Raw genomic sequence first — 56,064 nt, forward strand, 5'->3', positions numbered from 1 at the left:
AACTCCGGACTCGTCAGAACGTTGAAGAATTCCACCGCCTGGGTCGATCTCGCCCGGCGTCCAATGCTGCTGCAACGTTGATGCAAGACGCTTTGGGCATTACGATCCATGGTGGCTGGCCTTTGGGAAGATGGTTTGGGTGCTTCGTAAACAACCATCCTATCGACCCTTTGGTCAGCCATCTCCCTTTGCTTTCAAGCACTTACGCACGTCGCCGAAGGCCAACCTGCCAAAGTAAGTGCCATTCGCTCTAAGCCGACCTTCAAAGAACAAACCCGACCCCAGCCTGAGCGATCGCCACCCGCTCCCACCCGCGACCACCCAATTACAAACTACAAACAAATACGAATTGCCCTGCATCCGCTTTTCAGGTTCCGTCGTTTATCCCAGGTGCTGACCTGCAGCGCATTCAATCCATCAACGATTAAAGGAGCCCGACATGAATACGTTTTCCATCCGCAACTTCATCGCATTGCCCGTCCTGGGCCTGGCTTTGGCCGGTGCCGTGCTGGGCGCCGATATCCAGACCACACCGGTGCAGAACGCACAGATCGACGACTTCGCTGCCGGCAAAAAGGCCCTGGACGCCAAAAACTGGGCTGAAGCCGTGAGCAGCTTCAGCAAGGTCGTCGCCAGGAACCCCACGAATGCCGACGCCTACAGCTACCTCGGTTATTCCAACCGCTGGCTGGGCAAATACGACGAGGCCTTTGCCGCCTACGGCAAGGCGCTGGCGCTGGACCCCAGGCACAAGGGCGCGCTGGAATATTCGGGCATCGCCTACCTGAAGACCAACCAGAAAGCCCAGGCCGAAATCCAGCTCGCCAAGCTGCAGGCCATCTGCGCGACCTGCGAGGAAACCAGCGACCTGGCCAAGGCCGTTGCAGCGGCCAAATAACCCAAAAGCCTTGCCCTTTGCCGCCCTGCCATCCTGGCAACCCGCCGGGATGGTTTCTCGCCTCGTCTCGATCCTGATCCCTTCCCATTGCCCCGGGAGGCTTGCCGTAGCCCGTCCCGGCCTATGAAACGGGTGTCGCAGCATTGACAGAACCTTTCACGAAACTTACAGTAAAGTCTCTGCACGGAGGCTTTATGTCAGACCCTTCCAGATACCATCCGCACCACATCACGTTGGTACACCTGCAGCGTGTCAAGAACTGGCGTGTGGCCCAGCATGGGGCGCACCCTGTGGAATGCCAGGTGTGGGAGGCTGTGCTGACCTTGTGGGTGATGGGATGGACAGGCTGGCTGCCTGCTTACACCTTTGAGGCCCCCTGGGCGTATCCGCTGTGCCTGCTGGGTGTTTTCGCACCGCGGCTTTATGTGCACTGGCGGGCACATGCCCATGCCAGGCAGCTCATCCGGTGCGAATGGCTGGATCTGGTGCGCTGACTTCGCCTGACCGCGCTCAACGGGCAACCGAAGGCAGCCAAGGGCAAACAACACCATCGGTCAGGCTCTTGCCGTTGAGGGGCGCTTGAGCGATGGGTCAAGCGCCGCCTTTGCGCCCAGGTTTTCTGAACTTTGGCGGAAAGTACCACCAAGCCGCCACCACAAGCAAGCCGAACAATGTGTATACCGCACTGAAAACCCATGGTGGTGCCTCGTAGAAAAGCAGGCGCTGAACCCAATACTCAATGAAACTCTCGCGGTAGAACGTGGATCCGGCCTGTATTCGAAGCCAGACTTCCGCTGCTGTCAGTGGGCAGATGATGCCCAGCCACGACTCGGCGACAACAAGCCCTATTGCCGCGATGTGCCCGAGGCGAAACCACAGGCTGTTGACCCAACGCCAGGCCCGCAAGTTGCCGGCGACGATTAGAAGCAGGCCACCGACAACGAACAGGACCACAGCGAAATGCAGGACCAGCACCGCGTCCGCGAGAAGCTGATACGGCAGCGATGCAGGCATTTCGGAGGCGCCTAACATTCGACGTGAAGCGGGACCGACGTGTGGGCTCGCGGAGCGCGACCATACCCCTGGCCGTGGAGCCGGCCCATGCCCCTGGGCCTCGCATCGACGGAGGGGTCAGGCCTCACGCGATTCTCCGCGCTGCGCTGCGAGCAGGACAAGTGTCTGGCGATCAGGCTCGCCCTGGTAATACCTGTTCAACGCCTGACCGAAAAGCGAATCCGGGCCCTCCACCTGGGAAAAGAGCGTCAGGCAGGACCGGAATTTGGCGGCGTCAACGTCGCCCAGGACTTGAGTCGCACTCACACCAGGAAGCGCGTTCAGGGCTGACACGCACTCCTTGAGCCTTGGGCCCAGCAACGGATGCCCGATATATGCGCGCGCCTCCGCGATTGACTTGATCGCATAGAAGGCCGACATCGCACTCGAACCTAAACCCTGCAGCTGAGGCAGGATGTACCAAATCCAGTGCGTTCGCTTCTTTCCTGCGCGGAGTTCACCGAGGGCTCGCTCGTAGTCACTCGCCTGGGCCTGAACGAAGCGGTCGAGGTTGTACGGGTCAGGTGGTTCGTTTGACATGAGGCTGGCGTTGCGACATGGGGTGTTTCGTGAAGCCTGGACAAAAATGGTTTCGTGAACTCGGGTGGCCCGTCCCTCAAAGCCAAACTATCGCTCAGTTTCTTGCACTTGTGGGGGAGTCCATATAGGAATGGTTAGGTGGCATTCTCGCCTCAAAACTCAACGGTGCGTGCAGACACTGCGCGGCCGGTGACGAGCTCTCCGACGGCAATGGGAAGCTTGAAGCGACGTGGCCCAGCACTTCCCGGATTGACGTAGAGGACCCCATCGCGCTCGTTGACCAGTGGCTTGTGCGAGTGACCGGAAACGACAACACGCACTCCAGCGGCACTTGGATCGATATCGATTTGAGCAAGATCGTGCACAACGTAGACAAACACCTCGCCAACCTGCAGAAATTCGGTCTCTCGCAGACGTTCCGCCCATGAGCCCTTGTCGTTGTTGCCTCGCACCGCAGTGACCGGCGCAATGGCTGCGAGTTCTTCGAGGATCCTCGGATCGCAGATGTCGCCGCCGTGAACGATGTAGTCACTACCTTGCAGAAAAGCTCTTGCCTCAGGCCGAAGAAGACCGTGCGTGTCAGAGATGAGGCCTACGCGGAGCATGGCACCGGGCTTTGGTGGCACTTAGACAAGATGGCTTGGCAGCGGGAGGCGGGCGAAGCCCGCTGGAAGCTGTCCGCTCGATGGAAGGCTTAGGCGCGTATTCACGGTACCGGCTCCAACATGCCGCCTCATGGCTTATAGGCAATGACCTCAATCTCAATCTTGGTGTCGACCATGTTTTTCGCCTGCATTGTCGAGCGCGCCGGCCTCTTTCCAGGGAAGAACTCGCTGTAGGCGCGATTGAATTCATCGAAGTCGCGTGCGTCATCGAGCCAAACCATGGTCTTCACCACGTCCTCCAGCGTGCAGCCGGCCAATGCAAGTGCGTAAGCGACATTCGTCATCGTCTGGCGCGTTTGAGCTTCAATGCCCCCGGCGATCATGTTGCCGTTTTCGTCCCTGCCTACTTGGCCGGACACAAACACAAAGCCGCCGGCCTTTGTCGCCAGTGAGCGCGGCAGCGTTCGTGTACCCGCATTACTCTCCTCGAAGTATTCAATGGTCATTTTCGGCACCTTTCGCGAAGAAGGACTCATCGATTCTGTGCGACCGGGCTATTCACGCCCACCTCATAGTCTCGGCAGAACCAACCGTCTGCCCAAGATTGTCCCGCGTTGGCTGAGTCTCCGCAATCACGTTACGTGTCCCGCAAGCACGGTTTTTTGTTTGCCGACATGGCCGGGGCGGCACACGGTAAGGCCGGTGCGCTGGCCGGCCTGGTCTACTGCACCGCAACACGCGCGAAGTCACGCGGACATGCCCTGCACTGCAAGGCTGGCCAACCCATGCGCAAATCAAATACACAAATACAACTTACTGCCGCGCCATCCGGATATTGGCCGGCAGGGCCTGTGGATGGCTGGTGCGAAACGGGTTGATGTCCAGCCCGCCGCGGCGGGTGTAGCGGGCGTACACCGACAGTTTCAGGGGTTTGCAGCGCGTCCACACATCCATGAAGATGCGCTCCACGCACTGCTCGTGAAATTCGTTATGGTTGCGAAAGCTCACCAGGTATTGCAGCAGGCCCTCCTGGTTGATTTGCGGCCCCGAGTAGCTGATTTGCACACTGCCCCAGTCAGGCTGCCCCGTCACCAGGCAGTTGCTCTTGAGCAGGTTGCTGGTCAGCACCTCGCTCACGGGCTGCTCTTCAAAGCTGGCAGTCAGCACCTCGGGCGCGGGCGTGTAGCGCGTGCACTCGACGTCGAGCCGGTCCAGGCTCAGGCCGTCGAGTTCATGCACCGGCTCACGGTCAAAGAGTTCGGGCAGCAGCAGCTTCACGCCCACCGAAGACGGCGAAGGCGCGCCGCGCCACGCGGCTTCGCTGATGTCCGCGCGTATGCGTGCCTGCACCTCGCCGGCATTGGCAAAGCGGGTGTTGTTGAAACTGTTCAGGTAGAGCTTGAAGGACTTGCTCTCGACGATGTTCGGCGTTTCACAGGGCACGGTGATGTGTGCCAGCGCCAGCTGCGGCTTGCCGCGCGCATTGAGCCAGCTCAGCTCGAACGCGGTCCAGATGTCGGCGCCAAAAAAAGGCGGTATTCCGGTGACGCCGATTTCGGCACGTTTTCCCGCACGGGGAATCGGAAAGAGCAAGGAGGCATCGTACTGGTCAACATAGGCCGATGCCTTGCCGAGCTGGGAGTGTTCAGGGGTGTTCATGGGTCGTAAATTCTCTGATCATCTTGATCAATGTAGCTGACCGCGCCGTGAAGGGCCGCGCCGGGCAAGTGAAGACCCTTTTACTAAGGAAAGGGGCAGCGTGCCGCCGAAGACAGGCGAAGCGACAGGCGTGAGGGCCATATCAAGTTGTGGCCTGAAAGTGCGGAATCAATAGCGCCAGCAGGCGGTCCACCACGCCGGGCGGCAAATCATGGCCCATGCCCTCGATGCCGGCCAGTTTCGCGCCCGGAATGCGGCGGGCGAGGTCTTCGCCGCAGGCAAATGGCACCAGCGGATCGGCCTTGCCATGCACCACCAGCGTAGGCACGGCGATGCGAGCCAGCGCTGCGGCACGCGTGCTGTCGGCCACGGCGGCCGCCATCTGGCGGGCAATGCCCCGCGGGTGGTAGCTGCGCTCGGTCGCGGCCGTCACGCGTTCGCGCAGCATCGCGTCATCCATGGGAAAGCCGGGGCTGCCGATGGCCTTGAAGAGTCTGACCGTATGGTCAATGGCGGCCGGCATGCCCTTGCCCGCCGGGCGGCTGAGCAGCGCTCGCGTCACCGCGGGTCGGGCTTCAGGCAGGCCGCGCGCGCTGCTGGAGCTCATGATGCAAGAAAGACTGAGCGCACGCCCAGGGGCCAGCAGCGCAATCCGCTGCGCGATCATGCCGCCCATGCTCACGCCGACCATGTGCGCCTTGTCGATTTGCAGCGCATCGAGCAGGCCCAGCGCATCGCGCGCCATGTCCTCCACGCTGTATGGCGGTGTGATGCGCAAGCCAATCCGGTACTTGAGCCCTTCCCACAGCAGGTTGGGTGTTCCCAGGTGGTCAAAGTGCTGGCTTAACCCGGTATCGCGGTTGTCAAAGCGCACCACGCGAAAGCCGGCGTCCTGCAGGCCCTGCACCAGCTCCGGCGGCCAGGCGATCAGCTGCATGCCTAGGCCCATGATGAGCAGCACCGCAGGCCGGCCCGTGGCGTCGCCCGGGTGGGTGTCTTCGATTTCTATATCGATGTGGTTGGCTCTTATCTTCATGATGGTGATTATGTACACCCCTGTTGAGGCTCACTTCGTGTAGCCTCCTCTCCCCTTGCAGGGGACGGGCGCCTGCGGGCCGGCGTAGCCGGACCCGCGGCCCCCGCAGGTAGGATCCGCCGCCCTCAGCGGGGGCCGCGGAACTGGCTTTGCCAGGCCGCAGGCGCCGCCCCCTTGAGGGGGGAACAGGCTACACGAAGTGAGCCTGGACGGGGGTGTTAAGTGAACTCCCGTTCACGCAGCCACTTGGTGGCAATCCACTTTTCTCCGGCCTTCACGGGCTCGCCGCCGTGCTTGGTGAGGCTGGCGGGATTCGCATTCGGGTAGCTGAAAAAAACCGCGGTGCCGCGGCGGGGTTTCACCTGCAGGGAAATGTCCGGAAATACCGTGGCGCCGCCCTGCTCCGGCTCGTTCAGGTACATGATCAGGGTTGCCACGCGCTGCCCGCCCCGCTGCAGTATGGCAGGCGTGCCGGGCTCGGCCGGATCGAAGTAATCGTAGTGGGGCTTGTACTGGGCGCCCTGCCGATAACGCAGCACCTGCAGGCCCTCGCCCTTGTGCACCGGCCAGTCCAGCAGCCTGGCAATGCGCGCTTCGACGCGCTGCACCACCGGATTCTCGCCACGCGCAAAAAACATGCCCTGGCTGGTGCGGTCACGGTTGCGCTCCTCACCGCCGGTCTTGGTGTTCACTGTCAGTGAGCGCGACAGGCGCGGCCGCGCCGCCTCCATCAGGGCCTCGCATTCGCTGTCGCTGAGCAAATTGCCGAACACCACCAGATCGGGCACCTGCAGGCGCTGGAGCACTTCAACCCAGCGGTCTCCGGCGTCCAGCATCGTGCCGGACCCACCCGCCGGCAAGGGGGGCAAGGCAAACGCCGCTTGCTCCGCCAGCGTCAGTCGCAAGGCACGGCAGGCCGTGGCATGCTGCCAGCCGGCGTCCAGCATCGCCTGGAAGATGGCGGCCCGGGGGTGACCCAGCGCCGTTTGCGCGGCTACCCAGGCCCGCAATTCGCGGCTGACAGGCTGGGCGCTGGCGGGTTGCTGCTTCACACCGGGCCTGTCTAGCGCTTCAGGCCGCCTGCCGGCGCCGGAACACGAGGCGGTCGGCCTCCGATGCGGCGGGGTCAAAGCGGTAACCTTCGGCAGCAAAGCCTTCCAGCTTCTTGACCGTGGCCAGTTTGTGCTCGGTGGCATAGCGCACCATCAGGCCGCGGGCGCGCTTGGCCATGAAGCTGATGATTTTGTACTTGCCTGCCCTGAACTCCTCGAAGACACAGCTCACCACGCGTGGCTTGAGTGCCTTGCGGTCGACCGCCTTGAAATACTCTTCGCTCGCCAGGTTCACGATAACCGGCGAGGTGTGGGCGGCGGCGCGCTGATTGAGGTAATCGGCAATTTGCGAGCCCCAGAACTGGTAGAGATTTTTACCCTGGCCGGTAGCCAGCGCAGTGCCCATCTCCAGCCGGTAAGGCTGCATCCAGTCGAGCGGGCGCAGCACACCGTACAAGCCGCTGAGGATGCAGACATGGTCCTGCGTCCAGCCGAGCTGCTGCTCGCTCAGGGTCTTCGCGTCCAGTCCCCCGTAGACATCGCCATTGAAGGCCAGCACGGCCTGTTTGGAGTTTTTGGCCGTGAATTTGGGGGACCACGCCTGGTAGCGCGCGAAATTCAGGCCGGACAGCGCATCCGACAGCTTCATCAGCGTGCTGATCTGCTGCGGCGTTTTTGTCTGGAGCACGTCAATCAACTCAGCCGACTGGCGTGTGAACAGCGGCTTGGTGTACGTGGAGACGTGCGGGGGGGTGTCGTAGTCCAGTGATTTGGCAGGCGAAATGAGAAACAGCATGGTCCGGCAAAATTAAATTGACAAGCAAGCCTGTGACTGTACGACAGCCAGCGCCCCGAAAGACCGGAAGGCTGCGACAAGCCCTCCCGCACGGGGAGCAGGTTTCTCAGCGCAAGTCGCTAGCCAGCGACGCCAGCGATTCCGCCGGAATCATCGTGTGCGCCGGGTAATTGGTATGGTCGCAGCCCAGCTTGACGCTGGCTCCGGCCTTGACGGCGGCGCACATGGCGGGGTCCAGCTCGAAACGCACAAAATGCACGGCCGAGGTTTTCTCGTCGTTTTCGCGGTCCATGTCTTCGTCGGCAATCGCATAGACGCGGGCGTGGCCTTCCACCTCGACAAACAGGCGGTCTTCCACGCCGATCAAGCGGGCCAGCTCACGCTTGCGCTCGTTGACATCGGGGTACTCCAGCATCATGGTGGCCTTCCAGTTGCTGCCGTCGGGCATCAGGGGCGCATAGGCCTCGATCTCCTGCTCAATGCCTTCTACCTCAAAGATTTTTTCGAGACGCAACATTTCCTGGATCTGGTAGCGGATGCTGGTCTCGCTCTCGAACTGCACGTTGATGTACTCGCCCAGGCGCACGCTGCGCAGCTTGCGGTGGGCCATGATGGCGGCCTTGTGTTCCTTGCGGTACTTGCTGTATGCCTCAAGCGTCATCAGAGACTCGCGCGTGATTTTTCCGGTGGTTTCCATGGGATGCATCCAGGTTTGTGGCGGTTACTTCAGGCCATACGCCGTGCGTATCAGCGTCAGCGGATGTTTTTGCGGCGGCGCGCCCAGGTTGTTGACGTCAAAGCCCTGGGCAATGTGGTGGCCACCCAGCGGGCAGTCACTGCTGATGACATCGGGCAGGCCGCCATCCTTGTGGTTGGCCATGGCCTTGAACAGCGGCTTGCCGATTTTCATCGCCTGCTGGTGGTAGGGCACCTTGACGCCGAAGGTGCCGGCATGGCCCGAGCAGCGCTCGTGCGTCTGCACGCTGGTGCCGGGCACCATCTTGAGCATTTCCTCGGTTTTCTTGCCGATGTTCTGCACCCGGCCGTGGCAGGGAATCTGGTAGCTGATCTTGCCCAGCGGCGTGGGAAACTCGGTCTTCAGCAGGCCGTCACGCTTGCGCGCCATCAGGTACTCGAAGGGATCCCACATGTGCTCCTTGACCAGTTGCACCTCGGCGTCATCCGGGTACATCAGCGGGATCTCCTGCTTGAACATCAGCGTGCAGCTGGGCACGGCGCTCAAAATGGCGAAGCCGTCGCGGGCGTATTTGGCCAGCACCGGAATATTGGCCTCCTTGCTGGTGTTCACCGAATCCAGGTCGCCCAGCTCCAGCTTGGGCATGCCGCAGCACTTTTCCTTTTCCACCAGCACATAGGGCACTTCGTTGTGGTCCAGCACCTTGAGCAGGTCGTGGCCAATGCCCGGTTCGTTGTAGTTGATGTAGCAGGTCGAATAGATCACGACCTTGCCCGGCGTCTTGGCGCCGTCCTTCACCGGATGCGGCGGTGACTCCAGTGCACCCGAACGGAATTTTTGCGTGGCCAGCTCGGGCAGCCAGGCGTTTTTGTCGACGCCCAGCACCTTTTCCATCACGGCGCGCGCGGGCTTGGTCTTGTTGACCGCGTTGGCCACCTGCACCACGATGGGAATGCCGGCAAATTTGCCATGCACATCGGTGGAGGCCAGAAACCGCTCACCCGCGCCGACCTCGCCCTTCTTGAACTTGATGGCCTTGGCGCGCAGCATGGTGTGCGGGAAGTCGACGTTGAACTCGTGCGGCGGCACATACGGGCACTTGGTCATGTAGCACAGGTCGCACATGTAGCACTGGTTCACCACCTTCCAGTAGTCCTTTTTCTCCACCCCGTCGACTTCACCGGATTTGCTCTCGTCCACCAAGTCAAACAGGGTAGGGAATGTGCCGCACAGGCTCACGCAACGGCGGCAACCATGGCAGATGTCGAAGATGCGCTCCAGTTCATGAAAGGTCGCTTCCTCGTTGTAGAACTGCGGATTTTTCCAGTCAATTGCATGACGGGTAGGTGCTTTCAGATTGCCTTCTGTAGCCATGGCGCTGTCTCTCGTTTTGAGGATGAAGGTTTAAGAAATGACTCTGCGGCACTGGGGCTTTCGCGGCAGAACTCTTTCTTAAACTCGCTACCCCGGGGATAGCGAGCAGCAGGTACGGACTGTACGGACGACCCCGGACGTCGCCCGGGTGAGCTACCCGAGACGACGCCGCCCTGCAGCCGTTCCAGCACCGGCAGGGCCGGCGCGCCTGGTCAGTCCGCTGGTCAGTCCACCAGTTCGGCCAGGGCCTTGGTGTAGCGGTTCGCATGCGAACGCTCGGCCTTGGCCAGGGTTTCAAACCAGTCCGCTACTTCGTCGTGACCTTCATCGCGCGCGGTTTTGGCCATGCCCGGGTACATGTCGGTGTACTCGTGGGTTTCGCCTGCTATGGCAGATTTGAGGTTGTCGCGGGTGGCGCCGAAGGGCATGCCGGTGGCGGGGTCGCCGCACTGCTCCAGCCATTCCAGGTGGCCGTGGGCGTGGCCGGTTTCACCTTCTGCAGTCGAGCGAAACAGTGCTGACACATCGTTCTGGCCTTCAACGTCGGCCTTGTTTGCGAAATACAGATAGCGGCGGTTGGCCTGTGATTCGCCGGCAAACGCGGCTTTCAGGTTCTCTTCCGTCCTGGAGCCTTTAAGAGCAGCCATGGAAATCTCCTTCGTGGGTTGATGAATACCTTGCTTGAAGCCTCGGGCAAAGCCAGCCGAAGACGATTCAACCTTAGCGCTGTTGGCGTGACGCGTCCAGTTGCCGCAATCAATGATTGAAATAGCCAATAGCTATCAATAATCACATATTGATAACCATAGACAATTTTTGCAAATGTTAGCAGGATCTGGGCGACGGCCCCAAAAACGCGGCTGCAAGCCAATGGCATTGACGTGATCGACGTGACGGATCACCATATCTTCAAGAGCATTTATTCGCAATGACCGGCCCGAAGTTGCCGCGAGAGCTGGCCAGGGATTGCAGTAGAAAATCGTGCAAGTACATGCAGAAATGCAGGCAGGAGGGACACCACCCATGCAAGAAGAACATCCGGACTACGCCGAAACCGCCTTCACCAACGGTTATGAATTCACGCAGGGCACCGGCTACCATCTGCCCGAATACCCGTTTATCGCGCCACCCGAACTCACCTCGGGCGAGATCAAACGCCACCCGATTGTCATCGTGGGCGGCGGCATCACCGGCCTGACGCTGGCCTGCCTGCTGGCGCATTACGGTGTGCCGGCGGTGCTGCTCGACGAAGACAACACGGTGGGCGTCAAAGGGGCTTCGTCACGCGGCATTTGTTACGCGCAAAAGACACTCGAAATCTTCAAGCGCCTGGGCATTTACGGGCGCATTGCCGCCAAGGGCGTGCAGTGGAGCGTGGGACGCACCTTTGCCGGCGAGGACGAGGTCTACAGCTTCGACCTGCGCCAGCAGCAAACCCACTCCCTGAGCAAGGAACCGCCCTTCATCAACATCCAGCAGTTTTATGTGGAAGGTTTTCTGGTCGAGCGGATCTACCAGCTGGCCCAGGCCCAACCGGGCGTGGAGCTCCGATGGCGCCAACGGGTTACCGGGTTTGAGCAGAATGCCGAATTTGCGACGCTTTCCATAGACACCCCGGCCGGGGCCTATTCGCTGCAGGCCGACCATGTAATTGACTGCACCGGCTCCCACAGCCCGTTTCGCAACTGGTGCCAGGCCACGGCCGCCGCCAAAAAGGGCGACGACCGCTGGTGCATTGCCGACGTGCGTTTCAGCAACCCGCCGCCCGCAGAGCGCCACACCTGGATTGAGGCGCCGTTCAACGAGGGCCGAGCCGTCTGGCAGCACCTGATGGCCGACGGCGTCTGGCGCATCGACTACCAGATGCCGCCCGATGCCGACCTGCAATCGATGAGCCGTGAAGATGTCGTGCGCGCCCGGCTGAACGCCCAGTTCAAGCGCGAGCTGAGTCCGGAGGAATGTGAAATCGTCTGGGTGGGCCCTTACGCCTACCGCAGCGAATGCCTGGACATGCTGCGCCACGGCCGGGTATTTTTTGCCGGCGATGCCGCCCATGTGGTCAGCCCCTTTGGCGCGCGCGGCGGCAACTCGGGGGTGCAGGATGCCGACAACCTGGCCTGGAAGCTGGCCGCGGTGGTGGAGGACCGCGCCGCGCCCCAGTTGCTGGACAGCTACAGCGACGAGCGGCGTGAGGCCGCACAGTTCAACATGCGGGTCACCAACCGCACCACACGCTTTTTGCGTCCCACCGATGGCGCGGAACGCCTGTTTCGCAACGCCGTCCTGAGCCTGGCCAGGCAGCATGTATTTGCCCGGCAACTGGTCAACACCGGCCGCATGTCGACCCCCAACACCTACACCCAATCCAGCGTGTGCGGCAAGACCGGTGGACTGGCCACGCAAAACTGCGCCCTCACCTGGCCCGACGGGACCCGGGGCGAGCTGATTGACCTGCTCAACTGGGCCGGCAGCCGCCTGCTGCTGCTGGTGTTTGGCGACCTGCCCGTCGCCGCCGCCCGGCGGCTCCAGGAGCTGGCCGTGCAAACCGACGTACGCTGCGTGCAGGTGATTCCCCCCGACAGCCGGGCCAGCGCTGTGGAACATGTGATTGACCAGGAGGGTCATCTGCAGGCCAGCTGCCACGTCTTTGGCCATGCCTGGGCACTGCTGCGGCCCGACAGCTACGTGGCCGCGACCGGCGAAAGCATTGACACCTCGCTGGTGCATGCCATTGCCATGGCGCTTGGCACCCATTGGAGCCTGCACGGAGAAACCGCATGAAAACCAACGTCAACTTCCAGGATGCCGATGCGTTTTACGAATCCCTGCTCGACGCCCACCAGGGCCTGAGCCGGGAGCAGTCCGAGCTGCTCAATGCCCGCCTGATCCTGCTCATGGCCAACCAGATTGGCAACACGGCGCTGCTGCAAGCCTGCATCGCGGCTGCGGGCGAGGCAGCGACCCGGCCCGCCATGGCCCCGCACTTGCACGGGATTTGAATCGGGCGCATTCTCTGGATACGCCTGTCACGGCGTTTCCCGGGAGTCCATCATGGGTGCTTCACTTGTCCGGACGCTTCTTGCCTTGTCCCTTGCTTTAGCGCTGGCCCCGGGAGCGCTCACTGCGTCACTCGCTGCGAGCCCACCGCCGCCGCCCACGGTTCAGGCTGTGATCGATGCCCTGAGCAAGGCCAACGCAGCGGTTGTCGGCATCCAGGTAACCGCCATTCCGGATGCCCGGTCAATACAGACACTGGGACGGGAGCGCACCGGCTCGGGCGTGGTGATCGGAACCGATGGCCTGGTCCTGACGATCGGCTACCTGATGCTCGAAGCGCAGCGAATCGAGGTCGTCACGCAGGACAACAAGAGCTTGCCGGCCACCGCTGTGGCTTACGACATCGCCACAGGTTTTGGCCTGGTCAGGCCGCTGCTGCCCTTGCGCGGCGTGGCACCCGTGACGCTGGGAAATTCCCAGGACGTCACGCCCGGTGAATCACTGATGGCCGCCACCGGGGCAACCGTCGACGGCGAAGAAGGTGACGTGAGCATGACGCAGCTGGTCAGCAAGCGCGCTTTTTCGGGCAACTGGGAGTACCACATCGACACCGCGCTGTTCACCAGCCCGCCGGTCACCGCAGGCCAGGGTAACCACAGCGGCGCGCCGCTGTTCAACCAGAAGGGCGAGCTGGTCGGCATAGGCTCCCTGCTGGTGATGGACGCCAGCGGCGAAAACCGCCGCCTGCCCGGCAACATGTTCGTCCCCATCGATCTGCTCAAGCCCATCCTCGCTGAAATGCAGCAGTCGGGCAGCAGCCGCCAAAGCCACCGGCCGTGGCTGGGCCTGACGTCGAATGACCACGAGGGGCGCGTGCAAATCATGCGCGTCAGCGCGGACAGTCCGGCGGAGAATGCCGGCCTGCAGCCAGGCGTGGTGGTACTGGCCGTGGACGGCACCGAAGTCACGACGCTGGAGGGTTTTTACAAGAAACTGTGGGCACGGGCGGCGCCCGACGAGCCGGTCACGCTCACAGTGCGCCAGGGCGATGAAGTCAAGACCATTGTCATCAACCCCGAAGACCGGATGCTGACGCTGAAGAAACCCCCGGGTATCTGAGGGCGCAAAGTGAGGGCTCAACGTGAGGGCGCAAAGACCGGTGATGGCGCAGATAGGGACCACACGGGCACCGACTGGCCAGTCGAATAAAATCGGGGCAGTTACCTCCAACACCAAGCGGCATCCCGGATGCCGCTTTTCCATTGCCCCATGACCAACGCCGCCATCCCCACCCCCGCCAGCCCCGCTCCCGACACCGCCAAGGCGCCTGTTCCCACGCCCGGGCTGGACAGCCTGGCCAAGTCCTTTGAACCGGCGGCCATTGAAAGCCGCTGGGGCCCGTTGTGGGAGCAGAGCGGGCAGTACGAGCCCACGCTGGATGCGGCCAAACCGTCGTTTTCCATCCAGCTGCCACCGCCCAATGTCACCGGCACGCTGCACATGGGCCATGCGTTCAACCAGACCATCATGGACTCGCTGACGCGCTACCACCGTATGCGCGGCCACAACACGCTGTGGGTGCCCGGCACCGACCACGCCGGCATTGCCACGCAAATCGTCGTGGAACGGCAGCTGCAGGGTGAAGGCAAAAGCCGCCACGACCTGGGACGCAAGAACTTTGTCGCCAAGGTCTGGGAGTGGAAAGAGGAATCCGGCTCGACCATCACACGCCAGATGCGCCGCATGGGCGACTCGGTGTCGTGGAAGCACGAGTACTTCACCATGGACCCCAAGATGTCCACGGTGGTCACCGAGACCTTTGTGCGGCTGTATGAGCAGGGCCTGATCTACCGCGGCAAGCGCCTGGTCAACTGGGACCCGATCCTCAAGTCCGCCGTGTCCGACCTGGAAGTGGAGAGCGAAGAGGAAGACGGCTTCCTCTGGCACATCCGCTATCCGCTGGCCGATGGTTCCGGCTCCCTGACGGTCGCCACCACCCGCCCCGAAACCATGCTGGGCGACGTGGCGGTGATGGTCCATCCCGAAGATGAACGCTACAGACACCTGATCGGTCAGCTTGTGAAGCTGCCGCTGTGCGACCGCGAGATCCCGGTGATTGCGGACGACTATGTCGACAAGGAATTCGGTACCGGCGTGGTCAAGGTCACGCCCGCGCACGACACCAACGACTATGCCGTGGGCCAGCGCCACCAGTTGCCCATCATCGGCGTGCTGACGCTGGACGCCGCGATCAACGACAACGCACCTGAAAAATACCGCGGCCTGGACCGCTTCGATGCCCGCAAGTCGGTGGTGGCCGACCTCGAGGAGCAGGGCCTGCTGGTGGAAGTGAAGAAGCACAAGCTCATGGTGCCGCGCTGCGCCCGCACCGGCCAGGTGATCGAGCCCATGCTGACCGACCAGTGGTTTGTCGCCATGACCAAGGTCAGCGACCAGGACCCGACCGGCAAATCCATCGCGCAAAAAGCCATCGACGCCGTCGAGAGCGGTGCCGTGAAGTTTGTCCCCGAACAATGGGTCAATACCTATAACCAGTGGATGGGCAACATCCAGGACTGGTGCATTTCGCGCCAGCTCTGGTGGGGCCACCAGATCCCGGCCTGGTATGACGAAGAGGGCAAGGTCTACGTGGCGCGCGACGAGGCCGAAGCGCAGCAGCAGGCACCCGGCAAGAAGCTCACGCGCGACGAAGACGTGCTCGATACCTGGTATTCCTCGGCGCTGGTGCCCTTCTCATCCATGGGCTGGCCCGAGAAGACCAAAGAACTGGACCTGTTCCTGCCATCCAGCGTGCTGGTCACCGGCTACGACATCATCTTTTTCTGGGTCGCCCGGATGATCATGATGACCACGCATTTCACCGGCCAGGTGCCCTTCCACCATGTGTACATCCACGGTCTGGTGAAGGATTCCCACGGCAAGAAGATGAGCAAGTCCGAAGGCAATGTGCTGGACCCGGTCGACCTGATTGACGGCATTGAACTAGCGCCGCTGCTGGACAAGCGCTCACAGGGCCTGCGCAAGCCGGAGACCGCCCCCCAGGTGCGCAAGAACACCGAAAAAGAATTTCCCGCCGGCATTCCAGGCTATGGCGCCGATGCGCTGCGCTTTACCTTCGCCTCGCTGGCCAGCCTGGGCCGCAGCATCAACTTTGACAGCAAGCGTTGCGAGGGCTATCGAAACTTCTGCAACAAGCTCTGGAACGCCACGCGCTTTGTGCTGATGAACTGCGAAGGCCAGGACTGCGGCCTGGCACAACACACCAAGGCGCAATGCGCACCCGGTGGCGAGTTTGAAAATTACCTGAGCTTCTCGCAGGCCGACCGCTGGATTTCATCGACCATGCAGCGTGTCGAAGCCGACGTGGCCAAAGGCTTTGCCGACTACCGCCTCGACAACGTGGCCGGCAGCATTTACCAGTTTGTCTGGGACGAGTTCTGCGACTGGTACCTGGAAATTGCCAAGGTGCAGATCCAGACCGGCACGGATGCGCAAAAGCGCGCCACGCGCCGCACGCTGATCCGCACACTGGAAGGCGTGCTGCGCCTGGCGCATCCGCTGATTCCCTTCATCACCGAAGAGCTGTGGCAAAAAGTGGCACCGGTGGCGGGCCTCAAAAAAGGCCCCTTGATCGGCCAGGCCGCCTACCCGCAAAGCCAGCCGGAAAAAATCGACCCGCAAGCCGAAGCGCATGTGGCCAAGCTCAAGACGCTGGTCGATGCCTGCCGCAACCTGCGCGGCGAAATGAATGTCTCGCCCGCCACGCGCCTGCCGCTGTTTGTGCTGGGCGACACCGCCTTCATGAACAGCGTGGCGCCCGTGCTCAAGTCATTGGCCAAGCTCAGCGAAGTCAAGGTGTTTGAGGACGAGGCCGCCTGGGCCGCCGCCGCCCAGGCGGCGCCCGTCGCGGTCGTCGGCGAAGCACACATCTGCCTGCACATGGAAGTGGATGTGGCTGCCGAAAAAGCGCGGCTGGGCAAGGAAGCGACCCGCCTGGAAGGCGAGTTGGTCAAGGTCAACGCCAAGCTCGCCAACGAGGCCTTTGTCACCAAAGTGCCCCCTGCCGTGCTGGAGCAGGAGCGCAAACGCCTGACCGATTTCACGGCGACGCTGGAAAAAATCAGGGACCAGCTGGCGCGCCTGGCATAAGCGCATAGGCAGCGCATAGGCAGGCCGGAGCCGCTGTGCCGGCGCCGGGGCAGGCCAACCGCCTACACCGAGAGGTCCGGTTCGGGCCACTGCGACAGTGAGGCTGCGGCGGGCAGCGAATCCAGCCCGCTTTGTGGCGCCCCGATGGCTTCATGCATGCGGTGCGCCACATACCAGCTCGCACGCAAGCGCGCCTCCCGCGTGTACGACCCGAGGCGCGGGGTGGCAAACAGGTTCTTCAGGCCCTTGAGCGGCGAGGTGTCGCCCACAAAACCGGGTTCGACACCATCGAGAATGCAGGCCTCGATGCGGCCATCGCCCAGCGCTGCAGCCAGCGCCGCTTCCTCAAACAAATCGCTGCGGCTGATGCCCACCCACAGCTGGTCACGCCTGCAGGCGGCCAGCAATTTGGCATTGACGAAGCCCCTGTACCGCGTGGCATAGACCATCTGCACCGACACCGCATCGGCCTGGCTCACCAGTTCGTGCAACGAGACCGGCTGAATGCCCAGACGCTCCCAGACGGGCGCGGTGTGGTGCACCGCCGGGTCATAGCCGATCAGGCGAACCCCGAGGCCGCTCAGCATGCCGGCCAGCGTATGCGCGGCGGGCGCCAGGCCCAAAATGCCGACGGTGCTGCCGTGAAGCTCACGCCCTATCTGGGCGCTGGGGTGCTTGTGGCCCATCAGGGCCGATACCAAACCGCGCCGGCAAAGCAGCAGCAGGCTGCTCAGCAAATACTCGGCGTTGGAGCGTACATTGGCGCTGCTGGCGTGTACGACCTTGATGTCCCGCTCCTTGCAGGCGTCGATGTCGATGTTGTCCGTGCCAATGTGGAGGCGGCCAACAGCCTTGAGCTTGGGCAGAAAATCCAGAAACCCCCGGGTGACGATGGTTTGCCTGGGAAAGACAATGCCCCTGGTTTTATAAGCCACCTTGCGCAGGGCGATGAGATCGTCAGCCAGTTCGGGACGGTATTCCACGCTGTGCCTGGTCTGAAGCCAGGTCACAGCCTCCGGCACCAATGCATCAAGAAGTAAGATGTCCACCCAGTTGTCCTTTTTGTCCTTTTCCTGCCAATCCGGCTCGTCCTGTTCATTGCGCGGTTCGCGCACGCCGACTCGGGATGTCGTCCGACGTAGCGTGCTTTACCTGAACCGCAACACTTGAGTTTTTCACTTATCAAAGTCGATGCCAAAATTCACCTTGAACAAAGCCGTTTTCCCCGTTGCCGGGCTCGGTACCCGCTTTCTGCCCGCCACCAAAGCCCAGCCCAAGGAAATGCTGCCCGTCGTGGACAAGCCGCTCATCCAGTACGCGGTAGAAGAAGCCTATGCGGCGGGCATTCGTCACATGATTTTTGTGACAGGACGCAATAAACGGGCCATCGAAGATCACTTCGACACCGCCTACGAACTCGAAAACGAGCTGGAGGTCGCGCAAAAGCAGGATTTGCTGGCCTTGGTGCGTTCGGTTCAGCCCGACGACATGAATTTTTCCTATGTCCGGCAGCCCCGTTCGCTCGGCCTCGGCCATGCGGTGCTGTGCGCCGAACACCTGGTGGGCAACGAGGCTTTTGCGGTGCTGCTGGCGGATGACCTGATGGTTGGGCCGGCGGGCGGCCTGCCAGTGCTGGCCCAAATGGCCGTGCAGTACCAGGAGCTTCAGCAGTCAGTGCTGGCGGTGCAGGAAGTGCCCCTGGCGCATACGCGCCGCTACGGCATCGTGGCGGCGCAAGCTGCCAGCCCGGGAGCCAATCCGAGGCTCATGAAGGTGGAAAAAATCGTGGAAAAACCGGCGCCGGAGGTGGCTCCATCCCGCATGGGCGTTGCCGGTCGCTACATTCTCACACCCGCCATTTTTGAGCATATACGCCGCCAGGCGAGCGGTGTAGGGGGCGAAATCCAGCTGACCGATGGCATCTCAAGCCTGCTGGCCGAGGAAACCGTTTATGCCCTGCAATACCAGGGCAAGCGTTACGACTGCGGCAGCAAGGAAGGGTTCCTGGAGGCCACCGTTGAGCTGGCGCTGCAACACCCGGAAGTCGGGCAACACTTTCGCCAATACCTCAGCGGGCTCAAGCTCGACTGAAGGCCGAACCGCGGGGGGAACCCGGGCAGACGGTGGTGAACTTCAGCGCCGCTTCAGCACATGAATGAAGTCGCTGCCGACGACCTGCTGCTCCACCAGTTCATTGCCGGTCTGCTTGGCAAAGGCCTGGAAGTCGCGGGTTGAGCCGGAGTCGGTGGACACCACGCGCAGCAACTGTCCGCTGAGCATTTCGGTCAGCGCTTTTTTGGCTTTCAGGATGGGCAGCGGGCAATTCAGGCCGCGGGTGTCGAGTTCTTTGTCGATATGCATGCTTATCCTTGGGTTGCTGTTATTTTAAGCACTAACAGGGCACCGCACAGCCGCCGCCGGTGCCACCACCAACCACCGCTATTTCGCTGTTACGCTGTTATTCGCTGTTACTGTTATTCCGACCTTTTGTCCCAGGCCAGAAACTCGGGCTCGTAGCCACGCGTGCGCAGCCAGTCGGCCAGCGCATAGCCGGTACCCGCAGGCCAGCACTTGAGTTTGTCAAAATCGTACAGCCGGTAGTCCACCAACTCCGGCGACAGCCTGACCTCGCCGTTGCAGACGGCGTGGTAGGCGATGATGACCTGGTTCATGCGCTGAAAATCGTACACCCCGATCAGGTCCAGCGCGGTGGTGTCCAGGTTGGTTTCTTCCTTGATCTCGCGCCTGATGCCGTCCTGCGGGGTTTCACCTGCCTCCATGAAGCCGGTGATCAGTGCGTACATCTTGCCGGACCAGGCCGCATTGCGCGCCAGCAAAATCTGCCCCTGGTATTCGACCACCGCCGCCAGCACGGGCGTGGGATTGTTCCAGTGGGTGTAACTGCAGGCCGGGCAGCGCAGGCGCGCCTTCTCCCCACTGTCCTCCATTTGCACCACCATGGCCAGCGGCGTCGCACATTGGGGGCAAAAGCGGAATTCATGGGTCATGGCTGATGCCCCGCGCGCAACAATTTGCTATATTTTCCGTAGCAAACTATCCCAACAAAATATGGGCCTAAAACAGTATTCACGGTCAATCAGGCGGGGAAGACGCCGGTAGACAGGTAGCGGTCGCCGCGGTCGCACACGACGAACACGATCACCGCGTTGTGGACGGTTTTGGCGATCTCCTGCGCCACCCAGCAGGCGCCAGCCGACGAGATACCGGCAAAAATACCCTCTTCGCGCGCGAGCCGGCGGCACATGTCTTCCGCATCGCTCTGGCTGACCAGCACCAGCTCGTCCACATGGCTGGGGTCATAAATTTTGGGCAGGTATTCTTGCGACCATTTGCGGATGCCGGGAATCCGCGAGCCTTCGCTGGGTTGCGCACCGATGACGCGTATGGCCGGATTTTTCTCCTTCAGGTAGCGCGAAACCCCTGTAATCGTGCCGGTTGTGCCCATCGCACTGACAAAATGTGTCACTTTGCCTGACGTATCTGTCCATATTTCGGGGCCGGTGGTCTCGTAATGGATGCGCGGATTGTCCTGGTTGGCAAACTGGTCCAGCACCCGGCCTTTGCCCTCGTTTTGCATCTGCTCGGCCAGGTCCCGGGCGTGTTCCATGCCACCGCTTTTGGGGGTGAGCACCAGCTCGGCGCCAAAGGCCTTCATCGTCTGGGCGCGCTCAATGCTCAGGTCCTCCGGCATGATCAGCACCATGCGATAGCCCTTGATGGCCGCCGCCATGGCCAGCGCGATGCCGGTGTTGCCCGAGGTGGCCTCGATGAGGATGTCGCCGGGCTTGATGTCGCCGCGCTCCTCGGCGCGCTTGATCATCGACAGCGCCGGCCTGTCCTTGACGGAGCCGGCCGGATTGTTGCCTTCGAGTTTGCCGAGGATGACGTTGTTGCGTTCGGTGTTTTCAGCGGCTGCGATGCGCTGCAACGCGACCAGCGGCGTTTTGCCGATCGCGTCTTCAATGGTTGGATAGTTCATACGCCACACTGTGCCATAATTTCAGTCTTCGCTTCTTTCCGCCCGGGTGGTGAAATTGGTAGACGCAGGGGACTCAAAATCCCCCGCCGAAAGGCGTGCCGGTTCGATTCCGGCCCCGGGCACCAGTGGTTTCGCGCTATACATTCGATAGCTGCATACCCTGGGATTGTTGCGCCGTTTCCGCATAACGGCAAATCAACACCCAACTCCCGCCCTGCTTCACCACGACCGGCATGTTCTGCCACCCAAGGGCACCAGCGCACAAACATCAGCGCGGCCGCCTGCCGCTCAATACACGGGCACGGCAATTGACCCCGTCAAGGCTTTCACCATACGGCCTTATCTGGGGCGGCGCATGTGGAACAACTGCTCGGGTCCGATGGAAAAATAATCTCCCGGCCCGCCGCCGCGCAGGATGTGACCGGCGGCCGCGGTGTCGTAAACACCGTCCTTGAGCAGGGCCTGGGCGATATGCACGGCCACGACTTCGCCCAGCACCAGCCAGGTCGGCACCTTGTCGCCGCTGGCCCCCTGAAGCTGCACGATCTGCGTGACGCGGCACTCGAACGAAACCGGGCTTTCGGCGACCCTTGGCACCGCGATCACGCGCGAATCCTGCGGCGTCAACCCCGCGAGCCCGAATTCACTGACCTCGGGCGGCACCGGGGCGCAAGTCTGGTTCATGGCCTCCGCCAGCGGCCGCGTGGCCAGGTTCCAGGCGAATTCACCTGTCTGCTCGACGTTGCGCACCGTGTCCTTGTAGCCGATGCTGGCAAACCCCACGATGGGCGGCGTGTAGTTAAAGGCATTGAAAAAGCTGTAGGGCGCGAGGTTGAGTGCGCCCTCCGCATTGCGTGACGAAATCCAGCCGATCGGTCGCGGCCCGACGATCGCATTGAAAGGGTCATGGGGCAGGCCGTGGCCGTGACGGGGTTCGTAGAAATGATTGGCGTTGGACATGGGCAATTCGCAATTTCGCTGTGAGTCTGGAGCCGACGATAACCTCAAACGCCCTATCGGCATGTCTCCCGTGCCGGGGTCGCGGTCACCCGGCTGCACCCGGCTGCCGGGCCGTTGTCAGGCAAGCCATAACCTGATGGTGCCTGGCGAGGTCAGGTGGTGTCCGCCGGACATTCGGACTAGTATGGAGCCTTCCCGAAGGAGTTGATGATGTCCAGCATACCCACAACGATTCTGGTGACAGGCGCGACCGGTGGCATCGGGCGCGCCGTCTGCCGCAGGCTGGCGAGGGCCGGCAACTCCCTCCTTCTTGCGGCACGCGATGCCGACAAACTTCAGTCACTGTGCACTGACCTGTCCAACGCCTCTCCCGGCAGCCACTCATGGATTTCCGTGGACATGACGCGTGATGCGTCGGTCGGGGAATTTGCCGGGGAGCTGGCTGCAAGGAAGATGACGCTGGACGGGGCGGTGCTGATGCCGCCACAGGACCCGCCCACCAACGATCCGCTCCCCAGCAGTGACAAGTGGCGCGAGGTCCTTCAGAACAGTTTTGTGGGCCCGCTGTCGCTGCTCAAGGTGGCCATCGCCGCCATGAAACCGGACCTGGCGACGGGCAGGCGCGCCAAGATCGTCATCATCTCCGGCATCTCATCGGTGCAGGTCCTGGGCCACTATGCCTCCAGCAATGTGATTCGCTGCGCCTGGCTGGCCGAAGCCAAGACGCTGGCGTTCGCGTTGGGCGACCAGGGAATCCATGTGAATACGCTGTCCCTGGGCGGCACGCTCACGCCCGGGTATCAGGCATCTCTTGAAAAGCGCGCAACCAACGCGGGGATGACGTTTGAACAGCGCCTGGCCGAAGAGACATCGAATGTTCCCCTGCACAAGTACGGCACGCCCGAAGAGGTGGCCGTTGCGGTTGAGGGCCTGTTGTCGCCGTTCTCCGACCACATGACCGGGCTCAATATCCTTCACGATGGCGGATTCACGAGAGCGTATTGAGGGACTCCCCCATCAACGGGTAGATGGAGCCGCCCGTTGCATGCTGTGCCTCAACCCGCCTCAGCCCCGCAAACCCTCCTCCACCGTCGGGTAACGCAGTACCAGCTTCAATTCTTCCTTCATCCGCCGGTTGTCCAGCCGCCGCGACTCACCCATGAAACTCAACAGCATCAGCGGTAACTGTTCCTTGGCGGTGCTTCGCGGCAGGCGCGGAGGTCGCGGCAGCTGGTACAGATCGGCCGCCAGGTCAAAGTAGTCACCCATCTTCATCTGCGTGTCGTCGCTGGCGTTGGTCACCCGTTGCGGCTTGCCGCGCCACAGGGCCGCGACGCAGGCACGGGCCAGATCGTCCGCGTGAATATGGTTGGTGTAGACGTCGTCCTGCGCGCGCAGCACGGGCGTTCCCTTGAGCAAGCGCCCGCGCGGGGTGCCGCCTTCACGGTCGGGGGCGTAAATGCCTGGAATCCGCAAAATGTGGCTGTGCGTTGCGGTTGCGCGTCCGAACAGGCGCACGTGGGCTTCCGCATGCACGCGGCGCAGGGCCCGGGGGGTGTTCGGATTGACGCCCCGCGTTTCGCTGACCCAGTCGCCCTGGCAATCACCGTAGACCCCGCTGGTTGAGCCATAGACCAGCGACTGTGGCCGGCCGCGTAAACGCAGCGTCCTGAGCAGGGCCAGGGTACGTGGATCGCTGCGCCAATCGGGGTTGTCGCCGGGCGGTGGCGCCAGGTGCACCACACGAGTCGCCAGGCCGGCCAGACGGCGCAAGGTGGCACTGTCGTCCAGGTTGCCCTGCAGCGGGGTGATGCGCTGCGCACGCAATGCGGGCACGCGTTCGGCCGATGAGGTCAGGGCCATCAGGCCAACGCGTGCGGGGAGCTGGCGGGCCACCCGCAGGCCGATATCGCCGCAACCGACGATCAGGATGCGTTCGCGGCGGAAACGAAAAGGCAAGGCGCCGAGGGGATTCAGGTTTGAGGGCAAAATTGGGGGTTCGCTGGAAAATCAGCCAAGTCAAGTAACAGATACCGCAAGGATACCGAATATGAGTTTCAACGTGAGCGTTCAGCCCAGCGGCCGGACCTTTACCGCCAATGCCGATGAGGCCCTGCTGGCCGCGGCTATTCGGCAGGGAATTGGCCTGCCTTATGGTTGCAAGGACGGCGCGTGCGGCTCCTGCAAGTGCAAAAAACTGGAAGGCACCGTGACCCACGGCGCGCATCAGCTGAAGGCCTTGTCGCTCGAGGAAGCAGCCAATGGCTTTATTCTGACCTGCTGCGCCGTGGCGCACAGCGACGTGGTCATCGAGTCGCGCCAGGTGACCGACGAGAGCGCCTTCCCTGTCAAAAAAATGCCCACCCGCGTCAACACCATGACCAAGGCGTCCCATGACGTGATGGTGATTCGGCTGCAACTGCCGGCGAGCGACGTATTCAAGTACCACGCTGGCCAGTACGTGGAGTTTTTGCTGCGTGATGGCGACCGCCGCGCCTACTCGGTGGGTAACGCACCGCATACCCAGGCCGAAAACCCGGGCCTGGAACTGCACGTCCGGTACATGCCCGGCGGCAAATTCACCGAGCATGTCTTTGGCCCCATGAAGGAAAAGGAAATATTGCGTATCGAAGGTCCCTTCGGCAGCTTCTACCTGCGCGAAGACGGTGACAAACCCATGGTGCTGCTGGCATCGGGCACCGGCTTTGCGCCCATCAAGGCCATCATTGAACACATGCAGTTCAAAGGCATCACGCGCCCCGCCGTGCTGTACTGGGGCGGCCGCCGCCCTGTCGACCTGTACATGAATGACTGGGTGCTTGGCAAGGTGGCCGAGATGCCGAATCTCCGCTATGTGCCGGTGGTGTCGGACGCACTGGCCGAAGATGCCTGGACGGGCCGTACCGGCTTCGTTCACAAAGCCGTTCTGGAAGATTTTCCCGACCTCTCGGGTCACCAGGTCTATGCCTGTGGCGCACCGATTGTGGTGGACTCCGCGCAGACCGATTACGCCGCAGCCGGCTTGCCTGCCGATGAGTTTTATGCGGACTCGTTCGTCACGGAGAAGGAAAAAGCCGAGGCCGTGGTGTGACGCGCAGGCGCGCCCTGCCGTAGGGTATGCCTAGAGGGTGCCCGTCGAGATTCTTTGCAACAATACAGAACATGAAGATCCAACCTGCCCTGCTCCCATTCGCACGCGCATTCACAAAAAGCCTTGCGAGCCTGTCCATCGCAGCACTGGCCCTGTCATCATCGCTGGCGCTGGCTCAGCCCAAAGTCATGCGCATCATCGTTCCCTACGCGCCTGGCGGCCCGATTGATGTCACAGCCCGCCTGATGGCCGAACGCGTCAAGGATTCCCTGGGACCGGTCATCATCGAGAACCGCCCCGGCGGCGGCGGCAACATCGGCGCGGACGCGATTGCCAAGGCCGCACCCGATGGCTTGACGGTGGGCATTGCGGCGGTAGCGACGCACGCCATCAACCCCTGGCTTTACAGCAAGATGCCCTACAACGCCGCGACCGACTTCGCGCCCATCACGCAGATGCTGCGTGTGCCGAACGTGCTGGTCATGAACGCCGACACGGCGAAACGACTGAACATCAACAGCCTGGCCGACCTGATTCAATACGCCAAGGCCAATCCGGCCAAACTCAACTACGCCAGCGGCGGCAACGGCAGCGCCGGCCACCTCGCGGGTGAAATGTTCAAGGCACAGGCCGGCATTTTTGCGGTGCACATTCCCTATAACGGCGGCAACCCGGCACAGCTGGCGCTGCTGTCGGGCCAGGTCGATTTCAACTTTGACAACCTCGCCACCGCATCGGGCAACATCAAGGCCGGCAAGCTCAAGGCACTGGCAGTGACGACCGCCAGGCGAAGCCCCGTACTGCCGGAAGTGCCGGCAGTGGCTGAAACCCTCAAGGATTTTTCCGTTGACACCTGGTGGGGCCTGGTGGCACCCGCCGCCACGCCCAAAGACGTGGTCACCAAACTGAACCAGGCGTTTGTGGCCGCACTGAACTCCCCGGAAGCGAAAACCCGATTTGCCGCGTTGATGGCTGAGCCCGTGGCCAGTACGCCGGAGCAGTTTGGCGCATTCATGAAGGCGGAACTCGCGAAGTACGAGAAGGTGGTGAAGGCTTCCGGCGCGAAAGTGGACTGATCAGGGCAGCGTGAAGCGCAGGGTAGCGCCTTCTCCCGGCTTTGACTCTGCCCATGCCCGGCCCTGGTGCCGGGCCACGATGCGCTGCACAATGCTCAGTCCGATACCCGAACCCTCGAATTCGTCAATGCGGTGCATACGCTGGAACGGTGTGAACAGCTTGCCGGCATCTGCCATGTCGAAGCCGGCGCCGTTATCGCGCACGAAATAGCATGTAACGCCCTCGTGCTGCTCGGACCCGACTTCAATGCAGGGCTGCGCGGTCTGCAGGGTGAACTTCCAGGCGTTGCCAATCAGGTTTTCGAGCAGGATGCGCACCAGGCCGGGCATCCGAAGTCCGAAAACCACAAGGACACGCCATGACGTGTCCTTGTTTGTCTTGGTATTTTCTTTGTGTATTCGGTATTGCTATCTGCTCCCCACCCGTGTGGCTGGGCCGAGCAGCGCAGATGGAGGCGGGATCAGGGCCGCAGTTGTTTGAGCGAAGCGAGTTCTGCGGACCCCCGCCGGAGTCGAGCAGCGCAGGTTGCCCGCAGCGCAGCGAAGGGACCCAGACTGCGGGTCGCCTTTTCTTTGGTGACGTTCTTTTGGCGAAGCAAAAGAAAGTTACTTGCCGCCGGGCAATCCCCGGCCAGCAACCCTCAGCAGAGTCAACCCGCGATCAATTCAATAGTCGATTAGAGCCGTACATATTCGCTTGGCAGCAACTACCGTGAAGATTACTCGCCCAGGTAAGCCGCCCGTACCCGCGGATCGCTGAGCAGCTGCTTGGCATCGCCGTTCATGGTGACATTGCCCGACTCCATCACATAGCCGCGGTTGGCAATGCCCAGCGCACGGCTGGCATTCTGCTCCACGAGCAGGATGGTCACGCCGCGCGCCGACACGTCGCGCACCACCTCAAAAATCTTGTCCACCATGATGGGCGACAGACCCATGGACGGCTCGTCGAGCAGCAGCACCTTGGGACGGCTCATCAACGCACGGCCCATGGCCAGCATCTGCTGCTCGCCGCCGGACAGGGTGCCGGCCAGCTGGTCTTTACGCTCGCGCAGACGCGGGAACAGTGCAAACATCTTTTCGATGTCTTCGGCAATGCCTGCCTTGTCGCTGCGGATGTAGGCGCCCATCTGCAGGTTTTCGGTGATGGTCATGCGGGCGAACACGCCGCGGCCCTCGGGCACCATGGCCAGGCCTTCTTTCACCAGGTCCCAGGCGCCCCGGCCCTTGATGCTTCTGCCCAGGTACTGAATGTCACCATCGAGCATCGGCAAGGTGCCGGTGATGGCTTTCATGGTGGTGGTTTTGCCTGCGCCGTTGGAACCGATCAGGGTGACGAGTTCGCCCTCATTGACTTCAAAGTCAACGCCCTTGACCGCCTGGATGCCGCCGTAAGCCACCTTGAGCCCGGTCACTTTAAGAAGTGTGTTTGCCATGTTCTTGCTTCCTTCAATGACCTGTGCCCAGATAGGCGGTGATCACTTTTTCATCTTTTTGCACATCTGCGGGCGCGCCTTCGGCAATCTGCTTGCCATAGTCGAGTACGGTCACCCGGTCACACAGGCCCATGACCAGCTTCACGTCATGCTCGATCAGCAGGATGGTGCGGTTGTCCTTGCGGATCCGGTCGATCAGCTCGCGCAGCTGTACTTTCTCTGTCGCATTCATGCCGGCTGCCGGCTCGTCGAGCGCAATCAGCTGCGGGTCGGTGGCCAGCGCCCGCGCGATCTCCAGGCGCCGCTGGTCGCCATAGCTCAGGGTTCGCGCCTTGAAGTTGGCGTATTTGCCAATGCCCACATAGTCCAGCAGTTCCTGGGACCGTTTGGCGATGGCAGCCTCTTCATGCTTGAAACCCGGGGTGCGAAACACCGCGCCCAGCAAGCCGGATTTGGTCCGGATATGGCGACCCACCATCACATTCTCCAGTGCCGTCATGTCGGCAAACAGGCGGATGTTCTGGAAGGTTCGGGCAATGCCGGCCTTGGCCACCTCGTGCACCGCTGTGGGTGTGTAGGGCTTTCCGGCCAGCTCGAACGAGCCGCTGTCGGGTGTGTACAGGCCGGTCAGCACATTGAAGAAGGTGGTCTTGCCGGCACCGTTGGGGCCGATCAGGCCGTACACCTGGCCGCGCTTGATGTGGATGCCGACGTCGCTCAGGGCCTGCAGGCCGCCAAAGCGCTTGGAAACACCGGCCACTTTAAGAATGGTATCGCTCATGTCCATTCTCCTTAGCTTTTAACGGATTCGACCAGCGGCTTGGCGTGCTCTGGCGAGGGCCAGAGACCGCGCGGACGCATCAGCATGACGACGATCATGGCCAGCGCAATCAGCAACTGGCGCAGGATGGCAGAGTCCAGCCGGCCATCGGTCATGGCCTGCAGCGGACCGGCCACATGGCGCAACACCTCAGGCAAGGCGGCCAGCAGCAGGGCGCCCAGAATCACGCCGGGCAAATGGCCGATGCCGCCCAGCACCACCATGGCGACGATCATGATCGACTCCATCAGACTGAACGATTCGGGGGAGACAAAGCCCTGGAAGGCGGCAAACATCGAGCCCGACACACCACCAAAGGTAGCACCCATGCCGAAGGCCAGCAGTTTCATGTTGCGGGTGTTGATGCCCATGGCTTTGGCTGCAATTTCGTCCTCGCGAATCGCCATCCAGGCGCGGCCAATGCGCGAATTTTCCAGCCGGTGGCAAATGACGACCGAGACGAGCACCAGCGCGAGAAAGAGGTAGTAGTACATCGACACGGAGTTGACCGCGATGCCGAGGAATTCATGCTGCTTGCCCAGGTCGAAGCCAAAAAACTTCATCGAATCAATCTGGTTGATGCCTTTGGGGCCATTGGTCAGGTTGATGGGGCGGTCCAGGTTGTTCAGGAACACCCGGATGATTTCACCAAAGCCCAAGGTCACGATGGCCAGGTAGTCACCACGCAGTTTGAGCGTGGGCGCGCCCAGCACCACCCCGAAAAACCCCGCCAAGGCGGCAGCCGCCGGGATAGCGGCCCAGATGGGCAGGTGCAAGCCTTCGGGGAAGGCTGCGGCAATCGCAGGAAACGCCTCCGCCAGATGCGGCGAACCGAGCAGCGCAAACAGGTAGGCACCGAGCGCAAAGAAGGCCACATAGCCGAGATCCAGCAGGCCGGCAAAGCCGACCACAATGTTCAGGCCAAGGGCCAGCAGCACATAGAGCAGCGCCGTATCGACAATGCGCACCCAGGCGTTACCGCCCTGCTGCAACAGCAGGGGCAACACCAGCAGCGCGATGGCGACAATAAAAAAAGTGACCAGTTTGTTGGGTTTCATCAGAATTCTCCTTAGCCAGCGCGGGATCAGGCTCTGTCGGCCACACGTTCACCCAGCAAGCCGGAAGGCCGCAGCGTGAGCACAAAAATCAGCACGATAAAAGCAAAAATGTCGGAATACTGGCTGCCCAGCACGCCACCCGTCAGCGGGCCGATGTAGCCCGCACCGATGGATTCAATCAGCCCCAGCAAAATGCCGCCCAGCACGGCGCCACCCAGGTTGCCAATGCCGCCAAACACGGCTGCCGTAAAGGCCTTGAGACCGGGCAAAAAGCCCATGGTGTGCTGCACCGTGCCGTAGTTGGAGGCGTACATCACGCCCGCCAGCGCCGCCAGGATGGCACCGATGATGAAGGTGGCGGAAATCACGGTATCGGGCCGCACGCCCATCAGCGCCGCCACACGCGGGTTCTCGGCGGTAGCGCGCATGGCACGACCCAGGCGGGTGTAATGCACCAGCCACATCAGCACCGAGAGGGAAACCGCCGTGGCCCCCAGAATGAACAGCTGGGTCACGGTGATCACGGCGCCGCCCACCTGGAAGGGCTCGGTCGGCAAGAGGGTTGGGTAGGGTTTGTAGTTGGGCTTCCAGATCATCATGGCCAGCGTCTGCAGCAGCAGCGACATGCCAATGGCGGTGATCAGCGGGGCCAGCTTGGGCGAATTGCGCAGCGGCCGGTAGGCGATTTTTTCAATCGCGAAATTCAGCGCACCGCACACCACAAAGGCGATCAGCAGCGAAATCAGCAAGATCAGCCAGCCCGGTGTGCCCGGCATGGCCTCCTGCATCCAGCGGATGATGGTCCAGCTGGTGAGCGCACCCACCATCAATACCTCACCATGCGCAAAGTTGATCAGGTTGATGATGCCGTAGACCATGGTGTAGCCCAGGGCAATCAGGGCATACATGCTACCCAGCACCAGACCGTTGATGATCTGCTGAAGCAATACTTCCATAACTCACTCTCCCGTTTGATTGAACTTGCCAACTCTGCCTCTTGCCAACAATGGCCGCGAACCAATGGGATCACCACGGGATCGCGCGAGCTAACAAAAAGCCCGCCTATCAAAACCAGGTGACTGGGTTGGGTGGCGAGCTAATCCGCAAATTGTAGCGACGGGTTATTAGCGAGAATCGGGCCAACAGGCCAGTTTTTGCGGGGTTTACCCTTGAGAAAGTTGGTTTGTATCGCCAAACCCGGCTTTATCAGCCGGTTTTGTTTTTTATTAGTTTTTCTGATTGTTCTTCAGTTTCAACTCATTCAACTTATCAGCAATCCTGATTTCCAGCCCCCGGTTGACGGGCCGGTACCAGTCGGGCGCGCGCAGCCCATCGGGGAAATAATTCTCGCCGGCAGCAAAACCGTCTTCTTCATCATGGGCGTAGCGGTAGTCTTTCCCGTAATCGAGGTCTTTCATGAGCTTGGTCGGCGCATTGCGCAAATGCAGCGGCACGGGACGGGTTCCATCCTTGCGGATAAAGGCTTTGGCTTCGTTGAATGCCTTGTAAACGGCATTGGACTTGGGCGCCACCGCCAGGTAGATCACGCACTGCGCCAAAGCGAGTTCCCCCTCGGGTGACCCCAGGCGTTCATAGACCTCGGCGGCATCCAGCGCCAGCCTGAGGGCGCGCGGGTCGGCCAGACCGATGTCTTCGCTGGCCATGCGGACCAGCCGGCGCGCCATGTAACGCGGTTCGGCACCACCATCGAGCATGCGCATGAACCAGTAGAGTGCAGCGTCAGGGTCGGAACCCCGCACGGATTTGTGCAGCGCCGAGATGGTGTCGTAAAACTGCTCGCCGCCCTTGTCATAACGGCGCAGGCGTTCGCCCAACACTTTCAGCAGCCAGGCACCTGTCACAGCGGTGATTTTCTCGCTGCGCGCCGCCACGCCAAGGGACTCCAGCGTATTGAGCAGCCGCCGCGCGTCGCCGTCGGCATAAGCCACCAGCCGCTCCACCGCATCATCCGCTATGCTCTCAATCGCTGGAAGTGCCCGTTCTTCAAGGACCTTGGCGACGATTTTCTTGAGGTCGGCCTCGACGAGGGGCTGCAGCACGTAAACCACCGCGCGCGACAGCAGGGCCGAATTCACCTCGAACGAGGGGTTTTCCGTGGTGGCGCCAATAAAGGTGAAAAGGCCGCTTTCCACATGCGGCAAAAAGGCGTCCTGCTGGCTCTTGTTGAAACGGTGCACCTCGTCGACAAAAACAATGGTGCGGCGGCCACCCTGACCCTGCCAGATGCTCGCCTGCTCCACCGCTTCGCGAATATCCTTGACACCGCCGAGCACGGCGGAGATGGTGATGAAATGCGCATCGAAACTGCTGGCCATCAGCCGGGCGAGCGTGGTTTTACCCACACCCGGCGGCCCCCACAGGATGCAGCTGTGCGGCTCGCCGGATTCAAAGGCAATGCGCAGCGGCATGCCCTCGCCCAGCAGATGCTGCTGCCCGATGACTTCCCCCAGGCTCTTCGGACGGAGTCGTTCCGCCAACGGCGCTTGCACTTGTGTGTCTGCCTTGGAAACCATCTGGTTAATGCGTGACGCGCCTGGCCATCACGGCTACTGACGGATCACGTCGGCGCCGGCTGGCGGCTTGAACTGAAAGCTGGCCGGACTCAGCACGGGATTGATCTCGAATTGGCTGAAAGTCATGACCGACTTCTGCCCGAAGCTGTCCAGGATTTCCAGCGCCGCGAGCTCGCTCCCCTTGTCCGTGGACCTGAATCCCACCTGGATGCTTTGAAGCTGGCCTTCGCGGGTCTTCGGCACGGCCTGCACCCATTGCAGCCCGCCTTTTTCGGGCAGCGGTGTCAAACTGAAATCCGCCTCCAGGCCTTTGAGGTCGGCCGCGGCAGCCACCACGGCGGCCGGCGTGCCGTTCAGCACCTGCGCCAGCTTGCGGGACGTGACCTGGTTCAGGTCCACATCGTGCAGCCACAGCGTCTGGCCGTCGGCGACGATGCTTTGCTCAAATGGCTTTTTGTAGATGAACTTGAAGCGGTTGGGCCGCAGGAACTCAAAGCTGCCACTGGAGGTCTTGGTCTTGGCCGTTTGCCCGTCCTTGGCCGGACTGGTCACCACCTGGGTGAAGCTGGCGCGCCCGCTCTTCGTGGCCTTGATGAAATTTTCCAGGCTATCAAGGCCGGCCGTGCTTGTGGTTTGAGCGCCTGCAGCCGTGGAAACCACGGCGAACAGGGTGATCAGGACTGCCGAAGCAACCCGCACCACGCCCGGCCAGAGCCTGCCCGGACGGGTGTCAATGAAAGTGTGGTTCATCATGATGTGCGATTCAGGATTATCGGGTGCGGTGAGGGACACGCGTTAAGCAGGTGCGGCAGGTGAAGGGGTTTGTGGAGAAAGGATTTGAGATATCGAGGTTTTTGGGCATTGCCGTGGTATTGCCGTAGGACTCCGGCTGAACCCATAGGTTGCCTCAAGAATGTATCGGCCAGGTAAATCCCGGCCTGCCGTCATTCAGCCCGGGCCGGCACCAGAATTTCGCGCTGGCCGCTGCCCGACATGGCGCTGACCAGTCCGGAATTTTCCATTTCCTCGAGCATGCGCGCCGCGCGGTTGTAGCCGATTTTCAGGTGGCGCTGCACCAGGGAGATGGAGGCCTTGCGGTTCTTCAGCACGATTTCCACCGCCTGGTCATACATCGGGTCCTTGTCGCCGCCGGCTTCTCCGCCCTCGCCCAGCAAGTCGCCACCGTCGCCATCGACCGTACCGCCTTCGAGGACGCCGTCAATGTAGTTGGGCTCGCCCTGCTGCTTGAGGTAGGCCACCACACGGTGCACTTCGTCGTCGCTGACAAACGCGCCGTGCACACGAATCGGAAAACCCGTGCCGCTGGGCATGTAGAGCATGTCACCCATACCCAGCAGGGCTTCGGCGCCCATCTGGTCAAGAATGGTGCGGCTGTCGATCTTGCTGCTCACCTGGAAGGACAGGCGGGTGGGAATGTTGGCCTTGATTAGGCCGGTGATCACGTCCACACTGGGGCGTTGCGTGGCCAGCACCAGGTGGATGCCGGCAGCGCGGGCTTTCTGGGCCAGGCGGGCAATCAGTTCCTCGATCTTCTTGCCCACCACCATCATCAGGTCGGCCAGCTCGTCAATCACCACGACGATGTAGGGCAGGCGCTCCAGCGGCTCGGGCTGATCAGGGGTAAGGCTGAAGGGGTTGTAGATGAAGTCGCCGCGCGCCTTGGCTTCGTCGATCTTGCCGTTGTAGCCGGCCAGGTTGCGCACGCCCAGCTTGCTCATCAGCTTGTAGCGCTTTTCCATTTCGGCCACGCACCAGTTCAGGCCATGTGCCGCCTGGCGCATGTCGGTCACCACGGGGGCCAGCAGGTGCGGAATGCCTTCGTAGACACTCATCTCCAGCATCTTCGGGTCGATCAGCAACAGGCGTACATCACGCGCGTCGGCCTTGTAGAGCAGGCTCAGGATCATCGCGTTGATGCCCACCGACTTGCCCGAACCGGTGGTGCCAGCGACCAGGCAATGCGGCATCTTCGCCAGGTCGGCCACCACGGCATTGCCGCCGATGTCCTTGCCCAGTCCAATCGTGAGCATGGATTTCGCTTCGTTATAGACCTGGGAGCCCAGAATCTCGCTGAGCTTGATCGACTGGCGCTTGGCATTGGGCAACTCGAGCGCCATGTAGTTTTTGCCCGGAATGGTCTCGATCACGCGGATGGATATGAGGCTCAGGGCGCGCGCCAGGTCCTTGGCCAGGTTGACGACCTGCGAGCCCTTCACGCCGGTTGCCGGCTCGATTTCATAGCGGGTAATGACCGGGCCGGGCGCCGCGGCCACCACGCGCACCTCCACGCCGAAGTCCTTGAGCTTTTTCTCGATCAGGCGCGAGGTCATTTCCAGGGTTTCGGGAGCCACGGTCTCCTGCCGCGTCAGCGCGCCGTCGAGCAGGTCGACCTGCGGCAGTTTGGAGTCGGGCATCTCGCTGAACAGCGGTTTTTGCCGCTCCTTGGCAACGCGCTCGCTCTTCGGAATATCGGGCCGCGTCGGCTCGATCAGCACAGGCACCGGATGGTGCTCCTCGATTTCGATGCGCTCGTCGATCAGCGTTTCTTCACGCTCGCGCGCCGCCAGTTTGCCGAAGGCCAGATCCTGTGCGATTTCGCGTTTTTCGCGGCGCGAATCGATCAGGTTGTCAATCCACGCGCCAATCCGCAAGGCTACATGCGCCCATGAGAAGCCAAATACGACAGACACCGCAATGACACCCAGAGCAATAAAAACGAGGCCCGAGCCGGCAAAGCCCAGCCATTTGACGCCCAGCGTGCCGACCAGATAACCGAGCACGCCGCCCGCATGCCCAGGCAACCGGAATTCAAAACGGTACAGCCGCGACCATTCCAGCGCGGCGCTGACCATCAACAGCAGCAGCAGACCCACCCAGAACCTGATGCGGTCCGCCTGCTGGGAGGCGGCGGATGCCAGAGGCTCCCCACGCAACCAGCGCGCCAGTGAAGACAGCCAGACGCGGACACCCGCGGCCAGCGTCCACCAGACGGAAAACCCAAGCAGGAAGTAACTCGCATCGGCCAGCCACGCACCCAGACGCCCGCCCCAGTTGCGGGCGGCTGCGGACACGCCGCTGGCAGCATCTGCCGTGCCCGAGGTCGACCAGGCGGCATCCTGCGGTGAATAGCTCAGCAGCGCAGCCAGCCAGAAGATCAAGCCCAGCAAGCCCAGAATCAGGCTGACTTCATGGGCGAAACGTTTGATGCCGCCGGGCACGCCGGCGGCAGGGGATGTTCTGGAGTTCAGGGTATCAAGTGAGTATGTCATGGACCGGCTCAGAGCTTACCGCAGTTGGCAAGCACTTCGGTGAAGAGCGGACGCGCAAAGAAGACAGCGAGGTGGCGTCAACCCAGCGAATGAAGGCGGTCCCTCACCAGGAGCGAGCTGTCAGCGCGGGTTTCAATGAATCCGCGCTCTTCCAGGTCCTTCATCACCCGGCTGACCATCTCGCGCGAGGCGCCGACCATCTTGGCCAGATCCTGGCGCGAGACCTTGTCGCGAATCACGGCATTGCCTTCGGCGTCCTTGGTGGCAAATTCCAGCAGCGCCCGGGCCACACGGCCGTAGACGTCCATCAGGGCCAGGGATTCAATTTTGCGGTCCGCATGACGCAGGCGCTGCACCAGCCCCCGGAGCACCGCATAGGTCATGGAGCTGTTCTCGGGAAGGCAACGCGCAAACTCCTGCTGACCGAGTATCAAGGCATCGGTCTGGATCTCCGCACGCACGGTGGCTGAATGGGGCTCGTTGTCAATCAGGCTCATCTCGCCCACATAGTCACCGGGGTGCATGGTGGCCAGAATGACCTCGCGGCCGCGGGTGTCGGTGGTGATGACACGCGCACGGCCCGTGAGGATGATGGACAGGGCATTTGATTTTTTTCCCTGCTCCACAATGGCTTCGCCACGCTTGAAACGGCGCTTCACCACCCCGTCGGCCACGGACTCGGCCTGATTGGCTGTCAGCATCGAAAAAAGAGGTACCCGGCGAATCAATTCCAGGTTTGACACCATCGTCGTCATATCAACTCTCTCCCAACCTTGCGGCGACGGCGAATCGCGCGAGTTCTTACAATGGCCTTAACGTGCAAAAAACAAATACAGTCAAGGTTTTACCTGCTGCTGCATTTGCTCCGCACGACTCTACCTGAGTTCTAACACTTTCCCAATCGCTTTTTCACCATGAAACATTCCAAAGTCCTTATCCTCGGCTCAGGCCCTGCGGGTTATACCGCTGCGGTGTATGCAGCGCGCGCCAACCTCGACCCCGTACTGATCACCGGTATTGCGCAGGGGGGGCAGCTGATGACCACCACCGACGTGGACAACTGGCCGGCCGATGCGCAGGGCGTGCAGGGGCCGGATCTCATGCAGCGCTTTCTCGAGCATGCCGAGCGCTTCAAGACCGAAATAATATTCGACCACATCAACCAGGTCGATTTCAGCAAGCGCCCTTTCACGCTGACGGGCGACAGCGGCACCTACACCTGCGACACACTGATCATTGCCACCGGTGCGTCGGCCAAATACCTCGGGCTTGAATCCGAAACGGCGTTCATGGGCCGCGGCGTTTCCGGCTGCGCCACCTGCGACGGCTTCTTCTACCGCAACCAGGATGTCTGCGTGGTGGGCGGCGGCAATACGGCCGTGGAAGAGGCGTTGTACCTGTCCAACATTGCCAGCAAGGTCACGCTGGTGCATCGCCGCGACAAATTCAAGGCCGAGGCCATCCTGATCGACAAACTGCATGAGAAAGTAGCCGCCGGCAAGATTGACCTCCGGCTACACCATACCCTGGACAAGGTGCTCGGGGACGCCTCGGGCGTGACCGGCGTGCGGCTCAGAAGCACGCAGCATGACGCGACGCAAGACCTGGAACTCAAGGGTTGTTTCATCGCCATCGGCCATCAGCCCAACACTGAGATTTTTGCCGGGCAGCTGGAAATGAAAGACGGCTACATCATCACCAAAACCGGTTTGCAGGGTTTTGCCACCATGACCAGCGTGCCGGGTGTGTTCGCGGCCGGAGACGTGCAGGACCATGTTTACCGCCAGGCCATCACCAGTGCGGGCACCGGCTGCATGGCGGCGCTGGATGCCCAGCGCTTCCTGGAACAAAGCAGCTGATTCAGAGCCGCAGGACTGCGGTTCAGCCATACGGTCGACCACACGTTCGACCACCTTGTTGCCTGTTTTTGCCATCCACACGGCAGCGGTGAAGGTCGGTTTTGTGGAAAGCCGATTTTCAGGCTATAATTTAAGGCTTAGCTGCGCATCCGCAGGGCATCCCCCCTTCGAGGCCAGCATCCGATTTCTAATTTTTTACGGAGAGTGCTCATGGCACGCGTCTGTCAGGTAACGGGCAAAGGCCCGATGGTGGGAAACAATGTTTCTCACGCCAACAACAAAACCAAGCGCCGGTTTATGCCTAACCTGCAATACCGTCGCTTCTGGGTCGAGAGCGAAAACCGCTGGGTGCGCCTGCGCATCACCAGCGCCGGTCTGCGCTTGATTGATAAAAAAGGCATCGATGCCATCCTCGTGGACCTTCGTGCCCGCGGTGAAGTCTAAGGAGAAACACCATGGCTAAAGGCGCACGCGAAAAAATCAAGCTGGAATCCACTGCCGGCACCGGTCATTTCTATACGACGACCAAAAACAAGAAAACCACGCCCGACAAAATGCTGATCATGAAATTTGATCCCAAGGCACGCAAACACGTGGAATACAAGGAAATCAAACTGAAGTAATTCAGCTTGACTCCCTGCAGCGCTCCATGCGCTGCCCAAAAACCCGCTGCATCACAGCGGGTTTTTTTATGCCCGAGCGATTCCAGTCCCCTGTTCGCCCTCCTCTCCTTGCCGCGCCCATCATCGGCCCGCCAGGGAGTCAATGAGGTCGATGATCGCACTCTGACCCCCCTCACCCTCACACGCCCCCCGCCACCTCAAGAACTGACAGCCAAGGGTAGGCACAGCTGGCATTGGGCTTCACTGGACTCATTTCATTACCCATTACCCTCTCCTTGCGGTGCCAGGGACGACGGAACCCAGGGGGGGGGAAGAGACGGCCATGAAAAAGCCGCCTGAGCAAAACATCGCTGAGGCGGCTTGGCGCAACGAAACGGGGTCAGTCCGTTTCGTCTTAAGGATCAGATCAGGTGCGGGCGGCCCGGAGTTTCATTGAAAACTCGCGAAGCGCGGCAATACCGCTTTCCTCGGCACGGTGGCACCAGGCCTGCAGGTCGGTAGCCAGTTGCTCACGCGAGGCGGAAGTGCTCAACCACATCTGGCGCAGCTCTTCACGCATGGTGACCATCTTGTCGAGCACAGGATGCTCGGCGCGGACCTGGGCAAGCTGCGGCTTGGCCGCTGCAGGCACCTTGTCATCATCACGGTGTAGCCAGCGATTGGCCGCGCGCAGTACCGACACGTCCGCCTTCCTGGCTTTCAGGACTTCAATTTCGGCCTTGCCTGCACGGCGCAATTCGCGCGCAAATCCGGCCATCACTTCGTAGCGATGGGCAATCAGGGCTTCGAGTGTTTTCTCGTCTGCGACAGGCTGGATCGCGCCCAGCTGAAGCTTGGGCGGCACTTTCTTCACGGAAGCCAGGCCGACCTTTTCCAGGGCGCGGATATACACCCAGCCGATGTCGAACTCGTAGGGCTTGACCGAGAACTTGGCCGACGTGGGATAGGTGTGATGGTTGTTGTGCAACTCTTCGCCGCCAATCATGATGCCCCAGGGCGAAATGTTGGTGCTGGCGTCAGGCGCTTCAAAATTGCGGTAACCCCAGTAGTGGCCAATACCATTGATGATGCCGGCCGCCGTCACGGGAATCCAGGCCATCTGGACCGCCCACACGGCAAGACCGGCGACACCAAACAGCGCCAGGTTCAGGATCATCATCAGGCCGACACCCTGCCAGCTGTAGCGCGTGTAGACGTTGCGCTCCAGCCAGTCATTGGGGGTGCCATGACCAAACTTGGTCAGGGTTTCCTTGTTTTTGGTTTCCGCGCGGTAGAGCTCGGCACCCTTCCAGAACACGGTCTCGATGCCGTGCGCCTGGGGGCTGTGCGGATCTTCCATCGTTTCGCATTTGGCGTGGTGCTTGCGGTGCACAGACACCCATTCCTTGGTGACCTGGCCCGTACCCAGCCAGAGCCAGAAGCGGAAGAAATGCGCCGGAAGGGCGTGCAGATCCATGGCGCGGTGCGCCTGATGGCGGTGCAGATAAATCGTCACGCTGGCAATCGTGATGTGCGTTGTCACCAGGGTGTACAACACAATTTGCCACCAGCTGGCAGCTACCAATCCATGAGCCAGCCAGTCGATGGCGGCATCAAAAAAGATCATAAAAGTCCTTTAAACAATCTGCACCAGCCGCTCACCATCTCTGGCTTGTCTCCAGTGGCTGCACCAGACAACCTATTATTGTAATGGGAGAGCCTCAAAACACCAAGTCCTCTGTAAGGACCCCAAAATCGCCAGAAGCTCCCAAAATCCGGGATAAATCTGTAACTTTGGTCTATTCTCCCGCAATTTCCGCCAAAAATATCACAACTTTTGCCATACGGCGGCGAAAAAGCCATCCGTTTGATGCAGGTAGGGCCAGAGCCGGAGATGGGGACCCCTGCACAGTTTTTCGGCCCCTTCTACCCCCAGATGGGTCAACAAGGGGGCAGCTTCAAGGACGTTGAACTCTTTATTGGCGGCGCTAAAGGCCTCGGCAATCGCCTCATTTTCCTCGCGCAAAATGCTGCAGGTGGCATAAACCAGGCGTCCGCCAGGCTTGAGAAGACGTGCGGCGCTCTGCAAAATCGCGGTTTGCTTGGCCGACAGCTCCTCGATGGCCTTGGGGTTCTGCCGCCATTTGAGGTCGGGATTGCGCCGCAGGGTGCCCAGACCCGAGCACGGCGCATCCACCAGCACCCGGTCTATCTTGCCGGCCAGGCGTTTGATGCGGTCATCGCGTTCATGGGCGATGGCCACGGGATGGACGTTGGACAGGCCGCTGCGCGCCAGCCGCGGCTTGAGTGCATCCAGCCGGTGCCCCGAGGTGTCAAAGGCATAGAGGCGCCCGGTGTTGCGCATCGAGGCCCCGATGGCCAGCGTCTTGCCACCCGCACCGGCACAAAAATCAACCACCATCTCGCCGCGCTTCGCATCAAGCAGCAGGGCCAGCAACTGCGAGCCCTCATCCTGCACTTCAATTGCGCCCCGCGTGAAGGCGTCCAGCTTGCCCAGCTGCGGCTTGTCCACCAGGCGCAAGCCCCATGGGGAATACGGCGTGGCTACTGTTTTAATAGCATGCTTGCCCAGTTCCTTTTGGATCTCAGCCCGTTTTTCCTTCAGGGTGTTGACCCGCAAATCCAGCCCTGCCGGGGCATTGAGGCTTTCGACGAGCGGCCAGAAGTCATCACCCAGCTGCGCCTTGAGCGGCTCCACCAGCCACTGCGGCAGGTTATGGCGGTGCAGCTCCATCAGGTCTGCAGGCTTCACCTGATCGCAGCGCCCCAGCCAGTCTTTTTCCTGGTCGGTCAGCGCACCCAGAAGAAAATCGCGGCCAGCGGGGGCATGTGCCCCCACGCTTTTCACGTCGTGTAATGCGCTGCCCCCCGAGGGGGCTGTTTTGCCTTGGGACGGCCCGGCGGCAAAACCCAGGATGGCCAGACGCCGCTCCGGCGGGCCGCTGCCGTGCTGGGCAAGATAGGCATAGAGGTTCTTTTTGCGCAGCACACCATAAATCGTTTCCGCCACGGTGGCGCGCTCGCGCGGGCCGAGGCGCATCTCGCGAAAATAGCGCGACACGACCATGTCGGCGGGGTGTTCAAATTTGAGGACCTGCTTGAGAAGCTCGGAACAACTATCGAGTAAGGCTTTAGGATGCATAGCCCTCCATTGTCCCACTGCACCCCGCAAACCCACCCAACGGGCTTTTTGAACCTTTTGAACCATGTCCGACCACTTGCCGCCGCTCATTGAAACACCGCCTGGCCTCTACCGGCATTACAAGGGCATGCTCTATGAAGTGGTGGGTACCGTGCGCCACAGCGAGAGCCTGGAGCCCATGACCCTGTACCGTGCACTCTATGGTGAAAAAGGCCTGTGGGTACGCCCGGCGATCATGTTCAATGAAGACGTGGTGATCGACGGCATTCGACAGCCGCGCTTCGCGCGGCAACCCGCCTGAGGCAGCAATCACCGCCGTCGCCGATAATCGTGGGTTATGTCTGAATCCACCGAAATCGCAAAGCAGGTCAAGCGCCGCCGCACGTTTGCCATCATTTCCCACCCCGACGCCGGCAAGACCACGCTGACCGAGAAGCTGTTGCTGTTTTCCGGTGCGATCCAGATCGCCGGCAGCGTCAAGGCCCGCAAGGCCGCGCGCCATGCCACCTCGGACTGGATGGAGATTGAAAAGCAGCGCGGCATCTCGGTGGCCAGCTCGGTCATGCAGATGGAGTACCGCGACTGCGTGATCAACCTGCTCGACACCCCCGGCCACCAGGACTTTTCGGAAGACACCTACCGCGTGTTGACGGCTGTCGATGCCGCGCTGATGGTGATTGACGCGGCCAATGGCGTGGAGCCGCAGACGCGCCGCCTGCTGCAGGTCTGCCGCGCCCGCAACACGCCCATCCTCACTTTTGTGAACAAGATGGACCGCGAGGTGCAGGACCCGATGAGCGTGATGGACGAGATCGAGCGCGAGCTCGGCATGGCGGTGGTGCCTTTCACCTGGCCGGTGGGCATGGGCAAACTCTTTCACGGCGTTTATGACCGGCGTGAAGACCGCATGCGCGTCTTCAGCCCGGGTGAAGAAAAAGCGGGCGGCGACGATGAGATCCTGGCCGGCCTGGACAACGCGGAAGCCGCGAAACGCTTTGGCGCCGAATACAAACAGGCACAGGACGAGATTGAGCTGGTCGCCGGCGCCTCGCACGAATTTGACCGTGCCCAGTTCCTCAGCGGCAAACAGACGCCCATGTTCTTCGGCTCGGCCATCAACAACTTTGGTGTGCAGGAGGTGCTGGACGCGCTGGTGGATCTGGCCCCCGCCCCCGCAGAGCGCGAAGCCATCCAGCGCGTGGTGCAGCCTGACGAAAAGAAATTCTCCGGCGTGGTGTTCAAGATCCAGGCCAACATGGACCCGGCCCACCGCGACCGCATTGCGTTTTTGCGCGTGGCCAGCGGCGAGTTCACGCGCGGCATGCGCCTGAAGGTGGTGCGCAGCGGCAAGGAGCTGCGGCCCAACACGGTGGTGAGCTTCATGAGCCAGCGCAGGGAATTGCTCGATACTGCTTTCGCAGGTGACATCATCGGTATTCCCAACCACGGCGTGCTGCAGTTGGGCGACACGCTCACCGAAGGCGAAGCGCTGCAATTCACCGGCCTGCCCTTCTTCGCGCCCGAGATGTTCCGCTCCGTCGAAGTGGCCGATCCACTGCGCAGCAAGCAGCTGCGTGCCGGCCTCACGCAGTTGGGTGAAGAAGGTGCGATCCAGGTGTTCCGGCCCATTGCCGGCTCCGTGCTGTTGCTGGGCGCCGTCGGCCAGCTGCAGTTTGAAGTGGTGGCACACCGCCTGGAACATGAGTACGGCGTCAAGGCCCGCATCATGGGTAGCAACTTCAACCTGGCACGCTGGGTCACCAGCGACGACGCCAACGAGTTGAAAAAATTCATGGATGCCAACGCGCACCGTGTCGCGCTCGATGCCGTGGATGCCCCCACCCTGCTGGTGGACCACAGCGCAACCTTGCGCGCAGTCGAGCAGCAGTGGCCCAAGATCCGGTTCCATGCGCTGCGCGAGCATGCCGGACTGGTGTTTCAGTCAAAGATGTAAATCGTTCACTAGCCTCGTTCGCTGCCCGCTCACTGGCCGTGCGGCCAGTTTTGCCGCATTTGCACACCCGGTCGACTTGCAGCCGGCGGCCCCGCATCTCCGGCTGGCTCAAGCCGGGTTGCCATCCCGTGCGGATTGAAAACAAAATTTATTATCTTTTGAAGATAACAAACAATCATTCCTTTTATCCATTGCCACACCCAGAATCCATATCTTCCAGGGACGTGCAGAGACGGTAGTCAATCCATGATCTAGCCGCCGGCAACGTTTTTATGTTGAACCGAAAGGGATTACATGGACAGCGGCAAATGGAATCAAGGACGGCGCAAGCTCATTCGCGCAGGACTGGTGCTGGGGATGGCAATGTGCACGTCATGGGCGTTCGCGGCCTACCCTGACAAGCCCATCAAGCTCATCGTTCCTTACCCTCCCGGTGGCGCGACAGATGTCATTGGCCGCATCCTGGCCCTGAAGCTGGGTGAATCCCTTGGCCAGCAGGTGATCGTGGATAACCGGGGTGGTGCTGGAGGCAATCTTGGCGCCGAAGCAGCAGCCAAATCGGCGCCCGATGGCTATACCCTGCTGATGGGTGCCTTGACATCCCACTCAACCATGGCCACCCTTGAGAAAGGAAAACTTCGTTACGACATCATCAAGGACTTCACCCCACTGATGGTGGTCGGATCCGTCCCCCTTGTCCTGGTCGTTAACCCGCAACTTCCCGTCAAAAACCTGCAGGAGTTGATCACTTATGCGAAGACGAATCCGGACAAGCTGTCTTACGCCTCTTCCGGCGCAGGTGCACCGCAACGGATGGCGGCGGAAATTTTTCGCAAGGAGGCATCGGTCGGCATGCTGCACATTCCATACAAGGGCAGTGGTCCTGCGATGACCGACCTGGTCGGCGGCCAGGTGAACCTGATGTTCGAAACTGTGCCGGCCGCGCAGCCCTTCATCAAAAGCGGGCAACTGCGGGCTCTGGCCGTCACGACACCCACGCGCATCTCGATGTTGCCTGAAAGTCCGACGACGGCAGAAGCCGGCCTGCCTGCGCTTGAGGTGAGCTCCACATTCGGTGTACTGGCTCCCGCCGGCACGCCGGCCGCCATCGTGGACCAACTAAATGCAGCGCTGGCCAAAATCGTCCAATCGCCGGAGGTCAAGGAGCAATTCCTGCGCCAGGGCGTGTATGCCCTGCCGCCCACCACGCCGGCAAAAGCTGCGGAGCGCCTGCGCAGCGAAGTGTCTCGCTGGGAAAAAGTCATCAAGGAAGCCAACATCAAGGCAGACGACTGAGTCGTCGGCCACCAGATATTTTCAAACACCCTCATGACCATGACATCAAGCGACACATCCAAAAACCATTCCGAAGAAACAGGCATGAAAAAAGGCCTGACCAGCTACGGCGACAAGGGCTTCTCGCTCTTTCTTCGAAAGGCTTTCATCAAGGGGGCGGGCTATACCGATACGGCGCTGGACCGGCCTGTGATCGGCATTGCCAATACCGGCAGCGCGTACAACCCGTGCCATGGCAATGCTCCCCAGCTCATTGAGGCCGTCAAGCGCGGTGTCATGCTGGCGGGCGGGCTGCCCATGGACTTCCCCACGATTTCCATTCACGAGAGCTTCTCGGCGCCGACCAGCATGTACCTGCGCAACCTGATGTCTATGGATACGGAGGAGATGGTCCGGGCCCAACCGATGGATGCGGTGGTGCTGATTGGCGGCTGCGACAAGACGGTTCCGGCGCAACTGATGGGCGCGGCATCGGCGGGCATTCCGGCCATCCAGTTGATCACGGGCTCCATGCTGACCGGCTCCCACCGGGGCGAGCGTGTCGGCGCGTGTACCGACTGCCGCCGCTATTGGGGCAAGTTCCGCGCCGGCGAGATCGATGCCGAGGAAACAACGGACGTCAACAACCAGCTGGTAGCCAGCGTAGGCACCTGCTCGGTGATGGGGACCGCCAGCACCATGGCATGCATTGCCGAGGCCCTGGGCATGACGGTTCCGGGCGGCGCATCGCCTCCGGCTGTCACGGCCGACCGCATCCGGATCGCGGAGGAGACCGGTGCGCGGGCCGTGCAAATGGCACGCGATGGACTGACCATCGACAAAATCCTGACACCCGCGGCTTTCGAAAATGCCATGCGGGTGCTGCTGTCCATCGGCGGGTCCACCAACGGCATCGTGCACCTGGCAGCGATTGCGGGTCGCGTCGGCCTGGAAATTGACATGCAGGCGCTGGATCGCATGGGGCGCGAAACTCTGGTCCTGCTGGACCTCAAACCCTCCGGCCAGCACTACATGGAAGACTTCCACAAGGCAGGCGGCATGGCCACGCTATTCAGGGCGCTCAAGCCCCTGCTGCACCTGGATGCATTGACGGTGACGGGACGCACCCTGGGTGAGGAAATTGAATTGGCCGGACCAGGTTTTGCGCAGGATGTGGTTCGCCCCATCGACAACCCGATCTACCCGCAGGGAGGAATCGCCGTGCTGCGCGGCAACCTGGCGCCGGGCTGCGCCATCATCAAGCAATCCGCGGCCGACCCCAAGCTGATGGAGCATGAGGGGCGCGCCGTCGTGTTCGAGAACGCGGAGGATCTGGTCAACCGCATCGACCGCGACGACCTGGATGTCATGGCAGACGACGTGCTGGTGCTCAAGAACATTGGCCCCAAAGGAGCGCCAGGCATGCCCGAGGCTGGCTACATTCCCATTCCGCTCAAACTGGCGCGTGCCGGCGTGAAGGACATGGTCAGGATTTCGGACGGCCGGATGAGCGGCACCGCCTTCGGCACCATCGTGCTGCATGTGACGCCGGAATCCGCCGTGGGTGGGCCACTGGCGCAGGTGCGCAGCGGAGACCGCATTCGGCTCAGCGTGCGCAACCGGGAGATCAGCCTGCTGGTATCCGATGAAGAACTCGCCCGACGGATGCGCGAGAACGTGGTGAGCGAGCCGACCGCCGAGCGGGGCTATCGCAAGCTGTTCCTGCAGACCGTCACGCAAGCCGACAAGGGCGTCGATTTTGACTTTCTGAGGGCCGCAAAGATCACCGGAAAGACGCCTCGCTCCTGACATGCAGGCTATCGTCAAAATCGGGATCTTTGCCGGAGAGCTTCAGCAGACCATTGACCGGGAATTCCAGTGCCATGGGCCTGAGGACATTGCGCGAAACGATGGGCTGCGCCAGTCCATCCGCGGACTGATCACCCGGAGCAACTACCAGGTGCCCCTGGCGCTGCTGGAGTTGCTCCCGGCCCTGCAGGTCATCTCAACCTGCGGCGTAGGCTACGACGGCATCCCCGTGGCGTATGCCCAGGCAAGAGGGATCGCCGTCACCCACACGCCAGGCGTGCTGGATGACGCGGTCTGCGAATTAGGCGTGGGTTTGCTCCTGAGCCTGCTACGCGACATCCCCGCTTCAGACCGCTTTGTGCGTGAGGGGCGATGGTCAGATGGCGCTTATGCACTCACCACCAGCCTGGCCGGAAAGGCCGTTGGCATCGTCGGCCTGGGCCGCATTGGCCGGGGCATCGCAGCAAGGTTGCAGCCATTCGGTGTGACACTGGCTTATTCCGGGTCCAGAAAAATCGACGTTCCGTATCGCCATGTCCAGAGCGTGCTGGCACTGGCCGGCGAATGCAACATTCTCATCGTCTGCTGCAAGGGTGGAAGCGAGACCCGGCATTTGGTCAATGCGGAAGTTCTGCAAGCCCTTGGACCGGCTGGCTACCTCGTCAACATCGCGCGCGGCAGCGTCGTCGACGAAGAGGCATTGGTCCATGCGTTGACGACGGGTGGCATTCGCGCCGCGGCACTGGATGTGTTCGAGGACGAACCGCTGCGCAATTCTGCGCTGACGTCGCTGCCCAATGTGCTTTTGTCGCCCCACGCCGGATCGGCCACCCGGGAAGCGCGGACGGCCATGTTGCGCCTGACGCTGGACAACCTCCATGCCGTCCTGAACGGGCAGCCAGCGCTGTCGCCCACGCCCCGCATCGGCTAGCCCGCCTCAGCGATTTGTTTCTTCCGGCGGCTGCTTGCTGCCGGCTTGATGGTCTGGCTGGGCGCCTGCTGTGGGACCGGCCTGGCAAACACCGCTTCCGCCTCGGCCAGAAATGCGCGAGCCAATGAGGCGCGTGGACCATGCTCGCCCCAGATCAGCCCGACGTGCCGGACCGGTGGGCGCTCCGGCAAGGGAATGCGGGCGATGGCCAGACCCGATTGCCACAGCGGTGCCCAATCGGGCAGCAGGGCCACACCCAGGCCTTGCGCCACCAGGGCGGCGATCGCCATGAGGCCGTCAATCTCAAGACGCTGCCTGGGCCGGATACTTTGGTCGCGCAAATACCGATCGGCCAGTTGCCCTCCGAGGACCGACCGGTCATAGCGGATGAATGGCTCAGATCGCAACAGTTCGTGGGCCTCATGACCGGCCAGTTCAGCGGGCGCCACGACCACCAGAGGCTCCGCCACAAGCGAACGCCATGCGCAACTTTTGGCCACGGCAAATTGAGGTTCTACAACAATCGCGGCATCAATGGCACCAGTGCTGACCTGCCGGCACAACTCCACCGAGGACCCCGTGGCCACGAAGACATTGAGGTCCGGGTACCTGGCATAGAGTCGCTTGAGCACCGGCGGAAGCACGCTGGTCATGGCCGACGCGAACACGCCCAGCCGCAATTCGCCCAACGCAATCCCGTCGCCTGCCACCACGCGCAGATCGCGTATGTCACGCAGCACTGAGCGGGAAGGCTCCAGGATTTTCACGCCCGCCTCGGTCGGCTTGACGGATCGCCCGGCGCGCTTGATGAGCGCCACACCCAGCGCCTCCTCCAGTGCATGAACACGCGCCGCGATGGCGGCAGGCGTCAAGTCCAGCCGTCTGGCGGCTTCCGCCAGCGAGCCGACTTCCACGACGGTGACAAAGCTTTGCAGGTAGCGGACATCCATGATTTCACCTTGGGGAAACGCTGCTCGGAAAGTTAAAAATTTTATCGTATGAACACATGGAAAGCCTGTTTTATTTGCCAGTGTGTGCAAGGAAACTCTGGGTACGAAAGAAGGCGGCCCGGAGATGCAGGTGTGTGGCGGCATCCACATCCAGGGGGTTGCCGATTTCAACTTCGTCGTGGGCCCAAGGCGCCCTTGAACCGCTTGAACCGCTTTAACCACTTGAATTTCTTGAATCGATCCCCTCTTCCCGTCATTCCATTTGAGGCAACTGCACACCATGACCACCAGAATCCGCGGCGTTCTCGCCCCCGTCCTGACACCTTTCAACCGGCGTTTGGAGCCTGATGTCAATCGCTTCATTGCCCACTGCCGCTGGCTGATCGACAACCAGGTCGGTTTGGCCATTTTCGGCACGAATTCTGAAGCCGCTTCACTGTCGGTAAACGAGCGCTTGTCGATGACGGATGCGCTCTTGAGCGCCGGTGTTCCTGCGGCCCGCATGATGCCGGGCACGGGTGGCTGTTCGTTGGCCGATTCGGTCGTCCTGACCAAACATGCGGTTGAAAACGGTGCCTCGGGCGCCTTGATGTTGCCGCCGTTCTACTTCAAGGGCGTGTCCGACGAAGGCTTGTATGCCTATTACTCCGAGGTGATTGAGCGGGTTGGCAGCGATCGCCTGAAGGTCTATCTCTACCACATCCCCCAACTCACGCAGGTGCCGATCACGCTGAATCTGATCGGGACGCTGCGCAAGCGCTATCCCGACACGGTCGTTGGCGCCAAGGACTCATCGGGCGACTGGCCCAACACCCAGGCCATGATCGACAACTTTGCCAAAGATGGTTTTGACGTCTTCCCTGCCAGCGAGTCGACGCTCTCCAAGGCGCTGCCGCTCGGTGCCGCCGGCTGCATCAGTGCCACCGTCAACATGAACCCTGGCGGGATCCATGCCCTATACAAAGGCTGCAACAGCGCACAGGGCGAAACCTTGCAGGCCAATGCGGACGTGATCCGCAAGATCTTCCAGGCGGTGCCCATGATCCCGGCCATGAAGCGGGTAGTCGCCGAATTCTCGTCTGACCCCGGCTGGCAAGTGGTGCGTCCACCCCTGGTTGGGCTGGACGACGGCACCACCCACAGCGTGCTGGCGGCCTTGCGCGACGCGCAATTCACCATGCCGGGCTATCCGGGCCGCTAGGCGATCGGCAATCGGCGCTCGGTGCTCGGTGCTCCACAACCAAACGAAACCACCCACCAACAACGAGGAGACAACTTGCAAAACACCCGAGAAAACAGCAGAGAAAACACCACCACGCGGCACCAACGCCCGGTGTAGTGCCGAGCCAGCATTTACATAAGACAACTTTCCCAGCCAGGAGACAACCATGCCTTTGCCCAGATTCCTTCCTTCCGCAGTTTTCGTCCAGCGCTTCGCGCCTGCTCTGGCAGGCGCGCTGGCTTGCGCCGTCCTGGCTGGCCCAGTGCTGGCCCAGACCTCGCAGCAAACCGTCACCATGTGGAGTCATTGGCCCGACGAGCAGTCCAAACGCGGCTTTGTCGAAGAGCGCGTGAAAAAGTTCGAGGCCGCCACACCGCAGTGCAAAGTCAACCTTCAATTCGTCCAGAAGTCCGACCTCTATGCGTCGGTCAAGACCTCGGTGCGAACGGGGCAGGCACCCGACATCTTCTGGCTTGAGCCCGATGAAATTGCGTTCGCGAAGAGCGGCTACCTGGAGCCGCTGGACAGCCACATCAACCTCAACAACCTGGAAGACTGGGCGCGCCAGTCCTGGAGCCATAACGGCAAGGTCTACGGACTGCCGGTGGAGGCCTACACGGTGGAGCTGTACTACAACAAGGACCTGATGAAGAAAGTCGGCGTAACGCCGCCGCCTGGCCTGCAGATGTCGCAGGCGCAATTCACGGACCTGGTGAAGAAGTCCGCCGCCGCGGGCATCACACCGGTGGCCTCAGGCGTGGGCGACCGCCCCTACCCTGGCGCCTACCTGCTTCAGGAGATGCTCCTGCGCAAACTGGGGCTTGACGACTATCGCGCCTTGCTGACGGGGAAGCTGTCGTTCACTGACCCGCGTGTCATCGAAACCATGAACTGGATCAAGGAGCTGGTGGATGCCGGCGCCTACCCGAAGAGTTTTTCGACGCTCAAGCTCGGCGAGTCGCACTACTACTTTCACACCAATCCGGGCGCCATGATGTTCCCGATCGCCAGCTGGTACACCGGCCGCGCTTTCGTTTCAGCGGAAAAAGGGGGGCAGCCACAAGGGTTCCCACTCGGCCTGATGAAGTATCCGGCAATCAACGATGCGAAATGCCCGGAGTGCAAGACACTCGCCGTCGGTGGCAGCTACGTGATGTACTCGCGCAGCAAGAATAAGGAATGCGCGGGCAAGCTCCTCAACTCGATCGCCACTGTGGAAAATGGCAACAAGTGGATGGAGGATGTGCTGCTGCAGACCGGCGTGCGCACGGACCCTTCGCGCATACAGAGCATTCACGCGCAGTACTTCAAGGACCTGCAAGACCGCAGCATCGGCGCAAAATTCTTCATCGGCACACCGCTGCACTACATGAGCGGCAAGTGCGGGGACACCTTTTCGCAGGTACTCAATCGCGCCTTTCCCGCCGGTCTGATCAGCGTCAAGGACGCGGCCACCCAGATGGACGCAGCTTGCAAAGCGGCTTCCTGAAGTTTTTCCGAGACGCCGTCCATGTCCAATTCCATTTCGAACGCCCTGCCCGCCCCAAAACCCGGGTGGCACCCGAAACTCGGCGCCTTGCTGGCGCCACCCGAGGCTGACTCGCGGCGCACCTCATGGCCGACCCTGATGCTGTTTCTCGCGCCGGCGCTTCTGGTGTACGCGGCGCTAACGGCCTATCCCGTGGTGCGGACGTTCTACAACAGCTTTTTCATCATCAACGACATCGCCTCGTCGGATTTCGTGGGCCTGGCCCATTTCGCCGAGGTGTTCCGTGACGCCACCTTTCTGGCGGCGGTGCGCAACACGGCCATCTGGTCCACCGTGGCACCGTTTCTCGACGTCATCACCGGTTTGTTGCTGGCACTCTGTCTGTACGCGGGCGTGCCGTTCGCCCGCTTTCTGCGGGTGGCCTGGTTCACGCCGGTGCTGCTGTCCTATGTGGTGGTCGGCATCATGTGGGTCTGGATCTACAACTACGACTGGGGCGTGGTCAACGTCGCCCTGCGCAACGTCGGCTTGGGGCATTGGGCGCAGGCCTGGATCGGCGACCCCCGGTTCGCGCTGGCCTCGCTCATGGTGACACATGCCTGGAAATGGGCGGGCTTCAACATGGTGGTGTGCCTCGCCGCCCTTCATTCACTGCCCTCCGAGGTGCTCGAAGCCGCTGAACTCGACAACTGCGGCTGGTGGGACAAGCTGGTGCACGTCATCGTGCCCATGCTATGGCCCACCCTGCTCAACCTCTACATCCTGGCCTTCATCGGCAAGATGAAGGTGTTTGACCTGGTCTGGATCATGACCGAAGGTGGACCCGTGTGGTCTACCGAGACGGTGTCCACCTATGTCTACAAGCGTGCCTTCAACTGGAACACCTTCGATCTCGGTTATCCGTCGGCCATCGCCGTGGTGTGGTTCTTTGTGGTGGTGGGCTTCGTTGTGTTCTTCAATGTGCTGTTTCGCCGTCGCGAGCGTCTGGAATACTAAACATGCGTGCATCCAACTCCTTCGGCGACTCGGCTTCGCGCCTGCTGCGGCAGGGCGGGCTGATGGCTGTCATCGTCCTGTACACCCTGTACTCGGCAATGCCCTTCGTCTGGCTTGGCTCGATGTCGCTGCGCACCACGTCCGAGATCAGCGCCGCGCACTTTACCTGGCCGCAAACACTGCACTGGGAAAAATTCCGTGTCGCCTGGGTTGACTCCAATTTTGCGCAGTATTTCTGGAACAGCACGCTGGTGGTGGGCGCGGCCGTGGCCATCGTGACCCTGTTCGGCGCGGCCGCTGCCCACTGCCTGGCGCGCTACAACTTTCGTGGCAACCGGCTCGTGTACTTCACCCTGTTCAGCTCCATCGTCTTTCCACCACAGATCATCCTGATCTCCCTGTTCCAGGTGCTGGTGGAATTCGACCTGTACAACACGCGCCTGGGTCTCACCCTGGTGTATGTCGGTTTGCAGCTGCCGTTGACCGTGTACCTGCTGGAAGGCTTCTTCGCCCGCATCCCGCAGGACCTGTTTGACGCGGCCAAGATCGATGGTTATTCAGACTTCGAGATCTTCTGGAAGATCGTTCTGCCGGTGGGCATGCCCGCCATCGCCACCACCATCATCCTGAATTTCATTCAACTGTGGAACGAATTCCTGTTTGCGGTGGTGCTGGTCAGCGAACCGGGCCTGCGCACACTGCCCATCGGCATCCGCGCTTTCATGGGCGACTACTTCCAGGACATCGGAATGATTGCCACCGGAATGATGATCGCCATCATCCCGGTCGTGATTGTCTACGCCTTCTTCTCGGAAAAGCTCATTCAGGGGATGACGGCTGGCGCCGTGAAATAAGCCCGCTCATCGTTCACTTGCCCACACAACGGAGAAACCCAATTGGCTACCGTCACTCTCAAAAATATCTGCAAAAGCTACCGCGGCACCCCCGTTCCATCCGTCAATGACGTCTCATTCACTGTGAACGACGGCGAATTCATGGTCTTGCTCGGCCCCTCGGGCTGCGGCAAATCGACCACATTGCGCATGATTGCCGGCCTCGAATCGATCACCAAAGGCCAGCTGGATATCGATGGCCGCGAAGTCAACGAGGTCGCGGCCAAAGATCGCGATATCGCCATGGTGTTCCAGTCTTACGCGCTCTACCCCCACATGACCGTGGCTGAAAATCTGGGTTTTGGCCTGAAGCGCCGCAAGGTCGACAAGAGCGAAATCGCCGCGAGGGTCAAGAAAGCCTGCGGCATTCTCGGCCTGGACGAGTTGCTGGAGCGCAAGCCTTTTGCGCTGTCAGGCGGCCAGCGCCAGCGCGTGGCGCTGGGCCGCGCCATCGTGCGTGAGCCCAAGGTTTTCCTGTTCGACGAACCGCTGTCCAACCTGGACGCGGCCTTGCGCGTCAACACCCGCAACGAACTGGTGCGCTTGCACCAGCGCCTGAACGCAACCATGATTTACGTGACGCACGACCAGGTCGAGGCGATGACCATGGGCCAGCGCATCTGCGTCATGAACAAAGGACGCGTGGCGCAGATCGGTCGGCCACTGGACGTGTACCGGGCACCGGCCGATGCCTTCGTTGCACGCTTCCTGGGCAACCCACCGATGAACATCGTGCGGGCCCAATTGCGTGAACACAATGGCCTGCGCCACGCGATGGTGGGCGGCTGCGCACTGCCCCTGGAGCGCTGGAAAGGCGTCTCATTCAGCGCCGCTGACGAGGTATTGCTGGGGGTGCGGCCTGAAGAACTGTCGCTGGCCACGACGCCAGGCAGCGAGCAGGCATCACTGCGGGGCACGGTGTCCGGCGTGGAACCCCTGGGTGCAGAAACGCTTGTGATCGTCGAACTGGAGCGCCAGGCGGGCGAGGTCACGGCGCGGCTGCACCGCGAAACATCAGTCCGGGTCGGTGACACGGTAGGCCTCAGCTGCGCTTCGGAGGCCATCTATCTGTTTGACGCGGTCAGCGAGAAAGCCATTGTGGCAACGGATCATTAAGCATGGGCACAACACAGACACCACAGACACACCAGGCCCAGCCGCTGCGGATCGGCCTCATCGGCGCAGGCTGGGTCACCCAGCATCACCTGGCAGGCTGGCGGCAACACGCATCGCGCGCCCGGGTGGTGTCCATCACCGACCCCCATACGGCACAGGCACAAGCGCGAGCCAGCGCCTTTGGCATCGACCAGGTCTTCGCCAACGCCGAACAGATGCTCGGCCGGGGCGACCTCGATGCCGTGGATGTGGCGGCGCCACGCGAAACCCACGCGGACCTGGTGCGCCTGGCCGCGCGGCACGGCCTGCCCGTGCTATGCCAGAAGCCACTGGCTCCGACCTATGAAGAAGCTTGCGCACTGGTCGCCGAAACCCAGGACTGCACGCGCCTGATGGTGCATGAGAACTGGCGCTTCAGACCCTATTACCGCCAGATCTCCCGCTGGCTGCACGAGCAGCGCATCGGCCAGGTGGTACAGGCGCACATGAGCCTTTTGACCTCGGGCCTCATTGCAGATGGACAAGGCAGGTATGCCGCCCTCGACCGCCAGCCGTTCGTGGCGACGCTCCAACGCGCGTTGGTCATGGAGATCCTGATTCACCACATCGACACACTGCGTTTCCTGCTGGGTGATCTGCGCCTGGTGCATGCCCGTCTGGGCAAGGGCTGCAGCGCCATGGCGGGAGAAGACCGCGCGTCGCTCGTTTTCGAGAGCACCAGCGGTGCGGCGGTGAGCCTTCTGGCCAACCTGCGGGTGTGGGGTGAACCCGAGGCCAAATCTGATGAACTGTTGCTGGTCGGTGAGCGCGGCTGCATCCGCTTATCTGGTGATTCGCTGCGCTGCCAGGGAGATCAGCCAGAACAGCTCAACTACGACCTGCCGGCCTGCTACACCGAATCCTACGCCGCAACCATCGGTCACTTCATTGATGCGCTGGGTGATGGCAAACCGTTCGAGACCAGCCCACAAGACAATCTCCAGACGCTGCGCCTGGTGGAGGAGATCTACAGCTTCTCCCGCATCTAGCCCGGCCAAATCCACCCCTCTTTTTTTGCCATGACAACCACACCATGTATTGACACTTTGAGTGGGTCTCATCCACCTATCCGAAGGCAACAAATGAAATTCTCATCGGGTTCGAACGCTCCCGGCATCAGGGTGCCCCCCGGCGCCATCGACTGCCATCACCATATTTACGATGCGCGCTACCCTGCAGCGGAGAACGCCACCCTCAGGCCTGCCGACGCCTTGATCGCCGACTACCGCGCGCTGCAAGCGCGCATCGGCACCACCCGCAACGTGATCGTGCAACCCTCCACCTATGGCGTAGACAACCGCCTGCTGGTCGAGTCGCTCGCCGCATTCGGGCTGAGGAATGCACGCGGTGTCGCTGTCGTCAACACCAGCGTGACCGACGCCGGGCTCAAGCAACTGCACGACGCTGGCGTGCGCGGCATTCGGTTCAACCTGGCGCCTCCCGGCACCACCACGCTCGACATGGTGCGCACGCTGGCACGGCGCGTTGCGCCCATGGGCTGGCATATTCAGCTCAATGCACCGGCGGCAGCGCTACTCGATGCCAGATCAGTCTGGAGCGATCTGCCCGTTCCCGTGGTGTTCGACCACCTGGGCCGTGTGCCGCAACCGGGCGCTGTCAACCACCCCACCTTCGCCATGATTCGTGGACTGCTTCAGCGGGGCAAAGCCTATGTCAAACTTTCCGGGTTCTACAACGAGTCCAACGTCGGCTACCCGTCCTATTCAGACAGCGTGCAAGTGGCGACCCTCTACGCCCGGGAAGCGCCCGAACGTGTGGTCTGGGGAAGCGACTGGCCGCACCCCACCGAAAAAGACAAAGGCTATCCAGACGACGCCCATTTGATCGATTTGCTGTCCGAAGTCGTACCCGACGAGGCGGCCCGCCATCGCATACTGGTAGACAACCCGGCAAGGCTGTACCAGTTCGCATGAGCCCTGGACGGTTCCCGTCTGAGCTTTGACGTATTCCCGGCCAGTGAGTCAACGCCGTCCAAGGCCTTGCCGCTCGGCGCCGCAGGCTGTACCAGTGCCACCGTGAACATGAACCCGGCGGGCATCCGCGCTGTCTATGAGAAGAACTGGAGTACCGCGACGGGCGAAGAGCTTCAGGCCAAGGCCGACGTTGTTCGACAAATCTTCGAGGCGATGCCCATGATCCCCGCCATGAAGCGGGTCGTCGCCGGGCTTTCAAACTATCCTCGGTGGGGCGCGGTTCGCCCGCCGCTGTGGGCATTGAACGACAGCGCCGCAACGGATTTTTTCAAAGCCCCCGGCAAGGCAGGATTTGACATGCCCGCCTATCCGAAGGCCTGACAGACCGTTGATTTCCCGCCCCTTGCCCCGATTTGGGATGCGCCCTGGCATGTGAACCGCAGGGCGCTGGACATTGCCGTTGTCAGTCAAGGGAAACATCCATGACGATTACAGGACGCTCAATCCCGTTTTTAAGTGTGATGCGAGATTTCGCCATTCCGCCTTCGTCAGCGATTTGGGCTCAGGAATATCACCTCGGTCAATGTCTCCATGCGCACACATGCGGGACTGGTGTTTCAGTCAAAAATGTAACAATTTAATGCTCTGGCCCAATGAATACGGGCGCGAGCAGCTATTATTTTTGCAGCA

Annotated in this window: 55 protein-coding genes and 1 tRNA gene; 27 read left to right on the top strand and 29 right to left on the bottom strand. The window is 61.5% G+C overall.

Features of this window, described 5'->3' with window-relative positions; translation table 11 throughout:
• Nucleotides 1–439 precede the first annotated feature (439 nt).
• Both AC1DS5_RS22265 and AC1DS5_RS22270 read left to right on the top strand, forming a co-directional pair.
• On the top strand, nt 440–898 hold the full coding sequence (locus AC1DS5_RS22265) for a tetratricopeptide repeat protein (protein ID WP_477720437.1): 459 nt from the start codon (nt 440–442) through the stop codon (nt 896–898).
• 194 nt (nt 899–1,092) lie between these two features.
• Nucleotides 1,093–1,392: a hypothetical protein gene (locus AC1DS5_RS22270; RefSeq protein ID WP_477720438.1), complete on the top strand. Its 300-nt coding sequence runs from the start codon at nt 1,093–1,095 to the stop codon at nt 1,390–1,392.
• A gap of 97 nt (nt 1,393–1,489) precedes the next feature.
• Here AC1DS5_RS22270 and AC1DS5_RS22275 read toward each other — a convergent pair whose 3' ends face one another.
• The 11 genes from AC1DS5_RS22275 to AC1DS5_RS22325 all read right to left on the bottom strand — a co-directional run bounded on the left by AC1DS5_RS22275 (nt 1,490) and on the right by AC1DS5_RS22325 (nt 10,357).
• The gene (locus AC1DS5_RS22275) at nt 1,490–1,912 is read right to left on the bottom strand and encodes a DUF2784 domain-containing protein (protein WP_477720439.1); all 423 of its coding nucleotides are present in this window, start codon (nt 1,910–1,912) and stop codon (nt 1,490–1,492) included.
• Nucleotides 1,913–2,029: 117 nt separating this feature from the next.
• Nucleotides 2,030–2,491, bottom strand: coding sequence for a DUF1810 domain-containing protein (locus tag AC1DS5_RS22280; protein ID WP_477720440.1), 462 nt, complete (start codon nt 2,489–2,491; stop codon nt 2,030–2,032).
• A 152-nt stretch (nt 2,492–2,643) separates the two neighbouring features.
• On the bottom strand, nt 2,644–3,096 hold the full coding sequence (locus tag AC1DS5_RS22285; protein ID WP_477720441.1) for a metallophosphoesterase family protein: 453 nt from the start codon (nt 3,094–3,096) through the stop codon (nt 2,644–2,646).
• A gap of 128 nt (nt 3,097–3,224) precedes the next feature.
• Entirely contained in the window at nt 3,225–3,602 is a 378-nt protein-coding gene (locus AC1DS5_RS22290) for a RidA family protein (protein WP_477720442.1), read from the bottom strand.
• 307 nt (nt 3,603–3,909) lie between these two features.
• Nucleotides 3,910–4,755: an NADPH-dependent 7-cyano-7-deazaguanine reductase QueF gene (gene queF / locus AC1DS5_RS22295; RefSeq protein ID WP_477720443.1), complete on the bottom strand. Its 846-nt coding sequence runs from the start codon at nt 4,753–4,755 to the stop codon at nt 3,910–3,912.
• A gap of 142 nt (nt 4,756–4,897) precedes the next feature.
• On the bottom strand, nt 4,898–5,791 hold the full coding sequence (locus AC1DS5_RS22300; protein WP_477720444.1) for an alpha/beta fold hydrolase: 894 nt from the start codon (nt 5,789–5,791) through the stop codon (nt 4,898–4,900).
• 218 nt (nt 5,792–6,009) lie between these two features.
• Complete coding sequence (locus AC1DS5_RS22305) at nt 6,010–6,843, bottom strand: 2OG-Fe(II) oxygenase (protein WP_477720445.1); 834 nt, start codon at nt 6,841–6,843, stop codon at nt 6,010–6,012.
• Between the two features lie 19 nt (nt 6,844–6,862).
• Nucleotides 6,863–7,639 (bottom strand): peroxide stress protein YaaA, encoded by a 777-nt coding sequence (gene yaaA / locus AC1DS5_RS22310; RefSeq protein WP_477720446.1) that lies wholly within the window; start codon nt 7,637–7,639, stop codon nt 6,863–6,865.
• A 106-nt stretch (nt 7,640–7,745) separates the two neighbouring features.
• Nucleotides 7,746–8,336 carry a DUF3501 family protein gene (locus AC1DS5_RS22315; protein ID WP_477720447.1) on the bottom strand — a complete coding sequence of 197 codons (591 nt, stop codon included), beginning with the start codon at nt 8,334–8,336 and terminating at the stop codon, nt 7,746–7,748.
• A 24-nt stretch (nt 8,337–8,360) separates the two neighbouring features.
• On the bottom strand, nt 8,361–9,710 hold the full coding sequence (locus tag AC1DS5_RS22320) for a heterodisulfide reductase-related iron-sulfur binding cluster (protein ID WP_477720448.1): 1,350 nt from the start codon (nt 9,708–9,710) through the stop codon (nt 8,361–8,363).
• A 224-nt stretch (nt 9,711–9,934) separates the two neighbouring features.
• Nucleotides 9,935–10,357 carry a rubrerythrin family protein gene (locus AC1DS5_RS22325; RefSeq protein ID WP_011484607.1) on the bottom strand — a complete coding sequence of 141 codons (423 nt, stop codon included), beginning with the start codon at nt 10,355–10,357 and terminating at the stop codon, nt 9,935–9,937.
• A 376-nt stretch (nt 10,358–10,733) separates the two neighbouring features.
• On the opposite strand from AC1DS5_RS22325, the gene AC1DS5_RS22330 reads away from it, so the two are divergent.
• The 4 genes from AC1DS5_RS22330 to AC1DS5_RS22345 all read left to right on the top strand — a co-directional run bounded on the left by AC1DS5_RS22330 (nt 10,734) and on the right by AC1DS5_RS22345 (nt 16,877).
• Nucleotides 10,734–12,491 (top strand): FAD-dependent monooxygenase, encoded by a 1,758-nt coding sequence (locus AC1DS5_RS22330; protein ID WP_477720449.1) that lies wholly within the window; start codon nt 10,734–10,736, stop codon nt 12,489–12,491.
• The gene (locus tag AC1DS5_RS22335) at nt 12,488–12,709 is read left to right on the top strand and encodes a DUF2783 domain-containing protein (protein WP_477720450.1); all 222 of its coding nucleotides are present in this window, start codon (nt 12,488–12,490) and stop codon (nt 12,707–12,709) included. The genes AC1DS5_RS22330 and AC1DS5_RS22335 overlap by 4 nt, the downstream gene beginning before the upstream one ends.
• A 52-nt stretch (nt 12,710–12,761) precedes the next feature.
• The gene (locus AC1DS5_RS22340; protein ID WP_477720451.1) at nt 12,762–13,826 is read left to right on the top strand and encodes a S1C family serine protease; all 1,065 of its coding nucleotides are present in this window, start codon (nt 12,762–12,764) and stop codon (nt 13,824–13,826) included.
• Nucleotides 13,827–13,976: 150 nt separating this feature from the next.
• Nucleotides 13,977–16,877, top strand: a complete 2,901-nt coding sequence (locus tag AC1DS5_RS22345) for a valine--tRNA ligase (protein WP_477720452.1) — start codon at nt 13,977–13,979, stop codon at nt 16,875–16,877.
• A gap of 62 nt (nt 16,878–16,939) precedes the next feature.
• On the opposite strand, the gene AC1DS5_RS22350 is transcribed toward AC1DS5_RS22345, so the two are convergent.
• Entirely contained in the window at nt 16,940–17,926 is a 987-nt protein-coding gene (locus AC1DS5_RS22350) for an NAD(P)-dependent oxidoreductase (protein WP_477720453.1), read from the bottom strand.
• 142 nt (nt 17,927–18,068) lie between these two features.
• Between AC1DS5_RS22350 and galU the strand changes: the two genes are divergently transcribed.
• Nucleotides 18,069–18,968 (top strand): UTP--glucose-1-phosphate uridylyltransferase GalU, encoded by a 900-nt coding sequence (gene galU, locus AC1DS5_RS22355; RefSeq protein WP_477720454.1) that lies wholly within the window; start codon nt 18,069–18,071, stop codon nt 18,966–18,968.
• Between the two features lie 42 nt (nt 18,969–19,010).
• Here galU and AC1DS5_RS22360 read toward each other — a convergent pair whose 3' ends face one another.
• From AC1DS5_RS22360 to cysM, 3 genes are all read right to left on the bottom strand, one after another.
• Nucleotides 19,011–19,238: a sulfurtransferase TusA family protein gene (locus AC1DS5_RS22360; protein WP_477720455.1), complete on the bottom strand. Its 228-nt coding sequence runs from the start codon at nt 19,236–19,238 to the stop codon at nt 19,011–19,013.
• 113 nt (nt 19,239–19,351) lie between these two features.
• Entirely contained in the window at nt 19,352–19,885 is a 534-nt protein-coding gene (locus AC1DS5_RS22365) for an NUDIX domain-containing protein (protein ID WP_477720456.1), read from the bottom strand.
• 89 nt (nt 19,886–19,974) lie between these two features.
• A complete protein-coding gene (gene cysM / locus AC1DS5_RS22370) occupies nt 19,975–20,877 on the bottom strand; it encodes a cysteine synthase CysM (RefSeq protein WP_477720457.1) in 903 nt (300 codons plus the stop codon).
• A 40-nt stretch (nt 20,878–20,917) separates the two neighbouring features.
• Between cysM and AC1DS5_RS22375 the strand changes: the two genes are divergently transcribed.
• Nucleotides 20,918–21,002: transfer RNA gene (locus AC1DS5_RS22375), tRNA-Leu, on the top strand.
• A 214-nt stretch (nt 21,003–21,216) separates the two neighbouring features.
• Here AC1DS5_RS22375 and AC1DS5_RS22380 read toward each other — a convergent pair.
• Nucleotides 21,217–21,837, bottom strand: a complete 621-nt coding sequence (locus AC1DS5_RS22380; protein ID WP_477720458.1) for a flavin reductase family protein — start codon at nt 21,835–21,837, stop codon at nt 21,217–21,219.
• 210 nt (nt 21,838–22,047) lie between these two features.
• On the opposite strand from AC1DS5_RS22380, the gene AC1DS5_RS22385 reads away from it, so the two are divergent.
• Nucleotides 22,048–22,842: an SDR family oxidoreductase gene (locus AC1DS5_RS22385; protein WP_477720459.1), complete on the top strand. Its 795-nt coding sequence runs from the start codon at nt 22,048–22,050 to the stop codon at nt 22,840–22,842.
• A gap of 60 nt (nt 22,843–22,902) precedes the next feature.
• Here the strand turns inward: AC1DS5_RS22385 and AC1DS5_RS22390 are convergent, their stop codons facing one another.
• Nucleotides 22,903–23,826 carry an SDR family oxidoreductase gene (locus tag AC1DS5_RS22390; RefSeq protein ID WP_477720460.1) on the bottom strand — a complete coding sequence of 308 codons (924 nt, stop codon included), beginning with the start codon at nt 23,824–23,826 and terminating at the stop codon, nt 22,903–22,905.
• Between the two features lie 61 nt (nt 23,827–23,887).
• On the opposite strand from AC1DS5_RS22390, the gene AC1DS5_RS22395 reads away from it, so the two are divergent.
• Both AC1DS5_RS22395 and AC1DS5_RS22400 read left to right on the top strand, forming a co-directional pair.
• Complete coding sequence (locus AC1DS5_RS22395) at nt 23,888–24,928, top strand: CDP-6-deoxy-delta-3,4-glucoseen reductase (RefSeq protein ID WP_477720461.1); 1,041 nt, start codon at nt 23,888–23,890, stop codon at nt 24,926–24,928.
• 71 nt (nt 24,929–24,999) lie between these two features.
• Complete coding sequence (locus tag AC1DS5_RS22400; RefSeq protein WP_477720462.1) at nt 25,000–26,004, top strand: Bug family tripartite tricarboxylate transporter substrate binding protein; 1,005 nt, start codon at nt 25,000–25,002, stop codon at nt 26,002–26,004.
• Here AC1DS5_RS22400 and AC1DS5_RS22405 read toward each other — a convergent pair whose 3' ends face one another.
• From AC1DS5_RS22405 to AC1DS5_RS22445, 9 genes are all read right to left on the bottom strand, one after another.
• On the bottom strand, nt 26,005–26,352 hold the full coding sequence (locus AC1DS5_RS22405) for a sensor histidine kinase (protein WP_477720463.1): 348 nt from the start codon (nt 26,350–26,352) through the stop codon (nt 26,005–26,007).
• Between the two features lie 371 nt (nt 26,353–26,723).
• Nucleotides 26,724–27,440, bottom strand: coding sequence for an ABC transporter ATP-binding protein (locus tag AC1DS5_RS22410; RefSeq protein ID WP_477720464.1), 717 nt, complete (start codon nt 27,438–27,440; stop codon nt 26,724–26,726).
• A 13-nt stretch (nt 27,441–27,453) separates the two neighbouring features.
• The gene (locus AC1DS5_RS22415; protein WP_305640435.1) at nt 27,454–28,221 is read right to left on the bottom strand and encodes an ABC transporter ATP-binding protein; all 768 of its coding nucleotides are present in this window, start codon (nt 28,219–28,221) and stop codon (nt 27,454–27,456) included.
• Between the two features lie 11 nt (nt 28,222–28,232).
• A complete protein-coding gene (locus AC1DS5_RS22420; RefSeq protein ID WP_477720465.1) occupies nt 28,233–29,318 on the bottom strand; it encodes an ABC transporter permease subunit in 1,086 nt (361 codons plus the stop codon).
• A gap of 26 nt (nt 29,319–29,344) precedes the next feature.
• A complete protein-coding gene (locus AC1DS5_RS22425; protein ID WP_477720466.1) occupies nt 29,345–30,274 on the bottom strand; it encodes a branched-chain amino acid ABC transporter permease in 930 nt (309 codons plus the stop codon).
• A 270-nt stretch (nt 30,275–30,544) separates the two neighbouring features.
• Entirely contained in the window at nt 30,545–31,852 is a 1,308-nt protein-coding gene (locus tag AC1DS5_RS22430) for a replication-associated recombination protein A (RefSeq protein WP_477720467.1), read from the bottom strand.
• Nucleotides 31,853–31,885: 33 nt separating this feature from the next.
• A complete protein-coding gene (lolA, locus tag AC1DS5_RS22435) occupies nt 31,886–32,602 on the bottom strand; it encodes an outer membrane lipoprotein periplasmic chaperone LolA (protein WP_477720521.1) in 717 nt (238 codons plus the stop codon).
• Nucleotides 32,603–32,796: 194 nt separating this feature from the next.
• On the bottom strand, nt 32,797–35,142 hold the full coding sequence (locus tag AC1DS5_RS22440; RefSeq protein WP_477720468.1) for a DNA translocase FtsK: 2,346 nt from the start codon (nt 35,140–35,142) through the stop codon (nt 32,797–32,799).
• A 77-nt stretch (nt 35,143–35,219) separates the two neighbouring features.
• Nucleotides 35,220–35,897 (bottom strand): Crp/Fnr family transcriptional regulator, encoded by a 678-nt coding sequence (locus AC1DS5_RS22445; protein ID WP_477720469.1) that lies wholly within the window; start codon nt 35,895–35,897, stop codon nt 35,220–35,222.
• Between the two features lie 159 nt (nt 35,898–36,056).
• Here AC1DS5_RS22445 and trxB point away from each other — a divergent pair, with 159 nt between their 5' ends.
• From trxB to rpmG, 3 genes are all read left to right on the top strand, one after another.
• The gene (gene trxB / locus AC1DS5_RS22450) at nt 36,057–37,001 is read left to right on the top strand and encodes a thioredoxin-disulfide reductase (RefSeq protein WP_477720470.1); all 945 of its coding nucleotides are present in this window, start codon (nt 36,057–36,059) and stop codon (nt 36,999–37,001) included.
• A 210-nt stretch (nt 37,002–37,211) separates the two neighbouring features.
• On the top strand, nt 37,212–37,445 hold the full coding sequence (rpmB, locus tag AC1DS5_RS22455; protein WP_477720471.1) for a 50S ribosomal protein L28: 234 nt from the start codon (nt 37,212–37,214) through the stop codon (nt 37,443–37,445).
• A gap of 11 nt (nt 37,446–37,456) precedes the next feature.
• Nucleotides 37,457–37,624, top strand: coding sequence for a 50S ribosomal protein L33 (rpmG, locus tag AC1DS5_RS22460; RefSeq protein ID WP_007863188.1), 168 nt, complete (start codon nt 37,457–37,459; stop codon nt 37,622–37,624).
• A gap of 406 nt (nt 37,625–38,030) precedes the next feature.
• On the opposite strand, the gene AC1DS5_RS22465 is transcribed toward rpmG, so the two are convergent.
• Nucleotides 38,031–39,230: a DesA family fatty acid desaturase gene (locus AC1DS5_RS22465; RefSeq protein WP_477720472.1), complete on the bottom strand. Its 1,200-nt coding sequence runs from the start codon at nt 39,228–39,230 to the stop codon at nt 38,031–38,033.
• Nucleotides 39,231–39,431: 201 nt separating this feature from the next.
• Nucleotides 39,432–40,766, bottom strand: coding sequence for an RsmB/NOP family class I SAM-dependent RNA methyltransferase (locus AC1DS5_RS22470; protein WP_477720473.1), 1,335 nt, complete (start codon nt 40,764–40,766; stop codon nt 39,432–39,434).
• Nucleotides 40,767–40,830: 64 nt separating this feature from the next.
• Here AC1DS5_RS22470 and AC1DS5_RS22475 point away from each other — a divergent pair, with 64 nt between their 5' ends.
• The 5 genes from AC1DS5_RS22475 to AC1DS5_RS22495 all read left to right on the top strand — a co-directional run bounded on the left by AC1DS5_RS22475 (nt 40,831) and on the right by AC1DS5_RS22495 (nt 46,735).
• A complete protein-coding gene (locus AC1DS5_RS22475; protein ID WP_477720474.1) occupies nt 40,831–41,067 on the top strand; it encodes a DUF1653 domain-containing protein in 237 nt (78 codons plus the stop codon).
• 36 nt (nt 41,068–41,103) lie between these two features.
• Nucleotides 41,104–42,720, top strand: coding sequence for a peptide chain release factor 3 (locus AC1DS5_RS22480; RefSeq protein ID WP_477720475.1), 1,617 nt, complete (start codon nt 41,104–41,106; stop codon nt 42,718–42,720).
• A 363-nt stretch (nt 42,721–43,083) separates the two neighbouring features.
• Nucleotides 43,084–44,016 (top strand): tripartite tricarboxylate transporter substrate binding protein, encoded by a 933-nt coding sequence (locus AC1DS5_RS22485; protein WP_477720522.1) that lies wholly within the window; start codon nt 43,084–43,086, stop codon nt 44,014–44,016.
• A gap of 33 nt (nt 44,017–44,049) precedes the next feature.
• Complete coding sequence (locus AC1DS5_RS22490) at nt 44,050–45,804, top strand: IlvD/Edd family dehydratase (RefSeq protein WP_477720476.1); 1,755 nt, start codon at nt 44,050–44,052, stop codon at nt 45,802–45,804.
• A gap of 1 nt (nt 45,805) precedes the next feature.
• On the top strand, nt 45,806–46,735 hold the full coding sequence (locus AC1DS5_RS22495; protein WP_477720477.1) for a 2-hydroxyacid dehydrogenase: 930 nt from the start codon (nt 45,806–45,808) through the stop codon (nt 46,733–46,735).
• Here the strand turns inward: AC1DS5_RS22495 and AC1DS5_RS22500 are convergent.
• Nucleotides 46,732–47,685 (bottom strand): LysR family transcriptional regulator, encoded by a 954-nt coding sequence (locus AC1DS5_RS22500; protein WP_477720478.1) that lies wholly within the window; start codon nt 47,683–47,685, stop codon nt 46,732–46,734. The genes AC1DS5_RS22495 and AC1DS5_RS22500 overlap by 4 nt on opposite strands.
• 280 nt (nt 47,686–47,965) lie before the next feature.
• On the opposite strand from AC1DS5_RS22500, the gene AC1DS5_RS22505 reads away from it, so the two are divergent.
• The 8 genes from AC1DS5_RS22505 to AC1DS5_RS22540 all read left to right on the top strand — a co-directional run bounded on the left by AC1DS5_RS22505 (nt 47,966) and on the right by AC1DS5_RS22540 (nt 55,755).
• The gene (locus tag AC1DS5_RS22505; RefSeq protein WP_477720479.1) at nt 47,966–48,886 is read left to right on the top strand and encodes a dihydrodipicolinate synthase family protein; all 921 of its coding nucleotides are present in this window, start codon (nt 47,966–47,968) and stop codon (nt 48,884–48,886) included.
• Between the two features lie 187 nt (nt 48,887–49,073).
• The gene (locus tag AC1DS5_RS22510; protein ID WP_477720480.1) at nt 49,074–50,396 is read left to right on the top strand and encodes an ABC transporter substrate-binding protein; all 1,323 of its coding nucleotides are present in this window, start codon (nt 49,074–49,076) and stop codon (nt 50,394–50,396) included.
• 21 nt (nt 50,397–50,417) lie between these two features.
• Nucleotides 50,418–51,392: a carbohydrate ABC transporter permease gene (locus AC1DS5_RS22515; protein ID WP_477720481.1), complete on the top strand. Its 975-nt coding sequence runs from the start codon at nt 50,418–50,420 to the stop codon at nt 51,390–51,392.
• 2 nt (nt 51,393–51,394) lie between these two features.
• Complete coding sequence (locus tag AC1DS5_RS22520) at nt 51,395–52,246, top strand: carbohydrate ABC transporter permease (protein WP_477720482.1); 852 nt, start codon at nt 51,395–51,397, stop codon at nt 52,244–52,246.
• A 42-nt stretch (nt 52,247–52,288) separates the two neighbouring features.
• The gene (locus tag AC1DS5_RS22525) at nt 52,289–53,401 is read left to right on the top strand and encodes an ABC transporter ATP-binding protein (RefSeq protein WP_477720483.1); all 1,113 of its coding nucleotides are present in this window, start codon (nt 52,289–52,291) and stop codon (nt 53,399–53,401) included.
• A gap of 2 nt (nt 53,402–53,403) precedes the next feature.
• Entirely contained in the window at nt 53,404–54,429 is a 1,026-nt protein-coding gene (locus AC1DS5_RS22530; RefSeq protein WP_477720484.1) for a Gfo/Idh/MocA family protein, read from the top strand.
• A 93-nt stretch (nt 54,430–54,522) separates the two neighbouring features.
• Nucleotides 54,523–55,374, top strand: a complete 852-nt coding sequence (locus AC1DS5_RS22535; RefSeq protein WP_477720485.1) for an amidohydrolase family protein — start codon at nt 54,523–54,525, stop codon at nt 55,372–55,374.
• A 102-nt stretch (nt 55,375–55,476) separates the two neighbouring features.
• Complete coding sequence (locus AC1DS5_RS22540) at nt 55,477–55,755, top strand: hypothetical protein (RefSeq protein WP_198140946.1); 279 nt, start codon at nt 55,477–55,479, stop codon at nt 55,753–55,755.
• The last annotated feature ends 309 nt before the right edge of the window (nt 55,756–56,064 follow it).

This window comes from Polaromonas sp. P4_H1 (assembly GCF_056400945.1).

Bases quoted from the DNA above. Each gene is read 5' to 3' on its own strand.
- AC1DS5_RS22285 (WP_477720441.1), bottom strand. From the start codon at position 3,096: ATGCTCCGCGTAGGCCTCATCTCTGACACGCACGGTCTTCTTCGGCCT.
- AC1DS5_RS22340 (WP_477720451.1), top strand. From the start codon at position 12,762: ATGGGTGCTTCACTTGTCCGGACGCTTCTTGCCTTGTCCCTTGCTTTA.
- AC1DS5_RS22530 (WP_477720484.1), top strand. From the start codon at position 53,404: ATGGGCACAACACAGACACCACAGACACACCAGGCCCAGCCGCTGCGG.
- AC1DS5_RS22505 (WP_477720479.1), top strand. From the start codon at position 47,966: ATGACCACCAGAATCCGCGGCGTTCTCGCCCCCGTCCTGACACCTTTC.
- AC1DS5_RS22275 (WP_477720439.1), bottom strand. From the start codon at position 1,912: ATGCCTGCATCGCTGCCGTATCAGCTTCTCGCGGACGCGGTGCTGGTC.
- AC1DS5_RS22465 (WP_477720472.1), bottom strand. From the start codon at position 39,230: ATGATCTTTTTTGATGCCGCCATCGACTGGCTGGCTCATGGATTGGTA.
- galU (WP_477720454.1), top strand. From the start codon at position 18,069: ATGCCAAAATTCACCTTGAACAAAGCCGTTTTCCCCGTTGCCGGGCTC.
- AC1DS5_RS22395 (WP_477720461.1), top strand. From the start codon at position 23,888: ATGAGTTTCAACGTGAGCGTTCAGCCCAGCGGCCGGACCTTTACCGCC.
- AC1DS5_RS22490 (WP_477720476.1), top strand. From the start codon at position 44,050: ATGACCATGACATCAAGCGACACATCCAAAAACCATTCCGAAGAAACA.
- AC1DS5_RS22365 (WP_477720456.1), bottom strand. From the start codon at position 19,885: ATGACCCATGAATTCCGCTTTTGCCCCCAATGTGCGACGCCGCTGGCC.
- AC1DS5_RS22400 (WP_477720462.1), top strand. From the start codon at position 25,000: ATGAAGATCCAACCTGCCCTGCTCCCATTCGCACGCGCATTCACAAAA.
- rpmG (WP_007863188.1), top strand. From the start codon at position 37,457: ATGGCTAAAGGCGCACGCGAAAAAATCAAGCTGGAATCCACTGCCGGC.
- AC1DS5_RS22315 (WP_477720447.1), bottom strand. From the start codon at position 8,336: ATGGAAACCACCGGAAAAATCACGCGCGAGTCTCTGATGACGCTTGAG.
- AC1DS5_RS22475 (WP_477720474.1), top strand. From the start codon at position 40,831: ATGTCCGACCACTTGCCGCCGCTCATTGAAACACCGCCTGGCCTCTAC.
- cysM (WP_477720457.1), bottom strand. From the start codon at position 20,877: ATGAACTATCCAACCATTGAAGACGCGATCGGCAAAACGCCGCTGGTC.
- AC1DS5_RS22280 (WP_477720440.1), bottom strand. From the start codon at position 2,491: ATGTCAAACGAACCACCTGACCCGTACAACCTCGACCGCTTCGTTCAG.
- rpmB (WP_477720471.1), top strand. From the start codon at position 37,212: ATGGCACGCGTCTGTCAGGTAACGGGCAAAGGCCCGATGGTGGGAAAC.
- AC1DS5_RS22410 (WP_477720464.1), bottom strand. From the start codon at position 27,440: ATGGCAAACACACTTCTTAAAGTGACCGGGCTCAAGGTGGCTTACGGC.
- AC1DS5_RS22425 (WP_477720466.1), bottom strand. From the start codon at position 30,274: ATGGAAGTATTGCTTCAGCAGATCATCAACGGTCTGGTGCTGGGTAGC.
- AC1DS5_RS22485 (WP_477720522.1), top strand. From the start codon at position 43,084: ATGTGCACGTCATGGGCGTTCGCGGCCTACCCTGACAAGCCCATCAAG.
- AC1DS5_RS22385 (WP_477720459.1), top strand. From the start codon at position 22,048: ATGTCCAGCATACCCACAACGATTCTGGTGACAGGCGCGACCGGTGGC.
- yaaA (WP_477720446.1), bottom strand. From the start codon at position 7,639: ATGCTGTTTCTCATTTCGCCTGCCAAATCACTGGACTACGACACCCCC.
- AC1DS5_RS22380 (WP_477720458.1), bottom strand. From the start codon at position 21,837: ATGTCCAACGCCAATCATTTCTACGAACCCCGTCACGGCCACGGCCTG.
- queF (WP_477720443.1), bottom strand. From the start codon at position 4,755: ATGAACACCCCTGAACACTCCCAGCTCGGCAAGGCATCGGCCTATGTT.
- AC1DS5_RS22445 (WP_477720469.1), bottom strand. From the start codon at position 35,897: ATGACGACGATGGTGTCAAACCTGGAATTGATTCGCCGGGTACCTCTT.
- AC1DS5_RS22325 (WP_011484607.1), bottom strand. From the start codon at position 10,357: ATGGCTGCTCTTAAAGGCTCCAGGACGGAAGAGAACCTGAAAGCCGCG.
- AC1DS5_RS22320 (WP_477720448.1), bottom strand. From the start codon at position 9,710: ATGGCTACAGAAGGCAATCTGAAAGCACCTACCCGTCATGCAATTGAC.
- lolA (WP_477720521.1), bottom strand. From the start codon at position 32,602: ATGAACCACACTTTCATTGACACCCGTCCGGGCAGGCTCTGGCCGGGC.
- AC1DS5_RS22510 (WP_477720480.1), top strand. From the start codon at position 49,074: ATGCCTTTGCCCAGATTCCTTCCTTCCGCAGTTTTCGTCCAGCGCTTC.
- AC1DS5_RS22500 (WP_477720478.1), bottom strand. From the start codon at position 47,685: ATGGATGTCCGCTACCTGCAAAGCTTTGTCACCGTCGTGGAAGTCGGC.
- AC1DS5_RS22360 (WP_477720455.1), bottom strand. From the start codon at position 19,238: ATGCATATCGACAAAGAACTCGACACCCGCGGCCTGAATTGCCCGCTG.
- AC1DS5_RS22470 (WP_477720473.1), bottom strand. From the start codon at position 40,766: ATGCATCCTAAAGCCTTACTCGATAGTTGTTCCGAGCTTCTCAAGCAG.
- AC1DS5_RS22535 (WP_477720485.1), top strand. From the start codon at position 54,523: ATGAAATTCTCATCGGGTTCGAACGCTCCCGGCATCAGGGTGCCCCCC.
- AC1DS5_RS22300 (WP_477720444.1), bottom strand. From the start codon at position 5,791: ATGAAGATAAGAGCCAACCACATCGATATAGAAATCGAAGACACCCAC.
- AC1DS5_RS22495 (WP_477720477.1), top strand. From the start codon at position 45,806: ATGCAGGCTATCGTCAAAATCGGGATCTTTGCCGGAGAGCTTCAGCAG.
- trxB (WP_477720470.1), top strand. From the start codon at position 36,057: ATGAAACATTCCAAAGTCCTTATCCTCGGCTCAGGCCCTGCGGGTTAT.
- AC1DS5_RS22520 (WP_477720482.1), top strand. From the start codon at position 51,395: ATGCGTGCATCCAACTCCTTCGGCGACTCGGCTTCGCGCCTGCTGCGG.
- AC1DS5_RS22415 (WP_305640435.1), bottom strand. From the start codon at position 28,221: ATGAGCGATACCATTCTTAAAGTGGCCGGTGTTTCCAAGCGCTTTGGC.
- AC1DS5_RS22420 (WP_477720465.1), bottom strand. From the start codon at position 29,318: ATGAAACCCAACAAACTGGTCACTTTTTTTATTGTCGCCATCGCGCTG.
- AC1DS5_RS22270 (WP_477720438.1), top strand. From the start codon at position 1,093: ATGTCAGACCCTTCCAGATACCATCCGCACCACATCACGTTGGTACAC.
- AC1DS5_RS22345 (WP_477720452.1), top strand. From the start codon at position 13,977: ATGACCAACGCCGCCATCCCCACCCCCGCCAGCCCCGCTCCCGACACC.
- AC1DS5_RS22290 (WP_477720442.1), bottom strand. From the start codon at position 3,602: ATGACCATTGAATACTTCGAGGAGAGTAATGCGGGTACACGAACGCTG.
- AC1DS5_RS22515 (WP_477720481.1), top strand. From the start codon at position 50,418: ATGTCCAATTCCATTTCGAACGCCCTGCCCGCCCCAAAACCCGGGTGG.
- AC1DS5_RS22440 (WP_477720468.1), bottom strand. From the start codon at position 35,142: ATGACATACTCACTTGATACCCTGAACTCCAGAACATCCCCTGCCGCC.
- AC1DS5_RS22480 (WP_477720475.1), top strand. From the start codon at position 41,104: ATGTCTGAATCCACCGAAATCGCAAAGCAGGTCAAGCGCCGCCGCACG.
- AC1DS5_RS22335 (WP_477720450.1), top strand. From the start codon at position 12,488: ATGAAAACCAACGTCAACTTCCAGGATGCCGATGCGTTTTACGAATCC.
- AC1DS5_RS22430 (WP_477720467.1), bottom strand. From the start codon at position 31,852: ATGGTTTCCAAGGCAGACACACAAGTGCAAGCGCCGTTGGCGGAACGA.
- AC1DS5_RS22265 (WP_477720437.1), top strand. From the start codon at position 440: ATGAATACGTTTTCCATCCGCAACTTCATCGCATTGCCCGTCCTGGGC.
- AC1DS5_RS22330 (WP_477720449.1), top strand. From the start codon at position 10,734: ATGCAAGAAGAACATCCGGACTACGCCGAAACCGCCTTCACCAACGGT.